49 protein-coding genes (1 of these 49 running past the window's edge) are annotated in these 57,671 nt (G+C 43.0%); 22 read left to right on the forward strand and 27 right to left on the reverse strand.

Annotated elements, in window-relative coordinates; translation table 11 throughout:
* Positions 1 to 234 precede the first annotated feature (234 nt).
* From ACFSYC_RS07555 to ACFSYC_RS07575, 5 genes are read right to left on the reverse strand one after another with little or no spacing between them, the layout of a single operon-like run.
* Entirely contained in the window at positions 235 to 1,254 is a 1,020-nt protein-coding gene (locus tag ACFSYC_RS07555) for an asparaginase (RefSeq protein WP_377125191.1), read from the reverse strand.
* A 33-nt stretch (positions 1,255 to 1,287) separates the two neighbouring features.
* Complete coding sequence (locus ACFSYC_RS07560; RefSeq protein WP_377125194.1) at positions 1,288 to 2,055, reverse strand: TatD family hydrolase; 768 nt, start codon at positions 2,053 to 2,055, stop codon at positions 1,288 to 1,290.
* A gap of 50 nt (positions 2,056 to 2,105) precedes the next feature.
* Positions 2,106 to 3,122, reverse strand: a complete 1,017-nt coding sequence (locus tag ACFSYC_RS07565) for an FKBP-type peptidyl-prolyl cis-trans isomerase (RefSeq protein WP_377125197.1) — start codon at positions 3,120 to 3,122, stop codon at positions 2,106 to 2,108.
* 54 nt (positions 3,123 to 3,176) lie between these two features.
* Positions 3,177 to 4,112 carry an FKBP-type peptidyl-prolyl cis-trans isomerase gene (locus ACFSYC_RS07570; RefSeq protein WP_377125200.1) on the reverse strand — a complete coding sequence of 312 codons (936 nt, stop codon included), beginning with the start codon at positions 4,110 to 4,112 and terminating at the stop codon, positions 3,177 to 3,179.
* Between the two features lie 7 nt (positions 4,113 to 4,119).
* Positions 4,120 to 5,130, reverse strand: coding sequence for a DHH family phosphoesterase (locus ACFSYC_RS07575; protein WP_377125203.1), 1,011 nt, complete (start codon positions 5,128 to 5,130; stop codon positions 4,120 to 4,122).
* A gap of 171 nt (positions 5,131 to 5,301) precedes the next feature.
* Here ACFSYC_RS07575 and ACFSYC_RS07580 point away from each other — a divergent pair, with 171 nt between their 5' ends.
* Both ACFSYC_RS07580 and ACFSYC_RS07585 read left to right on the forward strand, forming a co-directional pair.
* Positions 5,302 to 5,721, forward strand: coding sequence for a nucleoside-diphosphate kinase (locus ACFSYC_RS07580; RefSeq protein ID WP_377125206.1), 420 nt, complete (start codon positions 5,302 to 5,304; stop codon positions 5,719 to 5,721).
* Between the two features lie 176 nt (positions 5,722 to 5,897).
* Complete coding sequence (locus tag ACFSYC_RS07585; protein ID WP_377125209.1) at positions 5,898 to 6,095, forward strand: hypothetical protein; 198 nt, start codon at positions 5,898 to 5,900, stop codon at positions 6,093 to 6,095.
* Here the strand turns inward: ACFSYC_RS07585 and ACFSYC_RS07590 are convergent.
* Positions 6,082 to 6,372: a DUF721 domain-containing protein gene (locus tag ACFSYC_RS07590; protein WP_377125212.1), complete on the reverse strand. Its 291-nt coding sequence runs from the start codon at positions 6,370 to 6,372 to the stop codon at positions 6,082 to 6,084. The genes ACFSYC_RS07585 and ACFSYC_RS07590 overlap by 14 nt on opposite strands.
* Entirely contained in the window at positions 6,365 to 7,465 is a 1,101-nt protein-coding gene (gene recF, locus ACFSYC_RS07595) for a DNA replication/repair protein RecF (protein WP_377125215.1), read from the reverse strand. The genes ACFSYC_RS07590 and recF overlap by 8 nt, the downstream gene beginning before the upstream one ends.
* A 147-nt stretch (positions 7,466 to 7,612) precedes the next feature.
* Between recF and ACFSYC_RS07600 the strand changes: the two genes are divergently transcribed.
* The 3 genes from ACFSYC_RS07600 to ytxJ all read left to right on the forward strand — a co-directional run bounded on the left by ACFSYC_RS07600 (position 7,613) and on the right by ytxJ (position 9,430).
* Positions 7,613 to 8,290 (forward strand): tetratricopeptide repeat protein, encoded by a 678-nt coding sequence (locus ACFSYC_RS07600; protein ID WP_377125218.1) that lies wholly within the window; start codon positions 7,613 to 7,615, stop codon positions 8,288 to 8,290.
* A gap of 87 nt (positions 8,291 to 8,377) precedes the next feature.
* Positions 8,378 to 8,872, forward strand: coding sequence for a 6,7-dimethyl-8-ribityllumazine synthase (ribH, locus tag ACFSYC_RS07605; RefSeq protein WP_377125221.1), 495 nt, complete (start codon positions 8,378 to 8,380; stop codon positions 8,870 to 8,872).
* A 228-nt stretch (positions 8,873 to 9,100) separates the two neighbouring features.
* On the forward strand, positions 9,101 to 9,430 hold the full coding sequence (gene ytxJ / locus ACFSYC_RS07610) for a bacillithiol system redox-active protein YtxJ (RefSeq protein ID WP_377125224.1): 330 nt from the start codon (positions 9,101 to 9,103) through the stop codon (positions 9,428 to 9,430).
* Between the two features lie 136 nt (positions 9,431 to 9,566).
* Here ytxJ and ACFSYC_RS07615 read toward each other — a convergent pair whose 3' ends face one another.
* Positions 9,567 to 9,968, reverse strand: coding sequence for an OsmC family protein (locus ACFSYC_RS07615; protein WP_377125226.1), 402 nt, complete (start codon positions 9,966 to 9,968; stop codon positions 9,567 to 9,569).
* Between the two features lie 147 nt (positions 9,969 to 10,115).
* Between ACFSYC_RS07615 and lipA the strand changes: the two genes are divergently transcribed.
* From lipA to ACFSYC_RS07630, 3 genes are read left to right on the forward strand one after another with little or no spacing between them, the layout of a single operon-like run.
* On the forward strand, positions 10,116 to 10,994 hold the full coding sequence (lipA, locus tag ACFSYC_RS07620) for a lipoyl synthase (protein WP_377125229.1): 879 nt from the start codon (positions 10,116 to 10,118) through the stop codon (positions 10,992 to 10,994).
* Between the two features lie 25 nt (positions 10,995 to 11,019).
* Positions 11,020 to 11,568: an RNA polymerase sigma factor gene (locus ACFSYC_RS07625; RefSeq protein ID WP_377125232.1), complete on the forward strand. Its 549-nt coding sequence runs from the start codon at positions 11,020 to 11,022 to the stop codon at positions 11,566 to 11,568.
* Positions 11,474 to 12,427, forward strand: coding sequence for an anti-sigma factor (locus tag ACFSYC_RS07630; protein ID WP_377125235.1), 954 nt, complete (start codon positions 11,474 to 11,476; stop codon positions 12,425 to 12,427). Before ACFSYC_RS07625 ends, ACFSYC_RS07630 begins: the two co-directional genes overlap by 95 nt.
* 128 nt (positions 12,428 to 12,555) lie before the next feature.
* Here the strand turns inward: ACFSYC_RS07630 and ACFSYC_RS07635 are convergent, their stop codons facing one another.
* Positions 12,556 to 14,061: an NAD(P)H-hydrate dehydratase gene (locus ACFSYC_RS07635; RefSeq protein WP_377125237.1), complete on the reverse strand. Its 1,506-nt coding sequence runs from the start codon at positions 14,059 to 14,061 to the stop codon at positions 12,556 to 12,558.
* 18 nt (positions 14,062 to 14,079) lie between these two features.
* Positions 14,080 to 14,625 carry a GNAT family N-acetyltransferase gene (locus tag ACFSYC_RS07640; RefSeq protein WP_377125240.1) on the reverse strand — a complete coding sequence of 182 codons (546 nt, stop codon included), beginning with the start codon at positions 14,623 to 14,625 and terminating at the stop codon, positions 14,080 to 14,082.
* Between the two features lie 41 nt (positions 14,626 to 14,666).
* Between ACFSYC_RS07640 and ACFSYC_RS07645 the strand changes: the two genes are divergently transcribed.
* The 6 genes from ACFSYC_RS07645 (at position 14,667) to infB (ending at position 24,836) form a co-directional block, all read left to right on the forward strand.
* Positions 14,667 to 17,084, forward strand: a complete 2,418-nt coding sequence (locus tag ACFSYC_RS07645; RefSeq protein ID WP_377125243.1) for a S9 family peptidase — start codon at positions 14,667 to 14,669, stop codon at positions 17,082 to 17,084.
* Between the two features lie 159 nt (positions 17,085 to 17,243).
* On the forward strand, positions 17,244 to 19,484 hold the full coding sequence (locus tag ACFSYC_RS07650; RefSeq protein WP_377125246.1) for a GH92 family glycosyl hydrolase: 2,241 nt from the start codon (positions 17,244 to 17,246) through the stop codon (positions 19,482 to 19,484).
* The gene (locus tag ACFSYC_RS07655) at positions 19,484 to 19,927 is read left to right on the forward strand and encodes a hypothetical protein (RefSeq protein ID WP_377125249.1); all 444 of its coding nucleotides are present in this window, start codon (positions 19,484 to 19,486) and stop codon (positions 19,925 to 19,927) included. Before ACFSYC_RS07650 ends, ACFSYC_RS07655 begins: the two co-directional genes overlap by 1 nt.
* A 134-nt stretch (positions 19,928 to 20,061) precedes the next feature.
* Complete coding sequence (locus tag ACFSYC_RS07660; RefSeq protein ID WP_377125653.1) at positions 20,062 to 20,532, forward strand: ribosome maturation factor RimP; 471 nt, start codon at positions 20,062 to 20,064, stop codon at positions 20,530 to 20,532.
* A 4-nt stretch (positions 20,533 to 20,536) separates the two neighbouring features.
* Positions 20,537 to 21,772 (forward strand): transcription termination factor NusA, encoded by a 1,236-nt coding sequence (gene nusA / locus ACFSYC_RS07665; RefSeq protein ID WP_377125252.1) that lies wholly within the window; start codon positions 20,537 to 20,539, stop codon positions 21,770 to 21,772.
* 61 nt (positions 21,773 to 21,833) lie between these two features.
* Positions 21,834 to 24,836: a translation initiation factor IF-2 gene (gene infB / locus ACFSYC_RS07670; RefSeq protein ID WP_377125255.1), complete on the forward strand. Its 3,003-nt coding sequence runs from the start codon at positions 21,834 to 21,836 to the stop codon at positions 24,834 to 24,836.
* 87 nt (positions 24,837 to 24,923) lie between these two features.
* On the opposite strand, the gene ACFSYC_RS07675 is transcribed toward infB, so the two are convergent.
* Positions 24,924 to 25,826 carry a hydroxypyruvate isomerase family protein gene (locus ACFSYC_RS07675; protein WP_377125258.1) on the reverse strand — a complete coding sequence of 301 codons (903 nt, stop codon included), beginning with the start codon at positions 25,824 to 25,826 and terminating at the stop codon, positions 24,924 to 24,926.
* Between the two features lie 100 nt (positions 25,827 to 25,926).
* Between ACFSYC_RS07675 and ACFSYC_RS07680 the strand changes: the two genes are divergently transcribed.
* Complete coding sequence (locus ACFSYC_RS07680) at positions 25,927 to 26,277, forward strand: hypothetical protein (RefSeq protein WP_377125261.1); 351 nt, start codon at positions 25,927 to 25,929, stop codon at positions 26,275 to 26,277.
* Between the two features lie 90 nt (positions 26,278 to 26,367).
* Here the strand turns inward: ACFSYC_RS07680 and ACFSYC_RS07685 are convergent, their stop codons facing one another.
* Positions 26,368 to 29,100: a PQQ-dependent sugar dehydrogenase gene (locus ACFSYC_RS07685; RefSeq protein WP_377125264.1), complete on the reverse strand. Its 2,733-nt coding sequence runs from the start codon at positions 29,098 to 29,100 to the stop codon at positions 26,368 to 26,370.
* A gap of 233 nt (positions 29,101 to 29,333) precedes the next feature.
* On the opposite strand from ACFSYC_RS07685, the gene ACFSYC_RS07690 reads away from it, so the two are divergent.
* Both ACFSYC_RS07690 and ACFSYC_RS07695 read left to right on the forward strand, forming a co-directional pair.
* Entirely contained in the window at positions 29,334 to 30,098 is a 765-nt protein-coding gene (locus ACFSYC_RS07690; protein WP_377125267.1) for a DUF6263 family protein, read from the forward strand.
* A 175-nt stretch (positions 30,099 to 30,273) separates the two neighbouring features.
* Positions 30,274 to 30,717: a hypothetical protein gene (locus ACFSYC_RS07695; RefSeq protein ID WP_377125270.1), complete on the forward strand. Its 444-nt coding sequence runs from the start codon at positions 30,274 to 30,276 to the stop codon at positions 30,715 to 30,717.
* A gap of 54 nt (positions 30,718 to 30,771) precedes the next feature.
* Here ACFSYC_RS07695 and ACFSYC_RS07700 read toward each other — a convergent pair whose 3' ends face one another.
* Together ACFSYC_RS07700 and ACFSYC_RS07705 are read right to left on the reverse strand one after the other, a co-directional pair.
* The gene (locus tag ACFSYC_RS07700; protein WP_377125273.1) at positions 30,772 to 33,249 is read right to left on the reverse strand and encodes a glutaminase family protein; all 2,478 of its coding nucleotides are present in this window, start codon (positions 33,247 to 33,249) and stop codon (positions 30,772 to 30,774) included.
* Between the two features lie 77 nt (positions 33,250 to 33,326).
* Positions 33,327 to 33,704, reverse strand: a complete 378-nt coding sequence (locus ACFSYC_RS07705) for a hypothetical protein (RefSeq protein ID WP_377125276.1) — start codon at positions 33,702 to 33,704, stop codon at positions 33,327 to 33,329.
* A gap of 114 nt (positions 33,705 to 33,818) precedes the next feature.
* Here ACFSYC_RS07705 and ACFSYC_RS07710 point away from each other — a divergent pair, with 114 nt between their 5' ends.
* Complete coding sequence (locus ACFSYC_RS07710; protein ID WP_377125279.1) at positions 33,819 to 34,469, forward strand: START domain-containing protein; 651 nt, start codon at positions 33,819 to 33,821, stop codon at positions 34,467 to 34,469.
* Here ACFSYC_RS07710 and ACFSYC_RS07715 read toward each other — a convergent pair whose 3' ends face one another.
* A complete protein-coding gene (locus ACFSYC_RS07715) occupies positions 34,470 to 34,844 on the reverse strand; it encodes a winged helix-turn-helix transcriptional regulator (protein ID WP_377125282.1) in 375 nt (124 codons plus the stop codon).
* Between the two features lie 84 nt (positions 34,845 to 34,928).
* Between ACFSYC_RS07715 and ACFSYC_RS07720 the strand changes: the two genes are divergently transcribed.
* Both ACFSYC_RS07720 and ACFSYC_RS07725 read left to right on the forward strand, forming a co-directional pair.
* Complete coding sequence (locus ACFSYC_RS07720; protein WP_377125285.1) at positions 34,929 to 35,804, forward strand: NmrA family NAD(P)-binding protein; 876 nt, start codon at positions 34,929 to 34,931, stop codon at positions 35,802 to 35,804.
* 226 nt (positions 35,805 to 36,030) lie between these two features.
* Entirely contained in the window at positions 36,031 to 37,698 is a 1,668-nt protein-coding gene (locus tag ACFSYC_RS07725) for a glutamine--tRNA ligase/YqeY domain fusion protein (RefSeq protein WP_377125288.1), read from the forward strand.
* Positions 37,699 to 37,801: 103 nt separating this feature from the next.
* Here the strand turns inward: ACFSYC_RS07725 and ACFSYC_RS07730 are convergent, their stop codons facing one another.
* The 4 genes from ACFSYC_RS07730 to ACFSYC_RS07745 all read right to left on the reverse strand — a co-directional run bounded on the left by ACFSYC_RS07730 (position 37,802) and on the right by ACFSYC_RS07745 (position 42,579).
* Positions 37,802 to 38,236 carry a cupin domain-containing protein gene (locus ACFSYC_RS07730; protein ID WP_377125291.1) on the reverse strand — a complete coding sequence of 145 codons (435 nt, stop codon included), beginning with the start codon at positions 38,234 to 38,236 and terminating at the stop codon, positions 37,802 to 37,804.
* A 131-nt stretch (positions 38,237 to 38,367) separates the two neighbouring features.
* On the reverse strand, positions 38,368 to 40,023 hold the full coding sequence (recN, locus tag ACFSYC_RS07735) for a DNA repair protein RecN (RefSeq protein WP_377125294.1): 1,656 nt from the start codon (positions 40,021 to 40,023) through the stop codon (positions 38,368 to 38,370).
* Positions 40,024 to 40,167: 144 nt separating this feature from the next.
* On the reverse strand, positions 40,168 to 42,156 hold the full coding sequence (locus ACFSYC_RS07740) for a M56 family metallopeptidase (RefSeq protein ID WP_377125297.1): 1,989 nt from the start codon (positions 42,154 to 42,156) through the stop codon (positions 40,168 to 40,170).
* A 48-nt stretch (positions 42,157 to 42,204) separates the two neighbouring features.
* Complete coding sequence (locus tag ACFSYC_RS07745; RefSeq protein WP_377125300.1) at positions 42,205 to 42,579, reverse strand: BlaI/MecI/CopY family transcriptional regulator; 375 nt, start codon at positions 42,577 to 42,579, stop codon at positions 42,205 to 42,207.
* Between the two features lie 206 nt (positions 42,580 to 42,785).
* Here ACFSYC_RS07745 and ettA point away from each other — a divergent pair, with 206 nt between their 5' ends.
* The gene (ettA, locus tag ACFSYC_RS07750) at positions 42,786 to 44,468 is read left to right on the forward strand and encodes an energy-dependent translational throttle protein EttA (protein WP_377125303.1); all 1,683 of its coding nucleotides are present in this window, start codon (positions 42,786 to 42,788) and stop codon (positions 44,466 to 44,468) included.
* A gap of 73 nt (positions 44,469 to 44,541) precedes the next feature.
* Here ettA and ACFSYC_RS07755 read toward each other — a convergent pair whose 3' ends face one another.
* From ACFSYC_RS07755 to ACFSYC_RS07780, 6 genes are all read right to left on the reverse strand, one after another.
* Positions 44,542 to 44,940, reverse strand: a complete 399-nt coding sequence (locus ACFSYC_RS07755; protein ID WP_377125306.1) for a hypothetical protein — start codon at positions 44,938 to 44,940, stop codon at positions 44,542 to 44,544.
* 190 nt (positions 44,941 to 45,130) lie between these two features.
* Positions 45,131 to 47,665: an ATP-dependent Clp protease ATP-binding subunit gene (locus ACFSYC_RS07760; RefSeq protein ID WP_377125309.1), complete on the reverse strand. Its 2,535-nt coding sequence runs from the start codon at positions 47,663 to 47,665 to the stop codon at positions 45,131 to 45,133.
* A gap of 365 nt (positions 47,666 to 48,030) precedes the next feature.
* Positions 48,031 to 49,233: a sensor histidine kinase gene (locus tag ACFSYC_RS07765; protein WP_377125312.1), complete on the reverse strand. Its 1,203-nt coding sequence runs from the start codon at positions 49,231 to 49,233 to the stop codon at positions 48,031 to 48,033.
* 143 nt (positions 49,234 to 49,376) lie between these two features.
* Complete coding sequence (locus ACFSYC_RS07770) at positions 49,377 to 52,244, reverse strand: outer membrane beta-barrel protein (protein WP_377125315.1); 2,868 nt, start codon at positions 52,242 to 52,244, stop codon at positions 49,377 to 49,379.
* 62 nt (positions 52,245 to 52,306) lie between these two features.
* A complete protein-coding gene (locus tag ACFSYC_RS07775; protein WP_377125318.1) occupies positions 52,307 to 53,596 on the reverse strand; it encodes a 6-bladed beta-propeller in 1,290 nt (429 codons plus the stop codon).
* Between the two features lie 68 nt (positions 53,597 to 53,664).
* Entirely contained in the window at positions 53,665 to 53,925 is a 261-nt protein-coding gene (locus tag ACFSYC_RS07780) for a hypothetical protein (protein WP_377125321.1), read from the reverse strand.
* A 394-nt stretch (positions 53,926 to 54,319) separates the two neighbouring features.
* On the opposite strand from ACFSYC_RS07780, the gene ACFSYC_RS07785 reads away from it, so the two are divergent.
* Positions 54,320 to 56,539: a transferrin receptor-like dimerization domain-containing protein gene (locus ACFSYC_RS07785; RefSeq protein ID WP_377125324.1), complete on the forward strand. Its 2,220-nt coding sequence runs from the start codon at positions 54,320 to 54,322 to the stop codon at positions 56,537 to 56,539.
* Positions 56,540 to 56,741: 202 nt separating this feature from the next.
* Here ACFSYC_RS07785 and ACFSYC_RS07790 read toward each other — a convergent pair whose 3' ends face one another.
* A complete protein-coding gene (locus tag ACFSYC_RS07790) occupies positions 56,742 to 57,059 on the reverse strand; it encodes a low molecular weight protein-tyrosine-phosphatase (RefSeq protein ID WP_377125326.1) in 318 nt (105 codons plus the stop codon).
* Between the two features lie 98 nt (positions 57,060 to 57,157).
* Positions 57,158 to 57,671 carry the 3' portion of a S1/P1 nuclease gene (locus tag ACFSYC_RS07795; RefSeq protein ID WP_377125329.1) on the reverse strand. 281 nt of this gene lie beyond the right edge of the window, so only the last 514 of its 795 coding nucleotides appear in the window; its start codon lies beyond the right edge, outside the window — the gene reads right to left on this strand; it ends in the stop codon at positions 57,158 to 57,160.

Consider the following 57,671-nt stretch of genomic DNA (forward strand, 5'->3'; position numbering starts at 1 on the left):
CCGTAATTGTGTAAACCTATTTTAGTACTAACTTTAAAGTGTAAACTAACACCAGTATTAACAACCAATAGTGTAAACTTTTTTCAGGACGGGTCATAGGTTACAAAAAAATCTTGTTTCATCTTGTTTCACTGCATTTTCGCATAGAATTGATTATCAGAGTACTAACCAAAAATCTTGTTTCACTTGTTTCATCTGTGTCACACACGCATGAAACATACACACTTTTGAAGCTTACGATACCGTTAACTCGCCACGCAGATCGACTTCTAACAGTCGTCTAACCTCATTAGCATCGTCGTGCTGGCCAAGCAAGTACATCATTTTGGTAACCGCAGCTTCAAAGGTCATGTCGTAACCGTTGGTTACGCCTATATCTTTTAATTGTTTGCTGGTATCGTAACGGCCCAGCTCAACGGTGCCTACTTTACATTGCGATATATCCAGTATCACTTTGCCGCTATCAATGGCGTTTTTAAGCAAGTCGGTAAACCATTGGTCGGTGGTGGTATTGCCGGCGCCGAAGCTTTCCATTACTATGCCGCGCACCGGGGCATTTACTACGGCCTCAACCACCTTTGGGCTAATGCCCGGATAAAGCTTTAGTACAGATACGTCGTTTACCAGATTTTTATGCAGGGTTAATGGCGCGTCCACAGGCTGCCTGATATCGTTTACGCTGAAGCGCAGGTGTACGCCCGACTCGGCCAAAATAGGATAGTTAGGCGAGCGGAAAGCTTCAAATTTTGATGAATTATATTTAAAAGAGCGGTTGCCCCTAAAAAGTTTATAATCAAAATAGATACAAACTTCTGGTACCCGCGCACGGTCATTCTTCTTAGATTTCGCTATCTCAATAGCCGTCATCAGGTTCTCCTTAGCATCGGTGCGGATAGCGCTGATTGGTAGTTGAGAACCGGTAAAGATCACGGGTTTAGCCAAATTCTCGAGCATAAAGCTCAAGGCCGATGCGGTGTACGACATGGTATCAGAACCATGCAGGATAACAAACCCATCTACCTCGTCATAATGCGACTCGATTAAACCGGCCAGCTGGCTCCAAATCTCGGGGTTCATGTTTGATGAGTCGATGATCTCTTCGAACGAGTGAACTTTGATCTTGCAATTAAGTTTCTCCAGTTCGGGTACGTTATCCATTATCTGCTCAAAGTTGATAGGTTTAAGCGTTTTGGTAACAGGATCGGTCATCATGCCTATGGTACCACCGGTATAGATGATAAGTATCTGGCTCATTGAAATGGTATTAGTGGTAAATAAGTTTGTTCCTTACACTCCAAAAACCTGTTTTGAGTTAGCGGTAGTAACTTCGGCAACGGTTTGTATATCGGTTTGATATATGTCTGCCACCTTTTGAGCAATATAAGTTAAATAAGAACTCTCATTAGGTTTACCTCTGTGCGGAACGGGGGAAAGATACGGAGAATCAGTTTCTAAAACGATATGGCTTAAATCAAACTGGGGTAATATTTTGTCAAGTCCGCCATTCTTATAAGTCACTACGCCGCCTATGCCTAAGTAAAAACCCAGGTCGATAGCGCGTTGAGCCTGCTCGGCATTACCGGTAAAACAATGGAAAATTCCGAACAGATCAGCGTCTTTTTCTTCTTCTAAAACTGCAAACACCTCATTAAAAGCTTCGCGGCAGTGTATCACTATGGGTAGTTTTAATTCTTTAGCCCAGGCAATTTGCTGCTTAAAGGCTTGTACTTGTATATCAAGGGTTGTTTTGTCCCAATAAAGGTCAATACCTATCTCGCCAATGGCATATATCGTACTGTCTTTTTTGCTGTCGCGTATGATGGCTATTTCTGCTTCCCAATCCTCTTTTACAGAGCAGGGATGCATGCCCAGCATAGGGTAACACATGTCCGGATACTCTGCCACCAGCCGGTTTATCTGCGCTATTGAGTCAACATCAACATTAGGCAAAAACAGGCGCGTAATGTTGCTATCTACACAACGCTGCACCAGTGCGGCGCGTTTCTCGTTATCGTCCTGATAGTATAGGTGGGTATGCGTGTCTGTCAATATCATGCTACAAAAGTAAAAAAGCCTTCCGGTTTATCCGAAAGGCTTTCTTCATGCTATTGTTTCTTTTTGGTAACTGTCGTTGTTTTTTTGACAGTGCTTGTTTTAACTGCCGGCTTCTTAGCTGTGGTTTTCTTAGCTATCGGTTTTACTGCCTTTGCTTTTTTAACCTTTACCAGCTCCACATCAAATACCAACGGACTAAATGCTTTAATTTCCGGCCCGGCCGCGTTAGCGCCATAAGCCAGTTTTGATGGTATTACAAATGTAGCTTTTGTGCCTGCGTTTAATAATAACAGGCCTTCATCCCAACCTTGTATCACAGCGCCCTGGCCAACCGGGAATGCAATAGGCTCGTAATTACGGCCGGGTTGCTGCAATCCTGCTGCCTTTGCATCGGCTTCAACGCTTGAGTCAAATACCTTACCCTCAAGGGTACGGCCGGTGTAGTTTACAAAAACGCTGTCGCCGGGTGCCGGTTTCAGGCCGGTTCCTTGTTTAGTGATCTTATATTTTAAGCCCGAGGCTGTAGTGGCTAAAACAAGGCTTTTGTCAGCAATATACTTTGTTAAAGCACCGCTCTCTTCTGCTTCTGCTTTGGCGCCAATTTCTTTAGCTTCTGCTTCTGCTTTTGCTCGGGCGGCCGTTGCCTCGGCCATTGCCTCTTCCATTGATTGCACGCGCTCAACTTTTATATAGATATTAAGGTCGCTGCCTTTAGCGAAAAAGGAAGGGCGGTCTGCTTCCCGGCCTGCAAACAGTGTGTCGGTAGGTACTTTTATCCAAACACTGTCTTTAACAGTTAACAGCGGGAATATCGCCATCATGTCTTCTGTGCCCTTTACCTGAGCCTGGGCAGGGGCACCCATTTTATAAGTGCTGTTTAATAAAGAGTCTTTATCATTACGTTGAGTAAGGTTAAAGGTAACCACTTCATTTTCTTTAATCCTTGGCCCCGGGTTATTGGTGATAATTTTAAAACGCACCCCTCTGGCTGATTTCTGAAATCCGTCCTGCGCGTCGGCCTTAACAGCAAAAGCTGTTAGCAAAATATAAAAAAGATATTTTTTCATAATTAAAAAAGCCTTCCTTAAAATAAGGAAGGCTGTATAATTTTAAGTTAACAATTATTTTTTTGCAGTAACAGGTGCTGCAGATGGTTTAACAATGTCAATCACTTCAACATCAAATACAATTGGCGTATAGCCAGCTATCGGGCCTGCACCTTGTGCGCCATAACCCAGGGTTGATGGTATTACAAAAGTAGCTTTAGCACCTTTGTTTAACAATTGTAAACCTTGATCCCAACCTGCAATAACAGCTCTTTGACCAACCGCAACACGGATAGGTGCAAACGGGCGCTGATCTGCACCCGGTAATTTAGCTTTAACAGCTTCGTCTTTAACACTTGAGTCAAATACTTTACCATTTATTAAATGGCCGGTGTAGTTAATAACGGCAGTGTCGCCAACCGCAATGTTAGGGCCCGAACCAGCTTTGGTAATAGCATAGTATAAACCAGAGTCTGTTTTAGTTACATTCAATTTTTGCTCGTCAATATATCTTTTGATTTTAACAGGCTCTTTAGTTTTTTCAGCCTCGGTCATGTCAGACATGTATTTGGTAACTGTTGATTGAAATACCTGATCCGTCATAGTGCCTTTAGGTATAACTTTTACAATTTTTAAATCGTAAATAACAGATTTGCCTTTAAAGTTTGGCGGGCGTTGAGCTGTTTTGAAAATGCTGTCAGCAGATAATTTAATGCTTGCGCTATCACCTTCAGTCAATAAAGTTATTGCTTCGTAAATATCACCTTTAAATTGTGCTTTAGGTAATACCATTGGGCTTGGGCGGCCTTGCTCATAAGTACTTAATAAAACTGAGTCAGCATCATTTTTAATAACCAGGTTGGCTAAAACAAAATCGCCTTCTTTAATTCTAGGGCCTGATTTTTCGGTATATATATTATATAACATGCCGTTATTTCCCTTCTTGTATCCACCATTACAGCTTGCCAGTCCAATAGCGGCAAGTGCTAAAAACATCAGATTTTTTTTCATTTTAAATTTATTGAATTAGTAATTTTTTGTATTCGGGTAAAATTTGTTTTAACTGATTAACAACCTCTTGCAAGCTTGCTGATGATTGCCCGCCGGCAGCATTTCTGTGACCGCCGCCGCTAAAGTACAATTTACAAATCTCATTTGCAGGAAAATCTCCTTTAGATCTTAATGAAAGTTTGACTTTATCATCGCGCTCAACTATAAAGGCTGCTAAACGTATACTGGCAATTGATAATGCATAGTTAACTATACCTTCGGTGTCGCCGGTATTAACGTCATACTTTTGCAGATCTTGTTTGTTTACAACAATTAATGCGGTATTAAATTCTGGCAGTATCTCCAGGCAGCTGCTTAGGCAATGGCCCAAAAAGCGCAGGCGGTTTTCTGATGCGCTGTTATAAACCAACTCATGTATACGATAGTTAACCGCGCCGGCATCAATCAGATCGGCAATAACGCGGTGAACGGATGATGTGGTGTTAGGCAACCTAAACGAGCCCGAATCTGTCATGATACCGGTATAAAGGCAAGTAGCCACATCTTTATTTATTAGCTTTTTATTGTCAAGTATATCGGTAATAAAGCTATGTACTAGTTGTGCTGCCGCGCAGGCATTGATGTCCCAATGACGATAGTCGTCAAAATCCTCTGGCTCCAGGTGATGGTCAATCATGATCTTTTTTGCGTCGGCCGCTCTAACCAGCTCGCCCATTTCGTTAATGCGGCTTAGGTTGTTAAAGTCGAGGCAAAAAACGATATCAGCTTCGGCAATTAATTGTGCTGAGCGTTCTTTATTATCTGTATAAATTACCACTTCTTCGTTGCCGGGCATCCACGTTAAAAAATCGGGATAGTCTGAAGGCGTAATAACGGTGGTGTGGTGGCCCTGTTGTATTAAATAGTTATACAAACCCAACGACGAACCCATAGCATCGCCATCTGGCTTATGATGCGTAGTGATAACGATTTTTTTTGGTTGGTTTAACAGGTTTTTAAGCGACGCGATATCTAACATCAGTTTTTAAAAAAGAGTTGCAAAGCTATGTAAATAAATATTTAAAGCGTTCATAATTAAAATAAAAAAGCTTTAAGGTTCGGCAACAAAACCATACTTTTGCCCCATTATTTACAGGGATAAAAATTAATGTGCAGAAAAGCCTGCAATTAGCCCAAAGAAAAGCGAAAAATGGCAAGCAATAGAACATTTACAATGATTAAGCCCGATGCTGTTGGCAATGGCCACATCGGTGCAATTTTGGATAAGATAACCAAAAGCGGCTTTAAAATAGTAGCGTTAAAACTTACAGCTTTAAGTGCCGACAAGGCAGGCGAGTTTTACGCGGTACATAAAGAGCGTGGTTTTTATGCAGACCTGGTTAAATTTATGACATCAGGCCCTATAGTAGCTGCTATCTTAGAGAAGGATAACGCTATTGAGGATTATCGTAAACTAATTGGCGCTACTGACCCTACTAAAGCTGAGGCAGGCACCATTCGTAACCTGTTCGCAAAATCAATTGATGCAAATGCGGTACACGGGTCAGACTCTGACGAAAATGCTGAAATTGAAGGCAATTTCTTCTTCTCGGCTTTCGATAGAGTTTAAAACTTTACTTATACGAAAGTGGATTCTTAAAAGTTTCGATTTTATCGAAGTTTTTAAGAATTTTTTTGTTTAAAGCTTGCAGGCTAGTTATTTAATTGATAGATTTACACCAAGATACGGTGTAAATGTGCAGGCCGATAGTAGTTGTACACCAGGCGTATTTAAAATAAATAGATATGAAACCCATCCTCAGAATGTTGCTTTACATACTTTTAGTAGGCGTAGTGGTGCTGGTTCATGCCTTGTTTTTTGTTCACCATCCGCCAGAAGTTCAGTTAGCATTTTTAACGCCGGGCATCACCCTGCTTGCGTACTCCATTATCAGAGACGATCTTTACAGAAGGCCTACTGTGCGTTGGGCTAGAGGAAGATAATATCCGTTATCAAATCGGTCTTAGCTTCATTATTCACCTTTTGAATAATTTGTAACCGGATCATCATCAATTCGTTTTTTATTACAGATGACTCTATACGCAGGTATAGTTTTTTGTCGTGGATAAATAATTCTTTAGTACGGTTAGCAACCGATTTGCCTACTAGCTCGGGCCAATGCGCTATAATACCCGTCTCGTCAAATTTACGCTTGATTTTATAAACCTGCATCATTTGCTCCAGGGCTTCTTTAAGTGTTTTGTCGTTTGCTTTACGCATCAATAGCCCCTTCTTTTACTTGAAATACCCGTACAGGTACGTTAATGTTGTTAAATACATTTTGTACCCTTCCCGGGCTGGTGTCGGTTATAAATACCTGTCCAAAATTATTGTTTGATACCATTTGCATTAGTTTGGTAACGCGCAGGTCATCAAGCTTATCAAAAATATCATCAAGCAACAGCAGCGGCTTAAAGCCTTTTTGCTGCGTAAGAAAACTATACTGTGCCAGCTTAAGCGCAATCAGGAAAGATTTTTGCTGCCCCTGCGAGCCAAATTTTTTCATCGGCATGCCGTGGATGGTAAACTGCAATTCATCTTTATGTATGCCTGCGGTGGTGCGTTCCAGTATGCGGTCTTTCTCTAAAGTTCGTTTAAGTAGCGCGGCAAAGTTATCATTCAGTAACTGCGACTCATACACCAACTCTACCTGCTCGGCTTCATCGCTTATAAAACGGTAATGCTGGTTAAATACGGTTGTGAAGGTATCCATAAAAGCACGGCGTTTTTCAAATATCCGTGTCCCCGATGCAATAAGCTGATCATCCATGATCTCTAGCAGGGTAGGGTCATAGCGGCCTGTGTCGGCAATTTGCTTTAGCAGGGCGTTGCGGTTAGCCAATACCTTATTATAGATAATCAGTTCATCCAAATAATGATTATCGGTTTGCGATATCACATTATCAATAAACTTTCGCCGCTCTTCGCTACCCTCTATAATGATACTGATATCATACGGCGATACCATTACCAGGGGCAGCAGGCCTATATGGTCTGCCAGGCGCTGGTAGTCTTTTTTGTTACGCTTAAACTGCTTCTTCTGGTTACGTTTAACCGAGCAGGCAACAGCTTCGTTCTGCTCGTTTTTGTCAAAGCTGCCCGTAATGATGAAAAAATCGGCGCCTTGCTTTATCTGCTGGCTATCAATTGGGTTAAAATAACTTTTACATAACGACAAGTAATGTATGGCGTCAAGCAAATTGGTTTTGCCGGCGCCATTGTTCCCCAAAAACGCGTTGACGCCTTCGCTGAAGGTCATTTCTGCCTCGTCGTAGTTTTTAAAATTGATTACAGATAGCTGTTTCAGGTACATATCGCGGCTCAAATTTAGTAATTAGACGGTTGGTTTAAGGCGTTATTCGTCATTAAAAAAATGCAGCTGCCGATTAAAATAAAAAGGTATTGATAAAACTTTTTAAATAATGTAGTTTTGCAGCCTTTAATTTATATTAGAATAGAAATGTCAATAAACCAGGAGACTACAACTGTACAGAACAAAGAAGAAGGACTTGTACAGGTAAGTAAATTTACGCGCGACAACCAGAAAAGCTTAATCTTTATCGCTACCGCTATAGTAGCTATGATATTGATTTACGTGCTTTACCAAAAACTATATTTAGCGCCAAGGGAGTCAAAAGCAACTGATCAAATGCATGTTGCTCAGGATTTTTGGGCCAGAAAAGAATGGGACAAAGCTATTAAAGGCGATGCGGGCTATCCTGGGTTTGAAAAGATCATTAACGGTTACAGTAACACCAAAGCGGCTAACCTTGCAGCCTATTATTTAGGTGTTGCGTACTTAAATAAAGGCGAATACCGCAAAGCTATTGACAACCTGAACAACTACCGTGGTGACGATTTTATGGTTGCTGCCGAAGCTTTTGGTAATACAGGCGACGCTTACGTTGAGTTAAAAGACTATAGCAATGCTGCTACTTACTTTAAAAAAGCTGTCGATAAAGCAAGCAATAGCTTCTTGTCGCCTTTTTACCTTAAAAAATTAGGCTTGGTTTACGAAGCTCAAAACGATAACAAATCGGCTTTAGACGCTTACAAAAGCATCAAAAACGATTACGGTACCAGCACCGAAGCGCAGAGCATTGACGAGTACATCGCACGTTTAGAAGCGAAATTGTAATAAAAGACCGGTGATTAAAGATTAAAGATCAGTTAGGCGCTAAGCAAACTAATCTTTAATCTTCAATCTTTAACACCCCCACACCAAATGGCTACCCTGCTAAAAAACCTCTCAGATTTTTCTCAGACAGAAATACCTTCGGCAGCGCCATACAAATTTGGCATTGTAGTAGCCGAGTGGAATGCCGAGATTACCAATGCATTATACCAGGGCGCTTACAACAGCTTAATAGCAAACGGTGCTTCTGCCGAGAATATCGAAACATATCCTGTTCCAGGCAGCTTTGAATTAACAGCCGGTGCTGAGTTGTTACTGAAATATAAAAACTTTGATGCAATAATTTGCCTTGGCTGCGTTATACAGGGAGAAACAAGGCATTTTGATTTTATATGCGATGCTGTAGCGAATGGCGTGAGCAATGTTAGTATTAAACATTCAAAACCGGTTATATTTGGTGTGTTAACTACCGATAACCAGCAGCAGGCTTTGGACCGGGCGGGTGGCAAACATGGCAACAAAGGCGATGAGGCAGCAATAACAGCTATCAAAATGGCCGACCTTGCTAAAACTTTACAGGGGTAATTTCCGTTAAAGTATATATTACAGATATCAGGACAATGAAAAGAGGAATATTTATAGCATTCATGGCATTAACTTTAGGCAGTATGGTTTCATCATGCTCTAGCAAAATTTGCCCTGCTTACGCTTCTTACCCTAAAGGCCGCCGCTAATATTGCAGTTGGCTAAAACAAACAAACGTTTGACGTTGTAATTACTTAGAACGCTTTAAGCATTCTTACCTTTGTAAATATGACGTGGATACAACTACAATCAGCAGAACAGCTGAACGATATCAAACAACAACCAGGCTACAGTTTAATTTTTAAGCATAGCACCCGCTGCTCTATCAGTATGATGGCTAAAAGGCGGTTTGAGTTAGATTGGGATAATCTTCCGAAGGAAATGCCGCTATATTTTTTGGACCTTATACAGTACCGCGAAATTTCAGGCCAGGTAGCACAGCTATTCCAGGTGCATCATGAGTCGCCGCAGCTATTGCTGATTAAAAACGGCGAGTGTATCCTTGATCAATCGCACGGGCAAATCTCTATTGAAGAGGCGTTGTTGGAAATAAGCTGATAAAGTTTATTGATTAAAGTTAAAGATTGGGCCTGTTAGGCCCAAAACCAGTTATTATATATAAAAGGCTTAGCAAAATGATATTGCTAAGCCTTTATTTTTAAGAGCGACAAGACGGCTCTTTAATCACCAATCTTTAAAAACCAAAATCCACCGTCTTTATTACATCAGGGTGCAGGCTTACCGCCACAGGGCAGCCCAGGGCGGCTCTACTTAATATTTCTTTTTCCTTATCGGTATATTCTTTCGGGAATTTAAAGGTGGTGATCACCTCTGCCACGCGGCGCGGGCTGGCAGCCATAACTTTGGTAACCTCGCATTCGGTGCCTTCCATTTCAATCCCGTGCGCATCGGCGGCAATGGCCATAGTGGTTAGCATGCAGCCGGCTAATGATTCGGCCAATAGATCTGTTGGCGAAAATGCCTCGCCTTTACCTTTATTATCGGTAGGTGCGTCAGTAATAATCTTTGTTCCTGATTGTAGGTGTGTAGCCTCGGTGCGTAAGCCGCCAAGGTAAGTGGTGTGTATAGTTGCCATGATGTTTTTATTTCGATGTCGAATTTCGATTTCGGATTTATACTTCTTGCAAATTTAAAATCTTTATCAGCTTTAGCTCTATCAATCCACTGTAATATTTATTGGGGCAGTTTATTTGATTAGCTGCTTTTTACCTACTTTTGCTTTATGATCGAATTGCCGGTAGTTCCAGTTGAACAGAAGCAGCGTAAGCCAGATTGGCTTAGGGTTAGGCTTCCAGTGGGGAAAGAGTATGCGCATGTACGTGGCTTGGTTGATACGCATAAGCTGCATACCATTTGCGAGAGCGGCAACTGCCCTAACATGGGCGAGTGCTGGGGCGCAGGCACAGCTACTTTTATGATCCTGGGCAATATTTGCACCCGGTCGTGCTCTTTTTGTGCTGTCGCAACCGGCCGCCCATTGGCAGTTGATATGGACGAACCAAACCGTGTGGCAATGTCGGTAAAGCTGATGCAGGTTAAACACTGTGTTATTACATCGGTTGACCGTGACGATTTGAAAGATGGTGGTTCTATTATCTGGGCCGAAACTATTAACGCTATTCGCAGAGAAAGCCCTGAAACTACTTTAGAAACCCTGCTGCCTGATTTTAGGGGCCAATGGGATAACCTGGCCCGCGTGCTGGAGACCCGCCCTGAGGTAGTATCGCATAATTTAGAAACTGTGCGCCGCCTTACCAAAGAGGTGCGGATACAAGCCAAATACGATCGGAGCCTTGAGGCCTTGAAACAGGTATCAGCCGAAGGCTTACGCACTAAATCGGGCATAATGTTGGGCTTGGGCGAGAAGGAAGAAGATGTTTTAGAGGCTATGGATGACCTGCTGGCCGCTGGTGTACATATATTGACCCTGGGCCAATATTTACAACCAACACGCAGCCACCACCCGGTGGTTGACTGGATACATCCGGATCAATTTGCTTTTTACAAACAAATTGGGTTAGATAAGGGTTTTAAGTATGTCGAGAGCGGTCCGTTGGTACGGTCATCTTATCATGCTGAAAAACACTTGTTTGAAATCTAACATTTGATTTATATCTTCACCACTTGTGAGTAAGAAAAAAATAACCCTAACAGAAGAAGAGCTGGTTGCTGCGTTGCAGAACCGCGAAAAAATTGCTGTCGAGGCTTTGTACGATATGTACTCGGCATCGCTGTTTGGTGTTATCTCGCGTATTGTAATTGACGAAGCTACTGCTGAAGACCTATTGCAGGAAACTTTTGTAAAAATATGGCACTCTTTCTCGAGTTATAGTGCCGATAAGGGCCGCTTATTTACCTGGATGGTAAACATAGCGCGCAACCTTTCTATAGATAAATTAAGATCTAAAGATTTTAAAAACAATAGTAAAAACCAAGAGCTTGAAAATAACGTAACTTTCATTGACGAACAAAGAAACACTGTTTACAAGCCTGAGTTAATGGGTATAAAAGAGCTGGTACAGAAGCTTAAACCCGAACAAAAGTCGATACTTGATCTGGTTTATTTTAAAGGTTATACCCATGTTGAGGCTGCGGATGAACTCGGCATTCCGCTGGGCACCATTAAAACCCGGTTACGTATGGCAATTATCCAACTCAGGAAGAACTTTAATTGAAGCCGAAAAAGTGGAAGACGTAAAAGCATTTATTGAATCTGGTATCCTTGAACTTTATGTTCTGGGAGACATTACTGCTGCCGAAAGGGAGCAGGTTGAAGCCATGGTTCAAGAACACCCTGCTGTAAAAGCAGAGTTAAATGAAGTGGAGAAGGCGCTTGAAATGTATGCATCAGTTAATGCTATGGAGCCATCGGCTCATCAGCGTACTAAAATATTGAACAGCCTGGTTACCAACCTTGCCGACGACAATACCTTTAAGACTAAAAACACCGAAGCAACCGTTGTTGAATTACCATTAGCGGCATCAAATACAACCAACTTTTATAAATATGCATTTGCTGCCAGTGTAGCCTTGTTGCTTGGTAGTATAGTTGCTATTTACGGACTGAACAATAAATTGGAAGAAAAAGACGCTGCCTTAGTGGCCGCATCTTTACAAAATCAAAAATTTAGTAAAACAGTTGACTACATGGATAACGAGCTGGGTGTATTTAGAGACAGCAGTTACAAAGTCATTCGGTTAAAAGGGACTGATAATTTACCAACCGGTAGCTTATTAGTGGCCTGGAGCCCGGCTAAACAAAAGGTGATGATAGACCTGAAGTCATTAGATATGCCGGTCAACGATAAGGATCACCAATACCAGTTATGGGCATTGGTTAACGGAAAACCGGTTGATTTAGGTGTATTTGATAAAATTGCAGGCGATACCGTAACCATGCAGGAAATGAAATCAATTGCCAGTGCTCAGGCCTTTGCGGTAACCCGCGAGCCGAGGGGGGGCAGTGTTAACCCTACCATGAGCGAAATGATGATTATTGGCCAGTTTGAAACACCTGCAACAAAAAATCTATAACAAAAATCATTTTCGTTGTAACGAATACAAAATACCGACGTCTTATATAAAACCAGAAGTATTCGTTCTTTATAAGATCAGTTAATAAGTAAATTTAAACGGCCGTATAATACTTGCGGCCGTTTTTTTTATGCCGTTAATTTTGCCATGGTTAAAGGCAGTTGTTGTGCCAGGCGGCCTGGTAATACAACATTCATACGGTTAGGCGTGGCAAGCTCATCGCCAGCTTTGCCATGTAAATACACCCCGGCAATGCAGGCATCCTGCGGCGAATATTTTTGTGCTAATAACGATGTTATAATTCCCGTCAAAACATCTCCCATCCCCCCTGTTGCCATTGCCGCATTACTTGTTGAATTAAAATATGCTTTACCATCAGGTGTAGCCACCATAGTATAATCATTTTTAAGTACGATACAGATATGATGCTTAGCTGCCATCTTTGTAGCCGTTTGCAAACGCTGCCACCAGTTGTTATGTTTGCCAAACAGGCGGTCAAACTCTTTCATATGTGGTGTAAGTATGGTGCCCTCTGGTACGTTTTGCCAAAGGGATGTGTTTTCGGCCAGCAGGTTCAGCGCGTCGGCATCAACTACTATGGGTTTGTTATAATTCTCAAACACGGCGGTAAGCAAATTGAGCGCTGCCGTGTCTTTGCCGAGGCCGGGGCCTATGGCTATTGCTGTAAACTGCTCCCAGTTTACATCTGGCAAGGCACCTTCTTTTCTAATTATCGCCATCAATTCGGGCAAATAGGTATTTAAAGCAGTGAGGCCACTTTCGGGTATGCAAGCGGTAGTTAACCCCGCGCCGGCATACGCACTTCCGGCGCTGCTCAACAAAGCAGCCCCCATAGTTTTGGCTTGCCCCGCTATAATGAGCGCGTGGCCGTAAGTGCCTTTGTTACTAAAGCGTTTACGTGGTTTTAAAATAGATTTGATATCCTTTTCGCTCACAAATTGATAGGACGACTCAAGCGATTGGACAAAGCCTTCATCAAGGCCAATATTCACTACCTCCCAGCAATTAATATGCGGCGCCGACTCAGGCAGCAGGAAGTTTAGCTTAGGCTGCTGAAAAGTAATAACCAGGTCAGCCTTAACAACCGTGGCATCTGCTGCCATTTCTCCATCAGGCAAAAACCCGGTAGGCACATCAACCGCAACTACAGTTTTGTTAAGCGCATTAATATGTTGTGCCAGTTGCTCATAATCGCCGCTTAGCGGTTTATTAAGGCCGCTGCCCAATAGCGCATCTATCAGGATGCTTGCGTTTTCTGCAGGTAAAACCCCATCCCGTTTTAGTTCGTGCAAATCAAGGCCCATGTTTTTAATACGGTCAAGATTAGTATTAAAGTCCTCGGTAGCATTGTCAGAAAAGCGGGCTATTTTAACATCGATGTTAAGATACCTATGGTCATACAACATACGGGCTATAGCTAATCCATCGCCGCCATTATTGCCAGTGCCACAGTAAACAGCGATGGTTAGATCTTTGTCCTGAAAATGATTGATAAACCATCCTACAAATGCCTTAGACGCCCGCTCCATTAGATTTACAGAACTTATAGGCTCGGTGATAACAGTATGGGCATCCGCCTGTCGGATTTGTTGGGCAGTAAGTAGTGGTAGCATATAGTATAAATTTAAGCTTTATACCTTTTGTTTTGTAATTGTTTTTTGGGCGATGTGCGTATACACATGTTTGTCTAATAACTCGCCCCGTAAAAAGAGGTTATCTTTCAGTACTTCGGCCTTGATGTAGCCGGCCTTTTGAAGCACCCGCATAGATGCCATGTTTCGCCCCGACACATGCGCATTAAGCTGACTTATGCCAAGGATTTTTAAGGCGTAATCTGTAAATAATATTACAGCCCCGGTAACAATACCTTTGCCCCAATATTGTTCGCTTAGCCAATAACCAATCAATGGTTCATCCTCGCCAAAGTTATCAATGCCCACAACGCCGCAAACCTCACCGTCAATCACAATCGGGAAGTTGGTTGCAGGGTTTTCATTTATTTTTAGGTTTATGAAAAACCCGGCATTAGCTAAAGTATAGGGCGATGGGAAGCGATCGAGCAAACACAGCGCTATGTTGACGTTGTCTGCATGCTTTTGCAGGGCCGGGGCATCAGTCAATTGCCAGTTTCTGAGTGTAAAGCCGTTTCCTTGTAGTTCCATTTTAATAGCAGTCATAAATTTAGTATAATTACCTCAACTGATACTCATTGCAATTTATGAAACTACGTTTTACCCTCATTCTCATCACGTTTTGCAGCGTTGCCCTGGCGCAACAACTGGAAACCCTGACTATAGAAAAGATCATGCGCGATCCAAAATGGATTGGCGTGGCCCCATCAAATATCCGTTGGAGCGAAGACAGCAAAAACCTCTATTTTAACTGGAACCCCAATAAAACAGAGCGCGACGAACTGTTTGCCATAACTCCCGCTAACATCAAACCGGTATTGGTAAGCAAGGCTGATCAGTTTAAGTTTCCTGCTGATGGTGAGTGGAACAAAAAGCACACCATCAAGCTATATGAGAAGAGCGGAGACCTTTTTGTTTCTGACGCTAAAACCGGCAAAATACTGCAACTAACCAACACTGTTGAGCGCGAAGCCAACCCAAGCTTTAGTGGCGATGAAAGCAAGGTGCTATTTATGCGGGGCGAGAATTTGTTTACCCTAAAACTAAACAGTGGCGAACTGGTGCAGATCACCAATTTTACTCATCCTGCCGCTGGTGCATCGCCACAGCCGGTAGCAGCAACCGCCGGTAGACGTGGCGGTATACAAGCCGAAGCGTCGTCAGGCCGCACAACAACTACCGCTGGTAACGAGCAGGAGCGCTGGCTGAAAGAGCAGCAACTGGAGCTATTTGATATCATTAAAGTAAAAGATAAGGACCGCAAGCTTGACGCGGCCGAACTTAAGGCCCCTGAAGCCAAAAGATTAAGAGAGATAGGCATAGGCGATCAGTCTGTAAATGGCGTCGCGCTTAGCCCGGACGGGCGTTATGTAACCTACACGCTGAGCAAACGGGCTGCCGATGCAAAGAATACTATTGTGCCTAATTATGTAACCGCATCAGGTTTTACAGAGGATATCCCGGGACGTACCAAGGTTGGCGCATCACTGGCAACGTCTGAGTCGTTTATTTTTGACCGGCAGCGCGATACTGTTTACAAGATAGCTATCAAGGGGATCCCGGGGATAAAAGACATCCCGGCTTATTTTAAAGATTACCCCAAAGAACTTGAAGCACGTACAAAACGCAATGAAGACCGCAAGGTAGCTATGCGTGCGCCATTATGGAGCGAGGACGGCAAGTATGCAGTTGTGGTAGTAAACGCACAGGACAATAAGGACCGCTGGATAATGAAGCTTGATGCGGTCACCGGCAACTTAACCCTAATTGACCGTGAGCATAACGATGCCTGGGTAGGTGGCCCGGGAGCGCGCACCCTGGGTTGGCTTGACAACACACATCTGTACTACCAAACAGAAGCTACGGGTTACGCGCACATTTATGTTGTGGATCTATCGACAGGCGCTAAAAAGCAGATCACCGACGGCAAGTGGGAAGTGCAAACCCTGCAATTATCTAACGATAAAAAGAGCTTTTACTTTACAGCTAATATAGATCATCCGGGTATAACCCACTTTTACCGGGTGCCCGTTAGCGGTGGCACACCAGTAAAATTAACCAGTATGAAAGGTGGCAATGTGGTAGCCTTATCGCCTGATGAGAAGTGGCTGGCCATCAACTATTCATACTCAAATAAACCGGGCGAGCTTTATATACAAGCTAATAAAGCCGGTGCTACACCGGCGCAGGTCACCAATTCTATTACAGAAGAATTTAAGTCGTACCCATGGCGCGAGCCGGAGGTGATATCCTACAAAAACCGTTATGGCGGCGATGTATACGCACGCCTGTATCAGCCTAAAAAAGCAGATCCGGCTAAACCGGCCCTGGTGTTTGTGCATGGCGCAGGCTACCTGCAAAACGCGCATTACTGGTGGAGCACTTACTTCCGCGAGTATATGTTTCATAATATGCTGGCTGATAACGGGTATACGGTACTCGATATCGACTACTCGGGTAGTGCAGGTTATGGCCGCGACTGGCGCACAGCCATATATAGACACATGGGCGGCAAAGACTTGACAGATCAGGTAGACGGCGTTAAATTATTAGTGGATAAGTATGGCGTTAACCCAAAACATGTTGGCTTATACGGTGGCTCATACGGTGGTTTTATTACGCTGATGGCTATGTTTACCGAGCCTGACGTGTTCGCGGCGGGTGGCGCTATCCGGTCGGTAACAGACTGGGCGCATTATAACCACGGTTATACCGCTGCCATTTTAAATGAGCCATTTAACGATGAGAAAGCTTATCGCCAAAGCTCGCCTATTTATTTTGCCAATGGCTTAAAGGGTAATTTGTTAATGCTGCACGGTATGGTTGATGTGAACGTAAATTACCAGGACATCATTCGCCTTACACAAAAACTGATTGAACTGCACAAAGAGAACTGGGAACTGGCATCCTATCCCGTAGAAGATCATGGCTTTGTACAACCCAGCAGCTGGACCGACGAGTATAAGCGTATTTATAAACTGTTTGAGCAAACGCTGAAAAAGTAATATGTCAAAGTATCGCCCCTTTCGCGGGCGGTTGTATTGCTTCTCGTTTGCGTAGAATTATTGTTACTATTAGGTTTCCGGCCTTTTCTTTTTAGTAGTTTTATCTACTTAAAGATTAACCAATCTATAAACCGAATATAGCTTAGTTTTATAATAATTATGAAAAAAATAAGAAATCTTGTTTGGGCTGTAATTGCTTTGCCCGCCCTTTCGTACGCGCAGACAAAAGCCCGCCTTACAAGTTACGTTAATCCATTGATGGGTACAACGGTTTTAACTGACCCGGCTCTGCTTGGTTATGATCCGCCGTGGCGCACGTGGAATGGCCTTACCGGGCCGGGTGCTACGCTTCCGCACGGCATGGTACAGGTTGTGCCGGTTACTACCTATGGCAGTGGTAGTGGTTACGAGTACGAAGTAAAAACTATCAAAGCCATTGCTCAAACCAGCGGAAACCATTGGGGGGATCTTAATATCCCAATTATGCCATTGGAAGGAAGCAGTTTTACAGCTGATGATTTTGAATCGACTTTCAGTCATGCCACAGAAAAAGTACGTCCGGGTTATTACGAGGTAATGCTTGATCGCTATAAAATCAAAGCAGAACTCACCGCCACTAAAAGAGTCGCGTATCATAGATACACCTATACAGGTGGCAAAGAAAAAAAACTGGCGTTTGATCTTGTACACGCTGGCGGTGGCAGCAGTACCTGGGAGCTTAACAAAGCCGGCGATAACATAGTGGTTGGCAAACAGGGTGGCTTATACTTTTATGCGGTGATAAATCATAAGATCAAAAGCATTGATATCAACAACCGGAATCCAAATCAGCCTGGCGTCCCGCGTAGCGGCCAGGGTGCAGGCGGGCAGCGCAAAATAACAGGCAACATTGATGTGCCGGTTATTAGCTTTGAGCCGTCTGACAAACCGTTAGAAATTAAAATTGCATTGTCGCGCGTTAGCGCAGAGGGCGCAAAACGTAACTATGATACAGAAATAGCAAATAAAACCTTTGATCAGGTTTATAAAGAAGCTGACGCGATTTGGGAGAAAACCCTTAACAAAGTAAAGGTTACCGGCGGAACAGATAAACAAAAAACGATGTTCTACTCTTGCCTTTACAGGCAGTTTTGTGTGCCCAGTGTAACCAGCGATGCCGATGGTAAAATAGCACTTGGCGGTGGCGGCAGGCGCCAAAATGCAGGTGATGCTGCACCGAGGGATACAGTTGTAGGCTTTGAAACCTATGCAAGCCCGGCAATCTGGGATGTTTTCCGTACACAGTTGGTGGTTATGGATCTACTGCAGCCTGATGTAAGCAACAATATTATTAAGTCTATGATCCTTAGCGGAGAGCGTTCTGGATTTCTGCCTACTTCTTTTCACGGTGATTTCGCTTCATCCTATATTGCAGGGGCCTATGCGCGCGGTGTAAGAGATTATGATGTGCAGAAAGCTTATCGCTTAATGCTTAACAACGCCAATACCGCTACCAGCGATGGTATCAGGGGCCCAAGGCCGCACAATGCCCAGTATTTAAAACTTGGATATGTGCCCGAAGTAAATATCCCGAATGCAACAACCGAAACGGTATCTACCGCGGGAGCCACTAAAACGCTTGAGTTTGCTTATTCAGATTATTCCGTAGCAAAACTGGCTAAAGTTTTGGGCGATAATCAGACATTTAATACTATGATGAAACGTAGTCAAAACTACAAGCAGGTATTTGATGCTAAAACCGGGTTTATGAGAGGCCGCCTTGCAGACGGATCATGGGTTACGCCTTTCAATCCCAGCTATCCTTACTACGAATATATGTACCGCGAGGCAAATGCCTGGCAGGCATCATTCTTTGTACCACAAGATACCAAGGGACTTATAGCACTTTACAAAAGCCCTAAAGCCTTCGAACTTAAAGTGGATTCGCTTTTCTCTGAAAAATGGGGAGGTTATGCCAAGGATAATTTATCGGTTTTTATGGGTCAGTTTTGTATGGGTAACCAGCCGGGCTTTACTTCGCCTTACTTGTATTACTTCATTAACAAACCAGAAAAATCGCAGGCCATACTTACTAAGTTGTTGTCAGATTATTTCGGAATGGGTCCTGAAGGTCTTGCATTGGCGGGAATGGACGATTATGGGTCGTTAACAGGATGGTATGTGTTAAATGCAATGGGGATATACCCGTATTCGCCGGCAGACCCTGAATATATCGTATCGGTGCCTATTTTCGACAAGGTAGAAATGCAGCTTGGCAACGGTAAAACGTTTACCATTAATAAAAAAGGCAGCGGGAAAAATATAAGTAAGATCAACATCGGTGGACAGCCTCTTAAAGGGTGGTTTGTTAATCAGGATGATATAAGTAAGGGTAAAGCTTTAGACATTTATACAAAATAATGTTTTATAAAAGGCCGGCTGATAATTTTAAACGATGCGCCTGTATTTTACTGTTGGCATTCATGGCGGGCTGTAACCCGCAACCAGTTGTAAACGCTATACAAGTTAAATATGCCGACAATCACGCTGTAACTATAACCGGAATTGATGCTGCAATATTAAATGATATTGATCGCGACTCTGTTAAAAACTGGCAGAGCCTGTTGGCCATTTATCGCATGCCGGCGGACACTGATATGAAAGATTATCAACCCATACAGCCCGGGAAATACCTGGTTAAAGATGGGGGGCTGGTTTTTACGCCGGATACAGCATTTACAGCACAACAGGTATATTTTGCACGCTTCTATAATTATAGTGGTAACAAAACCTTGTGGCAATACATAAAAGGCAACACATCTAAAGGGCAATTGCATTATACTGATTTGATTTTTAAGCCATAAACTTTGATTTTTTAACTTTTGTAACTATATTTGCATTTAATAACTAACGAGGGGGCCATTTGCCCCCTCTTTTAGTTTACCAATCATTCCCGTTGATGGTATCAGCTGGAAAAAAAGAGAGCGAAAAGGGTTACATGAATATTGAAAAAAGGGTTGTTGAACTGGTTGAAGAAAAGATAGCTGAAATAGAGCGTCCGGACTTGTTTTTGGTAAGTGCCAAACTACACAGCAACGGCAAGCTTATTATTTTGGTTGATGGCGATAATGGTATAGGCATTGCAGAGTGTGTGGCTATTAGCCGCTACGTTGGCTTTAAGCTTGAGGAAGAAAATGTTATAGAAACCGCCTACAATCTTGAAGTTTCATCGCCGGGTATTGATATGCCTTTGGTGCAAACCCGCCAGTACACCAAAAATATAGGCAGAGACCTGGCTATTAAACTGGCAGACGGAAGTAAAAAAGAAGGTACCTTAACAGCAATTACACAAGACGCTGTTATGATAAACGAAATAATAAAACAAAAAGGCAAAAAAGCCGAGTTGATGGAAAGCGTTATACCGCTTGATCAGATAGCAGAAACAAAAGTTACAATTTCATTTAAGTAAGCAAATGAGCAATATTAATTTAATTGACTCTTTCCAGGAGTTTAAAGACTTTAAAAACATCGATCGCCCGACGATGATGAGTGTGTTGGAAGACGTTTTTAGAAGTATGATCCGTAAAAAATACGGTAACGACGAAAACTGCGACGTAATTGTAAACACCGACAACGGTGACTTAGAGATTTGGCGCACGCGTGTAGTAATGGAGGATGGCTTTAGTGAGGATGACGATCTGGAAATTGAATTAGCTGACGCTAAGAAATTAGACCCGGACCTGGAGGTTGGCGATGACTACGTAGAGTTGATCACCTTAGAAAGCTTTGGTCGTCGTGCTATATTAGCTGCCCGTCAAACATTGGTTTCAAAGATCCTTGAACTTGAAAAAGACGAGATCTTTAAAAAATATAAAGACCGCGTTGGCGAGATTGTTACCGGTGAGGTTTACCAGGTATGGAAAAAAGAAACTTTGGTTTTAGATGATGAAGGTAATGAGCTTTTATTGCCAAAAACAGAGCAAATTCCTGCCGATTACTTTAAGAAAGGCGATAGTGTAAAAGCTATTGTACATAAAGTAGATATGTTGAATGCTAATCCTAAAATTATTATATCACGTACAGCTCCTGAGTTTTTACAACGTTTGTTTGAACTTGAAGTGCCAGAGATTTTTGATGGTTTGATCACTATCAAAAAAATCGTTCGTGAACCGGGCGAACGTGCTAAAGTAGCAGTTGAGTCTTATGATGATCGTATAGATCCGGTAGGTGCTTGCGTGGGTATGAAAGGATCACGTATTCATGGTATCGTTCGCGAACTGAAGAATGAAAATATTGATGTTATAAATTATACCAATAATATCCAGTTATATATACAACGCGCTTTATCGCCGGCTAAAATCACTTCTATTAAATTAGACGATGAGAAAAAAACTGCTGCAGTATACTTAAAGCCAGATCAGGTATCATTAGCTATCGGTCGTGGTGGCCATAACATTAAATTGGCAGGTAAATTGACGGGATATGAAATTGATGTTTACCGTGAAGCTGATGAGCATGACGAGGATGTAGACATAGAAGAATTTTCTGACGAAATTGATAGCTGGATATTGGATGAATTTAAACGTATTGGTTTAGATACAGCAAAATCTGTTTTAGCGCTATCTGTTGGCGAATTGATGAAACGTACCGATTTGGAAGAAGAGACCGTAAAAGAGGTACTGTCAGTATTACAGGCAGAATTTGAATAAAAAAAATTAAGCAAATTAAAATCGTATTTTTGCATAAATAGCAGGAAAGAAAACACAATAAATGTCAGAAGACAAATCAATAAAATTAATAAAAGCAGTAAAAGAGCTTAACATTGGTATGGGTACCATTGTCGACTTTTTGGCTGGCAAAGGTTTTAAAGTTGAAAAACAACCTATGGCTAAGCTTGATAGCGACATGTACGGCGCTTTGTTAAAGGAGTTTGCTGCCGACAAGAGTATTAAAGAAGAAGCCAAGCAGATCAGCATCGGTAAAATACGCAAGGACGAAATGCCTGTAACCCCTGAAAAGCCGGTTGAGACACGTCGTTCACGCGATTTTGAGAACGAGGAAATCCTGATAAAAAACGCTGGTAACTTTACTCCGCCACCTGCTCCGGTTGAGAAACCGAAGCCAGAACCAGTGGCCGAACCTGTAAAAGCCGACGAGCCGGCTACTGCGGACAGCCGTCCGGGTGTTAAAGTTGTAGGTAAAATAGACCTTGACAACTTACACGCTAAACCGGCCGAAAAAGCTAAAGAGGAAGCTCCGAAAGCTGCTGAGCCTGTAGCGCCGAAAGTTGAGCCTAAACAGGAACCTAAAGCACCGGAGCCGGTTGCTGTGGCCGAGCCTAAAAAAGAAGCTGCGCCAGAAGCGCCAAAGGCCGAAGAAGTTAAACCCGCTGCGGCTGCCCCTGTGGCACCGGCGCCAATCATAACCCCAGCTACTCCTCCTGCTGCACAGGCTCCTGCAACTGCACCAGCCGAAGACGGTAGCGATTCTGGTGTTATAAGAGCTAAAGCGGAGCGTTTAAGCGGCCCTAACATTATTGGTAAAATTACCTTACCGGTTACGCCAAAACGTAACCCGGTAGCGTCATCATCAAATACAAACGCTGATCATAAGCGTAAGCGTAAACGTAAAGATGGCCCTGGTCAGGGTCAGCCAGGCGGTGCGCCAAACCAACAGGGTACTAATCCTGGTGGTGGTCAAGGTGGTCAGCAAGGTGGCAACAACCAGGGCGGTGTGAGTCGCCCGGGTGGTGGTTACCAGGGCAATCGTCCAAATACCGGCGGTGGTTACCAGGGCAATCGTCCAAATAACAACTTTAACCGTAATGCTCCGGCTAGCGGCCCTAAAGAGGAGCCAACAGAAAAAGATATCCAGGATCAAATTAAGGCTACACTTGCACGCTTAAGCGGCGCAGGTAAGTCTGGCAAATTTGCTCAGCGTGCTAAATTCCGTCGTCAAAAACGTGATGATGTTGCTGCAAATGCCGATGAATTGGCAATGGAGCAAGATGCACAATCAAAAGTGCTAAAGGTTACAGAGTTTGTTACGGCTAATGAGTTAGCTATAATGATGGATGCATCTGTTACGCAGATCATATCAACCTGTATGAGCCTTGGCTTGTTTGTGTCTATCAACCAGCGTCTGGATGCCGAAACTTTAAGCATTGTGGCCGATGAGTTTGGCTATCAGATTGAGTTTGTAAAACCACAAGATGAGGAGTTTATCCTTGATCAGCCCGACGAACCGGAAACGCTTATCCCACGTGCACCTATCGTAACCATTATGGGTCACGTAGATCATGGTAAAACATCGTTGCTTGACTTTATCCGTAAAACCAACGTTATAGGTGGCGAAGCAGGTGGTATAACCCAGCACATTGGTGCTTACGAGGTAACCCTGCCGGACAATAAAGGTAAAATTACATTCCTGGATACTCCGGGTCACGAGGCGTTTACCGCTATGCGTGCAAGGGGTGCACAGGTAACAGATATAGTTATTATTGTTATTGCTGCGGATGATAGCGTGATGCCTCAAACTAAAGAGGCTATTAACCATGCGCAGGCCGCAGGTGCACCTATCATATTTGCCTTTAACAAAATGGACCGCCCGGGCGCTAACGCAGACAAAGTGCGCGAGCAACTATCAGCCATGAATATTTTGGTTGAAGAGTGGGGTGGTAAATATCAAACACAAGAAATATCAGCAAAAAGCGGTTTAAATATTGAGTTGTTGTTAGAGAAGGTATTGTTAGAAGCCGAATTGCTTGAGCTTAAAGCTAACCCTAATAAACGTGCTGTTGGTACTGTTATTGAGGCTGCTTTAGATAAAGGCCGCGGTATTGTAACTACCATATTGGTACAAGCAGGTACCCTAAAAGTGGGCGATCCGATATTGGCAGGTTGCTATAGTGGGCGTGTTAAAGCGTTAACTAATGAGCGCGGCCAAAGGGTTGAGGCTGCAGGCCCATCTACACCTGTACAGGTGTTAGGTATGCAGGGCGCACCTACCGCCGGTGATAAATTTAACGTATTAGAAACCGAGGTTGAAGCACGTGAAATTGCTACCAAACGTATGCAATTACAACGCGAACAAGGCTTACGTACACAGAAACATATCACACTTGATGAGATTGGCCGTCGTTTGGCAGTTGGTAACTTTAAAGAGCTTAACATCATTGTTAAAGGTGATGTGGATGGATCTATCGAAGCCTTATCGGATTCATTATTGAAACTATCTACCGAGCAAATACAGGTTAACGTTATATCAAAAGGTGTTGGCCAGATATCAGAGTCTGACGTATTGTTAGCATCTGCTTCTGATGCGATCATTATCGGTTTCCAGGTACGCCCATCAGGCGGTGCGCGTAAATTGGCTGAGGCTGAACAGATCGACATTCGCCTTTACTCGATCATCTACGACGCGATCAACGAGATCAAAGCGGCGATGGAAGGTATGTTGGCACCAACGTTTGAAGAGAAGATTGTTGCTAATGTTGAGATCCGCGAGACCTTTAAAATTAGCAAGGTTGGTACCATTGCAGGTTGTATGGTGTTAGACGGTAAGATAAACCGTAACAGCAAGATCCGTATCATCCGCGAGGGTGTGGTGATCTACACCGGCGAACTGGCATCACTGAAACGTTATAAAGATGATGTTAAAGAAGTTAATGCCAACTACGAATGCGGTTTGAACATTCAAAACTTTAACAACATTGAAGTAGGTGACATTGTTGAAGCTTACGAAAACGTTGAAGTAAAACGTAAATTAACATAAGTAAAAAGCGGCAACGCTTTTAAAATAAAAAGAAAGGCTCATCGGTAATCGATGAGCCTTTTTAGTTTTAGACATTTGTAGTGCTTGCTAAACGTCGCAAATCATCATAGATGTTTTAAGCGATGCTATCTGCTCGTCCTGCTCTTTAGCTATCGGCAAGTACTCCTGCGCGGTGTAGCCTTTAAAGCCGGTGTCTTTAATAGCTTTCATAATAGCGGGGTAATATAACTCCTGCGTATCATTAGGCTCGTGGCGGCCCGGCACACCTGCAACATGGTAATGTGCTATATATTTATTATTCTTTTTAATGGTGGCTATTACATCGCCTTCATCTATCTGCATGTGGTAAATATCATACAGCAACTTAAAGTTTTCAGATCCTAGCTTTTTGCAAAGCGCTACACCCCAATCGGTGCGGTCGCATTGATAATCTTTGTGGTTTATTTTACTGTTAAGCAACTCCATGATCAACACTACGCCATGTTTCTCTGCCAGTGGAAGGATTTTCTTTAATCCAATCACGCAGTTTTCCAACCCGGTGACATCGTCTTTACCCTCGCGGTTACCGCTAAAGCAAATCAGGTTTTTGTAACCTGCAGCTGCAACTTTAGGTATCAGGTCGCTATAGCTGGCTATCAGGCTTTCATGCTTTTTAAGATCGTTCCAGCCGTTGGTAATGGCAACGCCGGGGCCGTTGCACATAGACGAATCAAGGCCGTGTTTTTTAGCAATTTCCCATTCGTCCGGGCCAATAAGGTCAATAGCCTTCATGCCCATTTTCTTGGCCTCAATGCAAAGCGTTTCAAGATCTATATTGCTAAAACACCAGCGGCATACCGCGTGGTTTATATTCCCTTTTAATTTTTTAGACACCGGATTTATAGTTGTGGTAGATGATGTAAAGGCAGAGAGAGTACCGGCGGCTGCTACTGCCCCGGTGCCGGCTAGAATGTTTTTTATAGCTGATCTGCGGTTTTGCGATGATTTCATAATACACTAAAATTACATTTTTTGAGTTAAATAAATATATTAATTTGAATACATTAAACCGCAATGGTTTAAAAATGTCTATAATTGAAAGTTGCGAAAGATGAAGAAAAGTATTTTTATATCAGCATTTGTTATTTTAGTTGCTACCGTGGTATGCTATGCAAACAGCTTAGCAACTGGTAAGTGGACAGGAACGATGGCTTTGCTATATGACGTTACCGTAAACATGAAAGAAGAGAAAGGCCTGGTAAACGGGGTTGTAAATACCGAGATTGGGGATATTCCCTTAAAAAATGGCGTCATCAAAGACAATGACGTTACGTTTAAACCATTCACTTATAATGGCTTTGCTATATCCTCACTAAAAGGAAAGATCGACGGAGATAAAATGAACGTAGTTGTGGTATTTCAAGGCATGAATTTTACGGGGACTTTGAAAAGAGTGAAGTAAAACCGAGGATATATAAACAGAAAAGGCTTGCCATATTGGCAAGCCTTTTCTGTTTATATATCCTTTCCAAAAGGAAAATTGAGCGGAGAGTTATTGCTCAAACTTGATAGCGTTAAATAACAATAACGCGTCGCTTGCTTTGGCTTTTTCGTTTTTGAATACAAAGTACAGATCATGTAAACCTGTCGTTTCCTTCAATTCTGCTTTAACCCAGTTTTGAGTTTTAGGTTTCAAGTCTAACTGCTCGTACTCAGCCTGACCTAACAAGGCGCCAGTTGGCGAGTCTAATCTAACCTCAATAGTACCTCCCGGCGTGTTCTCCAGCGTAGTAGCATAAGCTGCCAACTGCAATTGTTTTATGCCGGTAAGGTCAAGCTTTTTAAAGCCGATGTAACCGTCTTTACGCGGGATGATGTACGTAACACCGTCTAAACCGCCAACTTTAGTAGTAACGCTTTTTTGAATAGTAGCGGTAGCTGCCAAAACAGTTGGGTTTTTCAGAAAGATGGTAGTAGTAGACGTTTGCTTAGGAATGCTGCCTGCACCTTTATCAGTATAAGCCGCGCGGATAATGTAGGTACCATTTGCATCCTCAGCCGAAACTTTGGGTGTAATGGTTCCTTTTACCGGCATGGTGTTAATGTTGTTGTTCGTTACATTCATAATGTAGTTAACAATAGTTTGCGCGTCGTTAAGGCTGATACCGGGGTGCGCTGGCATTGCGATAGGCTTGTTCCAACGGCCACTGCTACCATTGTGTATAGCTGACGGCAAGCGGGCGATCTCCTTCTCGTTACCTTTGTATTTAGTCGCGATGTCAACAAAGCTGGGGGCAATATTAACCGCGTCAACACTGTGGCAGTTTTTACAATCAGAAGTTGCCATGATAGCACGGGCTACAGCAAATTGGGTAGATGCATCTACACTGCTTTGTTCCTGGGCTACCTGTACGTAATCAAACCCTTCGGATGCATAGTTAACGCTCATAGACACTTGCGCTGCAGGGATAGTGCCCGCGGTTGTGCTGCCATCTTCTTTATCGGCCACTGCCACGTTGTAGTTTAATGGCTTATCGGCAAAGAAGAAAGACCGGTTGCCTGTTAAGTCGATATTTACTTCAGGGGCCTCATTACCAGCAATAATCTTTACCGACTTGCTGTTGCTTGCGCCCTTAGCATCTGTAACAGTTAAAGTAGCCATGTAAACACCTGCTTTTGTTAAAGTAATTGCAGGGTTAGCTGTGGCATATGCTTTTGGCGCTGCCCCCGGAGCGGTTACTTTCCAACTGTATTTTAAAGCATCGCCATCAGCATCTTTTGTGCCTGCTGATGATAGTGTGATGTTCAACGGCACAGTACCGCCTTGTTTATTGGTTGTGGCAAAAACGCTTGGTTTACGGTTACCCGGGTTATATTCAATACGTACCAGTTTAGCGTTATCGCTCTTGCCAAACCATACACTACCATATTCTAATACGTAAAGATCGCCGTCAGGGCCAAATTTAATGTCGATAGGTTCTATCGGGTGGTAGCTTGATAAAAATTGCTCCATCGCAGTGTAATCGCCGTTAGGTTTCATGCTGATAGACATGATCCAGCCGCGGGCTAAATCTGTAGCCAACCATTTGCCCTCGTAATATGCCGGCCAAGGGCGTTTTGCCAAAGGGCGATCGGTACGATGATAAATAGGGCCACCTACCGCGCTGCGGCTACCACTACCCAATAGTGGGAATTGAGCTGAATTTGTATATGGATAATAGATAAATGCCGGCGCAACAGCTGGCAAGTCTTTTAAACCTGTGTTATTAACAGATTCATTGGTAGGTTTTAAAGGATCTTTTTTAGCACCCGGCTCACCATCTACATAGTTAAATGGCGGCGCAGGTACGTTAGGACCAACAAAGTATGGCCAGCCAAAATTGCCTGCCTTACGTGCCTGGTTAAGCTCGTCATAACCCATAGGGCTAACCTCGCTGTCTTCGGTAGCATCCGGGCCAACATCACCCCAATACAGGTAACCGGTCTTTGTATCCACAGATACTCTCCAGGGATTACGGTGACCCATAGTGAAAATCTCAGGGCGTGTTTTAGGTGTGCCTTTAGCAAACAAGTTACCTGCGGGGATAGTATACGTACCATTCGCTTCGGGATGGATTCTTAATATTTTACCTAATAAACTGTTGGTGTTTGAAGTGCCACGCTGATCGTCGCGGCTCTCCTGGCCCGGGCGCTCGTCTGTTGATGGTGATAAAAGCGACGCGGTATTGTTACCAATAGTTAAGTATAAATTCTTTTTAGGGTCCCAGGTCATACCACCGCCGGTGTGGCAGCAGGTTTCGCGTTGGGTATCAAACTCTAATAAGGTTTTTTCAGAGCCAGCAACCAATGCCTCGTTCTCAAACTTCCAACGCGTTAACTTCCATTTCTTTTCGGTAAGCGGCGCGTAAAATGTATATATAAAGTGGGTTTTGTTAAAATCAGGATCAATAGTTAAACCCATTAAGCCCTCTTCGGCCTCAGTCACTTTGCCGGTTTTGCTGGTGTATTTGGTATTAACCGATATTGTAGCAATCGTTTTAACCATTTTAGTTAACGGGTCGAACAGTTTGATGGCGCCTTTACGCTCGCTGATTAGCACACGGCCATCTGTCAACACCTCGAAGGTATTTGGTTCATCAAGGTCGCCGGGGCGGGTAAGCGTTACCGGGGTGAAACGGCTCTCGTCGGGCTTTTTAGGCACATCCGCCATAAAGGCGTATGATGCCGCCGCGATGACCGGCAATAATATTGCAGAAATTTTAATTATGCGTTTCTTATTAAACATATTACAAGGGTTAACGGGCGGTAAATATAGCAAATGTGCCTTAACCCATCAACGCCTAATTGGGTTAGTTATTGGTTAAATTAGCTTTGTAAACAAAATGTTATGATGGGTTTAAACCTGTTGTAGTTAATTGTCAATTACCCCAAAAACAATCTTGAATAATATCCCTTATGTTATTACCTATAAAATTTTTACCTTAGATCAAACCAATCTCTCATCCAATCTTAAACATCATGAAAACAAGTAACCTCTGGCTTGTAATTTTTGCCGCTACTTTTATTTACTCGTGCAATGGCGGCGACAAAGTTTTGCTGCGCCTCAAGCTTAATTTGAACAAAAAGATCGATCTTAAGTACCGCACCCTTGAGTTTGCCGAAAACGAAAACGGATCGCCCTTAAAAACCGAATACATACGCATGACCATGCGGGTTGACCGTATAATGCCCGACTCGGCCTACCAGTTTTTAGCCAAGTGCGATTTTATTAGGATAACTAACCCCGGTTTATTGGCCGATGAAGAGTACACATCAGATAAAGACATATCGCAACTTAGCGAGGCCGGTCGTCATCTGGATGAGCAATTAGCGCCGGCTATCGACTCGCTTTATCAATTTACCATAAATAAACAAGGTAAAATTGTTAAGCCCATTTCCTTTGCGGGTGGCAAAGCCATATCACCCGAGTATGCGCTTATCAATCTTAATATCTTTCAAATAAATTTCCCGGTTAACGCGGTAGGTGTTGGCGAAGAGTGGAGTAACGAGTCTGACTTGCCCGGCTCTATTTACAAACGTAAATCGACGTATAAAATTGAAAGCATTTATGACAGCACCGTGCAAATTAGTGTTGATGGTAAAATTGATGGCGCTAAGGCGGACAGCAAAAGCTTTGCCGGCAGATATTACCTGAATAAGGAGACCAACAACCTTGACTCATGCAAGCTGGAAATTAAAGATGCTGATAAAAGATTAACTGTAATAGCATTAGCGGCAAAATAATCAGTCAATACTTTAATTAAATAGCGATGGGTACACCCATCGCTATTTTTTTTTGCCTGAGATTGATGGTTAAGTGCGTCGTAATAAACAACATACCGTATGTTTAATATATTTTATAGTACTTTGTATTGCATAATACCATATAATGCAATACCTTTGTTAAAAAACAATAATCATGAAAGCAATAATTATCAAATTTACAATGGCAGCCCTGCTGATTGCGTGCGGCCAGTTAACGTTTGCGCAGTGCGATACAACCGTAGTTCTTAAATCATCAAAAACCACTTATCTTGATGACAAAGGCAATGTTAAAAGCGAGCAAACTGAGGCGCAAAATGCAACTATTACCATCTCAAAAAAGAGGATTGTAATTGTACCGGGTAACGACCATGAAATGGCAGGGGACATTACCTCAAAAACTTGCGAATGGAAGACGCCCTTTAAAGACGGAAAAATGATAATAAAAGCGACCTTTGAGAATGATAACGGTGAGCAGCAACATGCTACCATAGCAATTACAGGCGTAGCAGGTAAAGTAACGCTTACCTACCAAGCCGAAGAAAGGCCTGAAGTAAAAATACAGGTAACGGCGGATAGTTTTGAAACAAAGAAAGCTTAACGCAAAAAGGCCTTTCCCACTATTGCGGGAAAGGCCTTTTCTATGTCAAGTATTTTATTTAATGGAAGTAGTACCGGTCAATCTATCTTTTAATACTTTCATCCAGTAGCCACCTATAACACTACGAGCCTGGAAACCTACCATTTTGCCGGTAGTAGTTTCGTGCCAATCGCTCAATGGTACTCGTGACGGAGTTTCGGTAGCGAAACGGTAAACCGGCGCTAATAAATCGTCAAAATCGTTTTTCTTGTCAGACATTGATGCCGTCCACATAATCCAATCTGATTTGGTATATGTTTTACGGCTATCCAAAGGCAAACCAAATTCTTTTTGATTTTTAAGGTAGTAAGCCATCTCGGTGTCGTAAACCTTTTGAGGGAACAAGTTTAACTTCAATACCTTGTCCCAAACCATGTTGTATTTCTGGCTCCAGGTTTTAAGGTTATCAAATACTAAAGCATAGTGGTCGCCTGCGTCGTCTTTAGCCATCCATTTCTGCGCGTAATCGGCAGCCATGGCGCTGTATTTATCTGCAGTTTGTACCTGGCCCATTTGTCTGGCCATTTGTGCATAAGCACCTATAGCTACAATAGCTTTAACCGATAAATTTGCGTTGTGAGCAAGGTGACCGGCAAAGTCGTCGGTACATAATTGGTTACCCGGGTCAAAGCCAGCTTCGGCTAAATAATTTGTCCAGATGGTTAGGGTGCTCCAGTGTTTTTTAGCGTAAGCGATGTTGCCGTTAGCTTTCACTATGGCGGCAGCTAAAATGACCATGTTACCGCATTCTTCAACCGGCATATCTTCGCCGTAAGTTTGGCCGTTAGCCAACGGATAAGTTCCTAAATCGTGAGCTGCAAAAGGTTTTTTCCATTTACCGCTTTCGCTATAATAAAAAATACCGTTAAGCATTCCCGCCATCAAATCAGGGTTATACAGCAAGTATAATGGGGCAGATGGGTAAGTAACATCAACGGTGTTGATAGAGCCATTGCTAAAGTTTTCTTTTGATAACCAAAGAATTTCGCCTTGAGGGCTTTTTACTAAGATATGCGCCGAAATAGACTGGCGATATGACATATTGCAAAGCTTGGCATAAAGCTCGCCACCGGCTTTGTAGGCATCGTTCCAAATGGTTTTATCTGTAGCATTGCATTTAGCCAATGTGGTAGCGTAGTTAGCAGCCGCTTTGCTCAAAGCATTATCCATAGTTGCACCAGGCGCGTTTTTCCACCATGGTTTAAGATTAGTGCCAAAGTATTGTACAGAATACAAATCATCATAACCAATCATAGTGTATTTGCTGATAGGTTGCGCACCTACCACACCTAATGGCAATACTACGTTAAGCATCAATTGCTTGCCCGTAGCAGCGGTAGTGGTATTAAATTTATCGCTGATGAAAGAGCCGATAGCATCTTTACCTTCGGTAATATATTGCTTGGCGCCTGCCGCTGCCGAAGCTGCTACATAAGCGTGGCCCCAATCTATACGTAAGTTATCGCCTTTCTTTTTAAGGATAGGTTGCTCCACGGTTCCGGCTTTTAAAATGCGTAAACCGGTTTTTAAATAAGCATTGGCTGTTACCGGCTGATTAGGCTCATTAACAGCAACATCAGTACTTACACCTTGAAAAATCACCACATTATGCTTTTTAGCATCGTTAGCTTTTGCCTGGTAAGTAATATATGATACTGGCGAAGCTAACAGGTTAAGGTCTGTCATCACCAATGGCGAAGTGAAAGTAACGTTCAAATCGGCAGGGCCTGCTTTAAAGCTGTATATGGTTTGCGTAGCTGTAACTTTAACGTTTGTTTGCTCGGCTTCCTGAATAGATGCCGAACTAAGGTCTTTCAACTCTTCTGATAAACCAGCGTCTAGGAAAGTACCGCCCGCAGTATTGCGGATATGAATTGCCAGAACGTTTTCGCCTGTTTTTAATATAGAGGCATCAGCAATCGGGAAATAATCGTAGCCGTCGTTCCAACCGCGTTTTCTCAATACTTGGGTACCGTTAATGTAAACCTCAATGTTATCATCATAAAATAACTTCAGGAACAACTTGCTGGTTGGCAACTGTGCCAGGTTAAATTTACGGCGCATCCAGATATCGCCCTGGCGCCAGGCAGTGCCTTTAGCAGCACGCTGATCACCAAAAGGGGCAGCAGATTTTTTCCAGCTTCCATCGGCAAAATTAGGTTTTTCCCAACCGTCGCCCGGGTTTTCGGTAACGTAAGCCGGGCTATATGAGGTTTCATCGGCGCTGGCCAATAAAGTTTTGTATTGTAAAGATGTTTGGCCCATAAACCGATAATTTACTCCATCAACCTTAACAATACCTAATAAAGATTGCTCTTTACCGGTCCAGTGGCGGGTGGCAGATTCGGTCAGCTTATCAGTGTTTGACCAAATGCTGAAATAGGGGTTATGTGTAATAAGAGGGTAAGCCGGCATTTTGTCCTGCGCCATGCCTGTAAAGGCAACAACAAGGCCCGGGACAAGCATAGCTATCTTGCGGAAAACTTTTTTCATAAAATAATTTAATTGGTATGAAATGGTAAAGCTAATAATTACACAGCAAAATTGGATAATTTAGTGTATAATGTACGTTACAAGCGTGCGTTTTGGTTGCCAATGCTTTGGTCGGCCGTGGGTAAATCGTCTTCCACAGGTTTGGCGGTAGCTTTTTTCCAAATGGTAAAGGCGCCATAGGCAAAGATAAACCCAATAACAAAGTAAACCCAGATAGCCAGGTTACGGCCAGCGATAATAATATAGGTGTAAGGTATACAAAAACTAATACCTGCTAACAGCAGTAGTGTAATAGCCGGCTTTTTAGCCCTCATATTACGTATGGCAAAGCCCAATAAAGTAAACAACGATACTTTGCTGGTAAGATACAGGCAACCCAACAACAAAGGGTCTACACCATGCTTTTCGCCCAGTGTGGTTAGCCAGTGCGTAAATTGATTAAAGTATTCTGTCATTAGCAATGCAAGGTAGAAATAACTGGCATAAGTTTGGTAAACTTATATAAAATGTAAATTAACTTTTAGGCTTAATTAAAGTCTATCTTAAAAGTTTAACTCTGAGCGACTGGCATGAGAACGAGAATCATTTTACTATTTATGTTTGTAACTGCCTTTGCAAAGGCACAAACAGTAGGTGCTTGGCAATTAAAGGAAAGCAGCGACGGTATAAAAATTTATACTGCCGATATATCCAATTCAAAAATTAAAGGTATTAAAGTGGAGTGCCAATTTAATGCCACGCTGTCGCAGGTTACTGCAGCGTTGATGGATATTAAAAACAGCGAAGAGTGGCTTTATCATACCGCAGGCAATCAACTGATTAAACAAGTGTCGCCGGGCGAGTTATATTATTATTCATTAATAGAAATGCCCTGGCCGGTAAGTAACCGAGATTTTATTGCTCACTTAAAAGTAACGCAAGACCCCGTAAGCAAAGTAGTTACCATGGACGCGCCATGTATACCTGATATGATACCGGTTAAACCCAAGATAGTACGGATAACAAATTCTAAGGGAAAATGGGTAGTAACGCCCGCAGGCCCCGACCATGTAAAAATTCTATACACCCTATATGCTGATCCGGGTGGCGACGTACCGTCGTGGCTTACCAATTTATTTATAACCCAGGGGCCATCGCAAAGCTTTAAAAAATTCAAAGCCCATATACAGAAGCCGGCCTATAAAAATGCTAAGCTGGATTACGTGGTAAACCAGCAATAATTATAGGTCAAGTCCGGCTACATAATCAGCATGATCTTTCTGCGCCCAGGCCACCATAGCATTCATTACCGGTGTAAGTAGTTCGCCTGCGTCACTTAGTTTATAAGTTACAAAAGGGGGTACCACAGGCTCCGCTTTGCGGATAACCAGGTTATCCGCCTCTAATTGCTTAAGATGCTGTATCAGCATTTTTTCGGTAATAGGCGGTATAGCGCGGCGTAACTCGCTGTAACGTTTTGGGCCGTTTTGTAGTTGATAAAGGATGATGGGTTTCCAATGACCACCAATTTTGTTCATTACATAAGTAACCGGGCATTGCAGCCGACTGGCTGTTTTGTTGTGGTTAAGTGTCGATCTTTCTTTTATCGCTGTCATGATCTTAATGCTTACTTTGGGGTAAGTACTTGTATAAAAGTAAGTACAAATATACCTTTGTTGACAACAAAAGCAAATTACACTATGAAAATCACAGTAACAGGGTCATTAGGAAATATCAGCAGGCCATTGACCGAAGCATTAGTAAAAGCAGGCCACCAGGTAACTGTTATAAGCAGCCATGCCAGCCGCGCCGAAGAGATTAAAGCATTAGGAGCAACTCCGGCTATAGGGTCGGTAGAAGACGTCGCTTTTTTAACCGAAGCATTTAAAAGCGCAGACGCCGTATACGCGATGGTGCCACCAAACTTTGGTGCAACCGAATGGAAAAGTTGGATTACAGGCATTGGCCAAAACTATGCCGATGCGTTTAAAGCCGCCGGCGTAACCAAGGTTGTTCACCTGAGCAGCATTGGTGCACATTTAGAAGATGGCACCGGTCCGGTTACCGGCATACATGGTGTAGAAGAGATTTACAATAAGTTAGATGGAATAGCGGTAAAGCACCTGCGCCCGGGATTTTTTTACACTAACTTTTATGCTAATGTAGATATGATTAAACAAGGCGGCATCATCGGTAGTAACTTTGATGCTGATACAAACATGGTACTGGTCCATCCAACAGATATAGCCGCCGCGGCGGCCGATGAATTGGAAAGCGATTTCACCGGTAAAAGTGTACGCTATATAGCCAGCGACGAACGTACAGCAGGCCAAATAGCGCAAGCCCTTGGCGCAGCCATTGGCAAACCAGCGCTGCCTTGGGTTGAATTTAGCGACGCCGATAATACAGCCGGTGCGGTAGGGGCGGGCTTACCTGAAGAAATTGCCAGCAATTATACCCAAATGGGTACGGCTGTACGCAGCGGGAAAATGTTTGAAGATTACTATAAAAATAAACCGATTTTAAGTAAGATCAAATTAGAAGATTTTGCACAGGAATTTAAAGCCGCGTTTTAAGCTATCATGTAAAAGGGTGCCCATCTAAGATGGGTCACCCTTAATTGAATAATAAACATCTAAACTTAAATTATTCGTTTCTTTAGAGCGGCCAGGTGGCCGGTTTATATTTATACCTCTTGCAGGCAAGCTACTTATGTAATAAGACGCTGGCTTTTTTAAATGGTTACAGTCTTTCAGTCGCTGCCTTTAACCTTTCGCCTAAAAAGGTTACTTTTGCCTTACTATGAGCGAAGAGAGATCATTAAATTTTATAGAGGAAATAGTTGAAGAAGATCTGGCCAGCGGCAAGCACGGCGGCAGGGTATTAACCCGTTTCCCGCCGGAGCCGAACGGTTATCTGCACATCGGCCACGCAAAGGCTATTTGCTTAAACTTCGGTTTGGCGAAAAACTACAGCGGCAAAACAAACCTGCGTTTTGACGATACCAATCCTACCAAAGAAGAAACCGAATACGTTGATAGTATTAAAGAAGACGTAAAATGGTTAGGCTTTGATTGGGCAAACGAGTTATATGCCTCTGATTACTTCGACAAGCTATATGAGTTTGCCGTTGCGCTTATCCAAAAAGGATTGGCATATGTTGACGACAGCAGCTCTGAAGAAATCGCTGCTCAAAAAGGCACGCCTACCACAGCCGGTACGCCAAACCAATACCGCGAGCGTACTGTAGAAGAAAATCTGCAGCTATTTGCGGATATGAAAGCTGGTAAATATGCCGATGGCGAACGTGTATTGCGTGCTAAGATCGATCTGGCATCGCCAAATATGTTGCTACGCGATCCGTTGATATACCGTATAAAACATGCAACTCACCATCGCACAGGCGATGCCTGGTGCATTTACCCGATGTATGATTTTGCTCACGGACAAAGTGACGCTATTGAAGAGATCACACATTCCATCTGTACATTGGAGTTTGTACCGCATCGCGACTTATACAATCTTTTCATAGAAAAGCTGGAACTATTCCCATCTAAACAATATGAATTTGCCCGTTTAAACATCACCTACACCGTAATGAGCAAGCGCAAGCTGTTGCAGTTGGTGGAAGATAAATATGTTGATGGCTGGGATGACCCGCGCATGTCAACCATTAGTGGGTTGCGCCGCCGTGGCTACACGCCTGCATCTATCCGCGAGTTTTGCGAGCGAATTGGTGTTGCCAAGCGCGAGAACATGATAGACTTTAGCTTGCTGGAGTTCTGCATTCGGGAGGACCTGAACAAAACCGCCTGGCGCCGTATGGCAGTGCTTGATCCTATAAAAATGATCATCACTAATTATCCCGAAGGTCAAATTGAAACCCTGCATGGCGATAACAATCCTGAGGTTGAAGGTGGCGAAGGTGGCCGCGATATCCCATTCAGTAATGAGCTTTGGATAGAGCGCGAGGATTTTATGGAAGAGCCCCCTAAAAAATTCTTCCGCCTGGGTGTTGGCCTTAGCGTTAGGTTAAAACACGCCTATATTGTAAAATGCGAAGATTTTAAAAAGGATGCCGACGGAAATGTAACCGAGATCTATTGTACTTACATTCCAGAATCTAAATCAGGCAACGATACCAGCGGCATTAATGTTAAAGGGACTATCCACTGGGTAAGTGTACCACACGCCAAAACTGCCGAAGTTCGTTTGTACGATCGCTTGTTTAAGGTTGAGGATCCATCAAACGAAGAAGGAGACTTTAAAGATTATATCAACCCCGACAGCTTGCAAATACTACCGGCGGCATATGTTGAACCGGATCTGGCAAACGCGGAAACCGGCCGTGGGTACCAGTTTATCCGCAAAGGGTATTTCACACTTGATAAATTATCGACAGACGAAAAGCTGGTGTTTAACCGTACGGTTACTTTGAAGGATGGCTGGAAAGCGCCGCAGGGAAAATAGAACTTAATGTCATTGCGAGCGAGGAACGAGCGTGGCAATCGCACGTAGAACGGTAGCCTACTTATCAGCGTGCGATTGCTTCGTACCTCGCAATGAACTGTGTTCAATTCTGATAAACAATCAAAACCGTCAAATCTTCATTACCTGCGGGTTTTATGCCGTGGCTGCTGCCGGGTAGGGTTAAAATGCCGTCGCCGGTGGTAACCGGTATCGTTTTGCCGTTCATCTGTAGTTCGCCGTTTCCGTTTAGCACATAATAAATTTCCTGTTCTTTCTGCAAGTGATAGCCAATGGAGGATCCCGGGTGCAGCACCCTTTTTCTGAATGCTACTTTGCTCCCCTTAAACGCACTGAAAAAAGAATATGCGGTTGTTTTGCCACCACCATTATGCGGGCCTACATCTTGCCTAAGAATATTCTTTTCGTGGTCCAGCACATAGCCGGTATCCTGCTGCATAACTGTAAATCCCGCCAGGAAAATTAAAGAGAACCCTAACGCGGTAATAATGAATGTTGGGAGGTGAAAGGTTATTTTCATAATTGATCAAATATGTTTTTCATCCTGAGCATTGCGAAGGATCTTATTCAACGGACAGATAACTATTGTTAATCGAGCTAAAAGATCCTTCGTTTCTCAGGAGGGCAATCTTGGTTACGATGCTTCTCTATTTACTTTCTCAACAACTCCCTCGCATTTTGCAATGCACTTTCGCCTGGTTTATCGCCGCTGAGCATTTTAGCAATCTCCAAGATGCGCTCGTCTGTGCTTAGTTGTTTAATACGGGTGCGGGTGGTTTCTGCATCGTCGTCCTTGTAAACAAAGTAGTGGGTGTTGCCTTTGCTGGCAATTTGCGGCAGGTGGGTAATGGTTATTACCTGCAGGTTGTTGCTTAGCTGCTCCATTATCTGGCCTACTTTATTGGCTACTTCGCCGGACACACCGGTGTCTATCTCGTCAAAAATAATGGTAGGCAAGGCGGTATTTTTGGCAATGAGCGACTTAATGCTTAACATCAATCGCGATAGCTCGCCACCCGATGCCACCTTGCTCATTTCGGCCAAGGCATGGCCTTTATTAGCGCTGAATAGAAAGCGGACGATGTCTGTCCCGTTTTTAGCCAGGTCTGATGCCGATGTGGTTTCAATTTTTAGCGCTGAATTGCCCATTCCCATTTCGGCCAATGTATTTAGCACATCGCCTTCAATAGCGGGTATGGCTTTTTGCCTGTTGGCTGATAGTTGAGCCGCCAGTTCTGTCAGTTGTTTCTTATCGGCCGCTAATTGCTCCTGTAATTTCTCTATGGCCTCATCGCCAAAAACGACTTGTTGTATTTTGCCTGATAATTCATCCTGCAAAGCCAAAAGCTCGGTGTTATTATTTAGGCGATGTTTTTTTAACAGGTTATAAATGGTGCTCAAGCGTGTGTTCACTTCCTCTGCCCGCGCTTCGTCGGTATGGGTACGCTGCTCCAGGTTCTCCACCTCGGTAGCTATATCTTTCAGTTCAATAATGGCGCTATTCAGGCGTTCTTGTAATTCTTGTATATCCGGATTAAACCTTGTTAAGGCAGCCAACTGCTGATTAGCATCTTTGAGTTGTGTCAGCGCGGCGGCTTCACTATCCTGCATCAGGTAGTTAGCGCCCGTAAGATTGCGCTTTATTTCATCGGCGTTGTTAAGGGCATATAATTCCTTTTCCAACTGCTCTTGCTCGTCGGGTACAAGGTTGGCGTTCTCTAGTTCATCAAACTGGAATTGGTAATAGTCCAAATCGGCTTTAGCTTTTTTGCTATCCTCAATTAATTGTTGCAGCTTGCTCGTTGATTTTTTATAAGCGCGAAACTTAGTTTGATACTCGCCCAACAACTCCGGATGGCGGGCAACCGAATCAACCACGAGTAATTGAAATTCCGGGTCATTGATCTCCATTGTTGCATGTTGCGAGTGGATGTCGATCAGTTTTTCGCCCAAAAGTTTCATGGTGTTAAGGTTAACCGGCGTATCGTTAACAAATCCCCGCGATTTACCATCGGCAGAGATCTCGCGCCTTACAACAGTTTCTGCTTCATAATCCAGGTCATTATCTTCAAAAAAATTCTTTAACTCAAAATTTCCGATCTTGAAAGTGCCCTCGATAACGCACTTTTTTTGCTGATTAAAAAAGTAACGGCTCTCTGCCCGTTGACCCAATATTAAAGACAGCGCCCCAAGAATAATAGATTTTCCTGCGCCGGTCTCGCCAGTCAGAATGTTAAGCCCCGCGTCGAAACTAATTTCCAGGTTATCAATTAAGGCGTAGTTACTGATACTGAGTTTTTGAAGCATAAACGTGTCGCTGTTTAACGAGGGTCTAAATTACGAAATACCTTGACTAATTGTTTTAGCAAATTCTAAAAAAGCAAAAAAGCCAGGCTGGTTACCGCACCGCCTGGCTTAACTATAAACTGATCTAAAAAATATGGGACTTTACTATGGTTTTACTTTTTTTAGTGAATCTTGGGTTGTTTTTAAATCATGTTCCATTGCCTTAGCGTCTTTTTCAAAAGCTTTTTGCGCTTCTTTTAAATCAGCTTTTGCGTCGGCCATTGCTTTTGTCGATTCTTTAACATAGTTTTTAAATTCAGGGCCATTTAAATACTCTTGCGATTCTTTTATCTGCTTTTTAAATTCAGGGCTATCCATAGCTTTTTGCACTTCCTTCATCTGTTTTTTAAACTCAGGGCTACGGCTGAACAATGCCATATCAGAAGCTGTTTTTTGCAAATCAGCCATTTGCTTTTTCCACTCGGCGCTATCATAAAACTTTGCTAAATCTTCTGCGGTACCGTCAATGGCAAGTTGTTTTTGTTTAGTTTCAGTGGCCTTATAGTCGTCCATTTTTTGTTGCAGATGGGTAACCTTTTGTTTCCAGTCTGCACTTTCGAAATATTTAGCCAAATCCGCTTCAGATTTTCCTAGCTTTTCCATTGCTTTACCCCACTTAGGGCCGCTAAATTGTTTAGATATGGCCATTGCCTGGTCCATAATTACCTTTTGCTTTTTTTTCCACTCAGGCGAGTTGAATTGTTTCATAGCTTTCAGTCCTTGTTCCTGCTCCTTTTCGATGTTCTTTTTCCAAGCATCGCTTGCGTAATAGCTACGCAGTTTAGCAGCAATATTAGTATCAATGATATTGAACTTTATATCACTGGCGTTGCTTAAAAAGTCGTTCCTTTCCGCTTCGGGCAAATCGTTTATCGAGCTATATTCTTTTTTAACGCCGTTTTCATCCTCAATTATAATGGTGTATTTTTTCTTAGAGGTGTCGTTTACTTCTTTTTCAGTACCTGCATATTTAAAGCGCATGCTTTTTTTATGGCTTGGTTTTGGCGCAGGCTCGGGTTCGTCTTCGCTTTTAGTTGATAGAATTGCTGCTGCTACTTTTTTAATAGCCGACGCGTTTTTTATAACAACTTTTCCATCTTTAATTTCGGGGTTTAGCCAGGCAATGCTGGTTATGCTTAAAGCGAGCGCCAGGGTGGTTATTAGCACCGGGCGGATATTTACGGTTTTTGTTTTTGTTTTCATGATACGTTCAATACGGCTTAACAAATGATACTTTTTACCAGCGGCGGCCAATGTAAGCTGCCATTGCTGTTGTTTGTTTTCTTCGAGTTTTAAAAGTGCCTGGGCATATAAAAAGGGGCTGCCTGTTACCCGCACAACGGCATCGTCGCAACAGTTCTCGCGCTCCTGGTTAATAATATTTGCTATCAGGCGGGCAAACGGATTAAAGAACAAGAGTATGCTAACTACCTGTTGTATAAAGTTAAACAGGTAATCGTTACGCTTAACGTGGGCAAGTTCATGCATCAATATAGCTTCAATCTCGTCGGTATTTAAATAAGTAGTTAAAGTTACCGGCAGTAGAATAATAGGTTTAATAAACCCGGTTACGCAGGGCACGTCTACCCATTCACTAAAAGCAGCCTTTACAGGTTGGGCCACATTTAGCTTGGTAGACAGGTGCTTAATGGTATTCTCAAAGCCACCGTCGGTTATGTTTTTACGGATACGGTAAATGCTGTTCCAGGCCAGCGATAATTTTAGTGTGTTAAATACCACACCCACCACATACGCCATGGTTAGGTAAGGCATATATTGGGCAATAGTGAAATAGAGCTGATTGGCAGGGGCATTTACCTGTTGCATAACAGCCGGTAGGGTTAGCGACGTTATCTGCAAAGCGGTTGTTGATAGCCAGTTATATTGATTAAGCTGCTGAAAGAGGGTAACCACGAACCAACCCAGTGTACTCACTAATGTAAAATAGCTAACGCGATATTTTGCTGCTGATGACAATGCCGGCGTAGCCGTCAAAAACAACCGCAACGCGATATACACGATTAGTCCCTGCCACAACGAGTGGATTATGGTTATACCTAAAACCTGGCTAATGTTATATAACAGATTTTGCATGACGTAATTTTTTAAATTTAAGTTTTACTAATCTCTAACCTTCAATCCCTAATCCTTGCGCTCAAACTGCTGTAGATATTTCTTAATCGCATCAATCTCGTCAGACGATGCACGGTGCTGACCAAGTGCCTGTATCACCAGGTCGGCAGTAGATCCTTTAAACACAGTATCCAAAATTTTGTCAAGCGCGGTGTTTTGTGCCTGCTCACGGCTTATCACTGCTTTATATAAATGGATCTTAGCATTAGTGTCGCGTTCAACTAATCCTTTATCAGCCATTATTTGCATCAGTTTAAGGGTGGTGGTATAACCGGCATCTTTGTTTTTAGTAAGTTCTTCATGCACTTCGCGAACGCTGCACTGGCCCTTTTTCCAAATCACCTGTAATATCTCAAGTTCGCTTTCTGTTGGTTTCAAATCCATGTCTTTCTTCTTCTACGAATATCTTCGTACAAAGATGTACGATAGATTTCGTATATCAAAATTATTTGTGAAATTTTTTATTTTTTATTTAAAGTTGCAGACGCAAGGCATTGCGTCTCTACATACTATTGCCCATATTTGCATTGATATTAACCTATCAAAAAACATTCACTCAATCACTCATTTAAAATTTCACTCATAAATACATGGCAGACGAAAAAATAATTTTTTCAATGGCCGGGGTTAGTAAAGTATATCCCCCGCAAAAAACAGTATTAAAAAATATATACCTCAGCTTTTTCTATGGCGCCAAGATTGGTGTTATTGGTTTAAACGGCTCAGGTAAATCGTCCTTGTTAAAAATCATAGCCGGGATAGATAAAACCAATATTGGCGAGGTGGTGTTTTCACCGGGCTACTCTGTGGGTTACTTAAGCCAGGAGCCGGAGCTCGATCCTGAAAAAACCGTCCGCGAAATTGTGGAAGAAGGCGTATCAGAAACCACCGCGCTGCTTAAAGAGTACGAAGAGATCAACGAAAAATTTGGTTTAGAAGAGTATTATGGCGATGCTGATAAAATGGATAAGCTGATGAGCCGCCAGGGCGAATTACAGGATCAGATAGATGCTGTTAACGCCTGGGAACTGGACACTAAGTTAGAGCGCGCTATGGACGCACTGCGTTGCCCGGAACCTGATACGAAGATTTCGGTCCTATCTGGTGGCGAGCGCCGCCGCGTGGCCCTATGTCGCTTGTTGCTAAAAGAACCTGATGTTTTATTACTGGATGAGCCTACCAACCACTTAGATGCCGAGTCTATCGACTGGTTGGAGCAACACTTAAAACAATATAAAGGCACTGTTATAGCCGTAACCCACGATAGATATTTCTTGGACAACGTAGCCGGCTGGATCTTAGAGCTTGATCGTGGCGAAGGCTTGCCATGGAAAGGTAATTACTCATCGTGGTTAGATCAAAAGTCAAAACGCTTAGCCCAAGAGGATAAAACTGAAGGTAAGCGCCAGAAGGCTTTAGAACGCGAATTAGAATGGGTGCGCATGGGTGCCAAAGGGCGTCATACCAAATCAAAGGCACGTTTATCAAATTACGAAAAACTGGCATCCGAAGAAACTAAGGAGCGCGAAGAGAAACTGGAACTATTCATTCCACCGGGCCCACGTTTGGGTAATGTGGTTATAGAGGCCAACGGAGTAAGCAAAAGTTATGGTGATAAGTTATTGTTTGATAACCTGAACTTCAGCTTGCCTCCTGCGGGAATCGTTGGTATAATTGGCCCCAATGGTGCGGGTAAAACTACTTTGTTCCGTTTAATTACCGGTCAGGACCAGCCCGATGCCGGTACCTTCCGGGTTGGCGAAACGGTACACTTAGGTTATGTTGACCAGATGCATGATGACCTTGACGCTAACAAATCTGTTTGGGAAAACGTAACCGGTGGCCTGGAGACTATTATGGTAGGTAACCGCCCGCTAAACTCGCGTGCCTACGTATCGCGCTTTAACTTTAATGGTGCAGATCAGCAAAAGAAAGTTGGCGTGCTATCTGGTGGTGAGCGTAACCGGGTTCATTTATCCATCACCCTAAAAAAAGGAAGTAACGTACTGCTGCTGGATGAGCCTACCAATGATATTGACGTAAATACTTTACGTGCCTTAGAAGAAGCCTTGGAAAACTTTGGTGGCTGCGCGGTAATCATCAGTCACGACAGGTGGTTTTTAGACCGGATCTGTACGCATATCCTGGCGTTTGAGGGTAATTCTCAGGTTTACTTCTTTGAAGGCAACTATTCTGATTACGAAGAGAACCGTAAAAAACGCTTAGGCGACGTTGGTCCGAAGCGGATCAAGTATAAAAAACTGACGGATTAAATTCTCTTGTCTGAAGGCTTAACGCGAAAAGGCTAACCAAACGGTTAGCCTTTCTTGTTTATAGCTTTTTGATTTATTCCGCAGGTATCAATACCATTTTCACTTTAATGTTGTCAGTTGGTTTTACCGGTGGCTGACCTGCGGTTGCAGATTGCGCGTAAAATGTTATTTGCCCTACAGAGTGTATGTAGCTGAACGAATTACCGTTAAACACTTCCGGGATTTGTTCATATACACCTTGAAAGAATGAAAAATACACAAGGGTAGCGCCATTGTCGTTAAAGAATTTGTTAAGCGCTTCAGCCTGAATTTTCACAGAATACGATTTACCATCCGCTTCTAATACCCAGCTGCTAGCCGGTATGTCTACGTTATATACTTCGTTCCGTGTTTCTGATACGTAAGTTTTTTTACAGGCAGCAAATGCCATGACCACTATGGCCAGAAATGCAATCGATAATATTTTTTTCATAAAGTAAGTTTTTATACACAATAAGATGCTTAGATAACGCAAAGGTTTAACGTTGGTTTGTTTTTTATTTAAATAGCCAATTTGTTGCGTAATAGGGGTTAGCGCGACATCCGGCGTGCTGTTGCTGGTGTGCCAGGCAAGGGATGCTTATATAACAAAAATGCCCCCGTTTTATCGGGGGCATTTTATATTAGTTTTGCTCTTCTTGCTTCGGCTTTTTGTTTGAAACCTTTTTAGCAGCTATTTTAATCTCGTCAGCTTCTTTATCATAGTCGACAACCATGGTTTCGCCTTCATGCAGCTCGCCTTTTAATATTTCTTCGGCAATTGGGTCTTCCAGGTATTTTTGGATAGCACGTTTTAGCGGACGGGCGCCAAATTGCGAATCGTAACCTTTTTCGGCAATGAATTTTTTAGCTACCTCAGTAAGCTCAATTTTATAACCTAAGCTGTTAACACGTCCAAATAAGGCAGCCAACTCAATATCAATAATTTTGAAGATCTCTTCCTCACCAAGTGAGTTAAATACAATCACATCATCAATACGGTTTAAAAACTCAGGAGCGAAAGCACGTTTTAAAGCGTTCTCAATCACACCACGTGAGTGCGCGTCTGCCTGGTTGGTTTTTGCATTGGTAGTAAAACCAACACCCTGGCCAAAGTCTTTCAACTGGCGTGCGCCGATGTTCGAGGTCATGATGATAATTGCATTTCTGAAATCAACTTTGCGGCCTAATGAGTCGGTAAGTTGCCCTTCGTCTAACACCTGTAAAAGAATGTTAAATACATCAGGGTGCGCTTTCTCTATCTCGTCTAACAATACTACCGCGTAAGGTTTGCGGCGTACCTTTTCGGTAAGCTGTCCGCCTTCTTCGTAACCTACATAACCCGGAGGCGCACCTACTAAACGAGATACTGCGAATTTCTCCATGTACTCGCTCATGTCAATTTGAATCAGGGCATCCTCGGTATCAAACATAAAACGGGCAAGCTCTTTAGCTAACTCTGTTTTACCTACACCGGTAGGGCCTAAAAATACAAACGAACCGATAGGTTTTTTAGGGTCTTTCAATCCCGCGCGGGTACGCTGTATAGCACGCGCCAGTTTTTTAACAGCATCGTCCTGACCGATGATTTTCTCACCAATCTTTTCAGACATGTGCAGCAATTTCTGGCTGTCAGCCTGGCCAACTCTTTGAACCGGTATACCGGTCATCATTGACACCACTTCGGCAACATTATCTTCGGTTACCGTGTAACGTTTAGATTTTGTCTCCGCTTCCCAGGCAGCCTTTGCTTGCTCTAATTCTTCAAGCAAGTGCTTTTCGGTATCCCGCAGTTTAGCTGCTTCTTCATACTTCTGGCTGCGAACAACCTTGTTTTTCTCAATCTTTATCTGCTCTATCTTGTTCTCAATCTCCAGTATTTCTTGCGGAACGTGGATATTGGTCAAGTGAACACGCGAGCCTGATTCGTCCAACGCGTCAATAGCTTTGTCCGGTAAAAAGCGGTCGGTTATATACCTTGTAGTTAAGGTAACGCAAGCTAGTATGGCTTCGTCGGTATAAGTAACACCGTGATGCTCTTCGTATTTCTCTTTAATGCGGTTTAAAATCTCGACAGTTTCATCAGGCGTAGCCGGCTCAATCATTACTTTTTGAAAACGACGGTCTAAAGCGCCATCTTTCTCAATAAACTGACGGTACTCATCTAATGTTGTTGCGCCAATGCATTGAATTTCGCCCCTGGCCAACGCCGGTTTAAACATGTTAGATGCATCTAATGAACCTGACGCGCCACCCGCACCAACAATGGTATGGATCTCGTCAATGAACAAAATCACATCCGGCGATTTTTCAAGCTCGTTCATCACAGCTTTCATACGCTCTTCAAACTGGCCACGGTATTTGGTGCCTGCAACTAATGATGCAAGATCCAACGTAACTACGCGTTTGTTAAACAACACACGCGAAACTTTACGCTGTACAATACGCAATGCTAAGCCTTCTGCAATGGCAGATTTACCAACACCAGGCTCACCAATCAATATTGGGTTATTCTTTTTACGGCGCGATAAAATTTGCGATACCCGCTCAATCTCTTTCTCACGGCCTACAATCGGGTCTAATTTACCATCCTCTGCAGCGCGGGTTAAATCGCGGCCAAAGTTGTCTAGTACCGGGGTTTTTGATTTTATGTCTGATACCTTTTTAGGCTGGTTAAATGCTTCTTCTTCTTTAAAGTCGTCATCACCGCCGCTTGATGTGCCGGGCATCTCGTCTGTTACGTTGTTTTTATGCGCTTCAACTTCGCCTTTAAACACCTCGTAATTAACGTTAAACTGCATCAATATTTGCGATGCTATATTATCCTCATCGCGTAGTATAGATAGCAGCAAATGCTCGGTACCTATAACATCACTTTTAAAAATTTTAGCTTCAAGGTAAGTTATCTTCAATACTTTTTCGGCTTGTTTGGTTAGCGGTATGCTACCGATATGTACATTAGTTCCTATAGTTCCTTTAACAGCGTCTTCCACAGAACGGCGCAGTCTGGCTGTATCAACTGCCAGTTCTCTCAGCAGTTTAATAGCTACGCCGTCACCATCACGGATAAGGCCAAGCAAAAGATGTTCTGTACCAATATAATCATGGCCCAGACGTAAAGCCTCTTCCCTGCTGTATTGTATCACATCCTTAACCCGTGGCGAAAATTTTGCTTCCATATATCTCCTAATTATACGTCACAATATATCAAAATGTTTCTATACTGCTGACGCCTTGTTTTCTAACTTATTAACAATATTACTGCCAAGTTTGTGGGCTTGCAATAAACAGACATTATTATGATGTGCAATGTATTAAAACTTCAACTTAATGCAACATCCCTTCTGAAAATTAGCTTTCAATGAGTGATTAACCAACTGATAACGCTGCTAATTACTTATTTGATATAGTAATTACACAATAGTTTAATACAAACAGGAATAGAATTGCGCGCCTGTAGAAAAAAAGGCAGGCTTAGTGACATAAAGGCACGCTTTCTTAGCAATCGGCTTCCGAATGGCTGAAACTGGGACTGGGTTGTGACTTACTTAGGGATGCTGAAATTAAAGGTGGCGCCTTCACCCGGGACTGATTTAACGCTGACGTCTCCATTAAGGGCGGTAAGTAAATCTTTAACGGTAGACAGTCCTATGCCTGTACCTTTTTGGTTGTACCTATCGGTTATTTTAAGGGTAAAACTGTTAGTGAAGATCTTGTCATGATACTCGGGGGCTATGCCCATCCCGTTATCGCTTACTTCAAAATGATAGTATTGTTCGTCCTCGCGGTAGTCAATTTTGATCAGTCCGGCCGCCTTGTCATTGTAGCGAATGGCATTGCTGATTAAATTGATCATTATTTGCTCGAAAGCAACCGACGACATAAATAGCTCGTGCCTGCCTTCGGGCATCACAATAGCTATGTTTACGGGTTTTGAAAGCATTTCAACAACGCGTGTAATTACCCGATGCAATTCAAACTGCTGCTTATTAACTAATAGCAACGATGGCGACTGCGAATAAGCCAGCATCTCGTCAATCAGTTTTAACAAGTGTTTGGTAGATGTTATATTCAGGTCTATTAATCGTGTGCATGATGGCTCGCCCAGTTTTTCAAGCCTGATCTTTAGCGCCTGGGAGGTTAATTGAATACTGCTCAGCGGATTTTTGATATCATGGGCCGCCATGGTTGCAAACTTCTGTATCAGCATGTTCGAGTTCACTAGCTCCTGGTTTGTCTTCTCGAGCAGCCGCACTTTGCGGCGCAGTTCAAGTTTATCCATTACCTGCGTTGCCAGCGTTTTAAGCGCATCAACCTGGTAAGGGCTCAGAACATGCGTTTGCTGATCAACCATACAAAGGCTACCCAGCGCGTGACCATCCTCGTTAACCAATGGCACGCCCGCATAAAACATAATTTTGGTAGGGCCGGTAACCATGGGGTTTTGCACAAAGCGTTCGTCTTGTGTGGCATCCGGAACAATCATCAAGTCGTCGCCCGAAGCTAACAGATGTGTACAAAATGAAAGCTCGCGCATGTTTTCGGTAATGTCGGTACCATGGTGCGCCTTAAACCACTGGCGCTTTTCGTCAATAAACGTTATCAATGCTATAGGTACCTGGCAAATGGCGGATGCCAGCGCGGCCAGCGCATCAAAATCTCTTTCCTCGGCTGTGTCAAATATATTGTATGATTGGAGTGCTACTAAGCGCTCGTCTTCATTTTGCGGCAGCGGAAATAGGGACATTAATTAGAGCAGATTTTGATATTTTGAGGTAATAACGCCAATATAACCAATTTCGGTTTAGCAGGATTCATTTGATAACAAAAAAAGCCCTATCTCAACAATCGTTGAAATTGGGAGGGTGTTAATATAGGTTAGGTGTTAGGTTATTTTTTCATGCCAAATTTACGTGGATAGTAGGCCAGCGTTAACATAAAGTACTGGCTCAATACGTTAGTACGCGTGCTTTGCACAGTGTTGGCATTAATGTAGTTTCTGAACGATTGATTTTGGCGCAAAATATCAAGTGCCGAAATTTTGATCTCAGCTTCGGCACCTTTTAAAAAACGGTAACCAATATCGGCGTTCAAAATGGTATAATACACATTGTCTTTAACGCCTGATGATTTTGTATTATTAAATTCAACCCGGCTGTTAAAGAAAATACTGCGTGGAAAGGCGAAAGCTACACCCGCGCGGGTAGACCAGGTGTAATAAGTGTTTTGACTAAATCCAACTTGGGTTATTTTACCGCCATCAACCCTTTCTTCAGCGCTGGCAGTCCATATTGATTTGTAGGTATACGTAGCTGCTCCTGATAAATTGCCGCTGGCGTTGTTAACATCGTAAACGGTTCCGTTAACAACAGTTCCATAGCGGCTGTAGCTAAAGCTCGAGTTGCCGTTAAGTTGTACCTGGTGGTCTTTAAACCTATATGCTTTATTGATGTAACCACTATAATTAAGGTATCGTCTGCCCGAGCCATTAATAGAGGTACGTATCCTACGGCCAATGCTATTATCATACACACTGCTGTCAATAATATTATCCTTTGTAATACCAGCCGACAAGCTTAGGTAAGAATTCATGGCATTTTTAGTCTTTTGGTCATAAAAGCTATAGGTAAAGCTCAACTGGTGATTGTAAGACGGCCTTAAATTAGGGTTACCTATAGGTACGTCATAAATATTAGAGTTATCATAAATAGGCGCTATCTGGTCAACCGTCGGAAACTGCACGTTGGTGCTGTAGCTCAGGTCATAATTTTTAGAAAAATCGCCATATTGATAATTACTATAAGAAATACTGGCGGTGGGGATGAAGTAATGATACGTCCGGTCAAGATTCTGGATAGACTGTAGCGCGCTATTACGCTGGCTATACATTTGGCCCCTCGCAGTAGCATTAATGCTCAAATACTTAGAATACCTGTTATCCAGAGATTTACTGAAACTTTTAGAAAATGAAATACTGGGTTTTTCGTCAACTGTTTTATAATGGCTAACGTTGGTAAGCGATTGATTTATTACATACATTTTGGTAACCGTATCCCAGTTACTTACCTGCCGGTTTTCATTGTTATCGTAAACAGCGATAGTATTGCCAATGCCAACCTGAAACAAGCGGAACCTGCGGGCAAAATATTGTGTAATGCCGCTAAAAGTAGTTGTAAGCGTATGGTTTGAGCTTTTATTGCGGCTATTGTACAAACGGTCTATGTAAAGGTTTTGCGCTGCGTCTGTAGCTTTAAAATCGGTAATTTCTCTGCTATTGTTATCTTCATTACCTAAGTTAAAGTTATAGCTAAGATCCATACTAAACCACTTGTTTTTGCGCTTTGCAAAATCATATTGACGCTGTATGGTACCCCTGAAATTTCCGGACAGATTGTTAGATGAGTTGTCGCTCTTTGACTGTTTGCTGTCTACAGACCCGATACCACTGCGCTCATTAAAAGCGTTACTAATACTTGTATTTGACGAAGTGCCGCGGTTGCTGTTTGCATAGATGGTACCGTTTATAGAACCATATTGAAAGCGCTTGTCATAACTGGCATTTGCGCGTATGTTAAAATTATCGCTTTTTCTGTCGCCTGTGCTGGTTCTGTTTACCTTATATTTAGTTTGATCAAGAGGCGTAGTTGGCAGTGTTTCTTCCGATGTGCCGTTAGATGTAGTATTGTTAATATTTGTACTGCTAAACATTTCGCCCTTTAACATATTGGTTTTGTAGTAAGCTTGTCGGGTATCACCTTCTTTACTGAAATCATGCGACCCTGTAAAGCCCCCACCACGGAAAATGTTATAGCCTTGCTGCCTAAAATCGCTATGGTAATCACTATTTATACCCTCGCCTTTAAACGAGTTAAAGCCCATAAGCGTGCTAACATCACCGGCCCTTTTGTTTACGTCGTTAGCTGCGCCCACCAAACTAAAGTTGTTTTTGGGCGAAAAATACGTGATCATACCATCTGCCGCGTAATGCTTCCTGGTACCGCCGCCTATACCAAATTTGCCAAAAACACCGTCTTGCTTGTCTTTTTTAAGCACAATGTTCATGTTGGTCTTTGGGTTCAACGGGTCCTCATCATTCTTATCCTGGTACACCTGTATTTTCTTGATAGAGTTTTTTGGGATGTTTTGCAGGGCTATCTTATTATCGCCACCAAAAAAGCTTTTTCCCATAACTAATAGCTCGTTAATTTTTTTACCATTAACAGTTATTATCCCATCGGCCCATACGGTTACACCGGGCAGCGCGCGCAAAAGGTCCTCCGCCACAGCATTGGTATCCAGCTTAAAGGCGGCGGCATTAAACTCCAATGTATCGCCGCGCATTTGCATCGGGGCCACGTCGGCGGTTATCACTACTTCATTTAATGTCTTATCAATCTTGGTAAGGTTCATGGTACCCAGATCAATGGTTTTTGTTTTGGGCGATATGGTAAACTCCTTTTTGTTTGACATATAGCCAATGTGGGTTGCAATAATGCGCAAGGGTACACCTACTGGTACTTCCTTCATGGTGTATTTACCCAATGTGTTTGATAGCTGATAAGCCACTAATTCGTTACCCGCTATTTTGTATAGCGATAATGTAGACGACTGCATTGCATAATTGTGCGCGCTGTCGCGCAGTATACCCGTAATAGTGCCCACCTTAATGGTGTCTTTTTTAGGTTGTTGGGCGCGTGCGGTGCTAAATGCCACCATGCTTATCAATAAAGCAAGGGCAAGCTTAAGTTGTGTTTTCACTCAGAATAGGTTTAATTGTGATGTTTGGTTTTTATAAGGTAGTATCGGGTCTCAGTTGGTATTTACAAGTCGTTTTTTAGCTTAAGCTCCAATATAACCGGGTTGTCTTTACGGCTGCCTTTTTTAAAGTAGTCTGCAAGTACCGGGGGATATTGTGCCTTTTGTTCTGCGGCTGCTTCGTGCGCCTTAAACATACCTAATGACGATATGCTCGAATATAACTTGCCGTTGGTGCTTGCCAGCAAACCTTCAAAAGAGTTGTAGGTAGCCTGGTCATAAATTGCCAGATGATATGACTTTTCATCCTGAGCGATATGCTTATAGGCTATTAACGTGCCAGTTTTAAGGTTATAGATTAGGTTATCTTCCTTATTTCCGCTACCCCAGGTAGCAGTTCTGAAAATTAGGTTGTCGCCAGACGCAAACGTGTTACTTACACAAAATATGGCGTCATTGTGTTTCTGAAAATACTCGTAACGTTTTTTATCATATTCTTTATTCGTAATAAAATCCATTGGTAACGACGAGAAATAGGGGAAGATAAACTTGTACGATAGCTTAATGGTATTTGGCGTTACAGAATAAATAGTATTTGTATAAGGCTTTGAATAAAAGTAAACGCTGTCTGTGCCCGACGCGGTTAAAGGGCCCAAGCCGCTTGAAATGATTTCGTCTGCTATGTTGGCCTCCTCGTCTTTAAAGCCCAAACCCTGCGCGTAAACCTTGTGATCATCATTGCTGTAATGTATTAACGATTTTGAATAGGTTTTCCAGTATTTATCTGTACTGTCCATTTTGTTGTACCAACCTGTCGAGATTGCCTTATCGGGCGATATAAAGTAATAATGCGAAGTGCTGATCTCATCCTTAGCCTGGTCTTCTCGCTGCAACTTTACAGATTTAACTACCTTACCATCATAGTCTGCGTATGATAGGGTTTTGTAGCCGTCTTTAGTGAAGATGATGTGCTTTGTCCATTTGTTAACACAAAAATCCCAAATGTAATTACTGCCGCTACCTTGTACGCTTTTGATCTTGGCATGAAACTTACCTGTTTTGGTAAAAATCAAAATACTGTGCGTGTTATGATCAAGGATGATGTAGTAATCATCAACAACTTCCAGCTGCGCAATGCTGCCAAAAAGGCTCTCGTCTGTGGTTTCAAGCGGCACATAGTTTACTTCGGTAAAAAAGTCGGATACTACGCCGCCCATCGCATTTGAAGGGTCTACACGCAAGGTCATTGCCTTCGACGAATCGACAGGGATGATTTTTTGTGCTTCAACTTTTAAACTGCACAGCAAAAAAAGGCAGCAAAATAGTGTAAATGATTTGAGGGTTTTAGGGTGCATGTGTGTGATAAGTTGGTGGTTTTGGTTTGTTTGTCAATGATAATTAAAATACGGATGATTTTTAATGATTATGCATACTCAAATGGGTTGTTGCCCGGTAAAGATTTTGTGACAGCTAAAGGTGCATGTACTGCGGCGATGCTACAAGGTAGATTTAGTAAGCGACCTATTTGAGCGAGTATTGAGCTTTGTGTAGCTGTCAAACCAAAAGTCTTTGTATAGTGCGGGGCGATTTGCTTAGTCGTTTTTTTTAATGATGCCGGTAAAACAGCAGCCATAAACAGGCAGCAACAAATAGCTAGCCTTTTAAATAAGGTTGTAATGTGCATTGTGACGGGATATTTGGTTTAACGGTATTAATAAAATGTAACGCAAAAATAGCTACAGAACCAGCTGATTATCAGCAACCGGTAGGCTTATTTAACGTTTTTTAACTTTATTTAACACTGCGACCAATATTTATAGCTAAGGTTTAACGGGTTATAAAATTTTGCACCCCTAATTGTTAATTATATTAATAATTAGCTCAAATCTTAACCTTATCAACACAGCTATAGAAATTGGTCCATCTAAGGTAATACTAATCAATTAGTATTTAAACTATTTTCTTAGTGATAGACGTTACGCATTGATAATCAGGGTAAAATAATTTACGATAGGGCAATGTTTGCCTGACTGTTTAAAATTTGCTATTTTAAAGCCTTTAAAAGCCCGATATATATAATGAAAAGATTACTGGCACTAAGCCTTGTAGCAAGCAGCGCCTTTGGCGTACAGGCGCAGCAAAAAACATTAATGGGTTTTACGCCCGCAAACTCGGCTAAGCAATTGCAAACGGAGCAACAGTTTGACCAATCTATCAATCCTGCGCGCATTGGCGAAACGCTGAAAGAACTGGCCGCTGTGCCGCATCACATTGGTTCGGCGGGTGGTAAAGCGGTTGCCGATAAAATACTGGCCAGGCTAAAATCCTATGGCTTTGACGCTAAATTGCAGCCTTATAAAGTGTTGTTCCCAACGCCTAAAACGCGCCTGCTGGAAATGACAGGCCCAACAAAATACACCGCCATCCTTAAAGAGAAAGCTGTACCCGGAGACGAATACTCTGGCCAGGCCGGGCAACTACCCACTTACAATGCCTGGAGCGCAGACGGCGACGTAACCGGGCAACTGGTTTTTGTAAACTATGGCCTGCCCGAAGATTATGAAACACTGGCCGATATGGGAATTGATGTTAAGGGAAAGATCGTAATAGCCAAGTACGGTAAATCGTGGCGGGGGATAAAACCTAAGGTAGCGTATGAGCATGGCGCCATAGGTTGTATTATTTACTCTGACCCTAAAGATGATGGCTACGTTGCCGGCGATGTATACCCGAAAGGCGCTTACAAGAACGAAACTGGCGTACAGCGCGGCTCTGTAATGGACATGGTGCTTTATCCCGGCGACCCGCTAACCCCGGGAGTTGGTTCGACAGAGAAAGCCGTACGACTTGACCGTAAAGATGCTACCACGATTCTAAAGATACCTGTGTTGCCTATAAGCTATCAGGATGCGAAACCATTATTAGAAGCGCTTGAAGGCCCTGTAGCCCCGGCCGAATGGCGCGGTGGCCTGCCCATTACCTACCACATTGGCCCTGGTACTGCCACTGTGCATTTAAAGTTAGAATTTAACTGGGATCTGGTGACAGCTTACAACGTTATAGGGGTGTTGAAAGGATCAACCTACCCGGATCAATGGGTGCTACGGGGTAATCACCATGATGGCTGGGTTAATGGTGCCGATGATCCGCTGAGTGGGCAAACCGCTTTACTTGACGAGGCAAAAGCCATTGGCGACCTGCTTAAAACCGGTTGGAAACCTAAGCGCACCATAGTGTATTGTGCCTGGGATGGTGAAGAACCGGGCTTGTTAGGTTCAACCGAATACGCCGAGGATCACGAAAAAGAACTGCAGCAAAAAGGGGTGGTTTACATTAACACTGATGATAGCTCAAGAGGGTTTTTAAGCGCCGGCGGATCGCACGCGTTAGAGAATTTTATGGGCGAGATTGCAGAGAGTGTAATAGATCCTGAAACGAATGTTACGGTTGCTGAACGTAAGAAGGCTAACGATTTAGTGAACGCGTCATCAGTAAAAGCTAAGAAAGAGGTAATGGATCGTAAGCTTGATAAGCTATCGGCGTTAGGTTCCGGGTCAGATTTTTCGTCGTTTTTACAGCACTTAGGTGTGCCGGCCTTAAACTTAGGCTATGGCGGCGAAGCGGGCGGCGGCGATTATCACTCTATTAATGACTCGTACGCGCATTATGTGCGTTTCAAAGATCCGGGGTTTATTTACGGCGCGTTACTGGCCAAAACTACCGGCCATATTGTGCTGCGCATGGCTAATGCTGACGTTCTGCCATTTGATTTCCGCAGCCTGTACACTACGCTTAACGGCTACAGTAAAGAGCTGATAGACCTAACCAGCAACCTGCGCGAAACCACCGCCATGCAAAACCAGCTGGTAAAAAGCAACGCTTTTAAACTGGCTGCCGATCCAACCAAAAAACTGGCTACACCAACCGCCAAGCCGGAAGTACCGGCTATAGATTTTACTGCCTTAACAAACGCGCTCGACGCGCTTAAAGTAAGCGCCGACAATTTAGCCATCAAGCTAAGTACAGCCACAGAATCAAAGATTGACAAGAAAGCATTAAACGAGATTATCTATAAAGCTGAGCAACAATTATTATCGTCAATTGGCTTACCACGCCGCCCGTGGTACAAACACAGCATTTACGCTCCGGGGTTTTATACAGGTTACGGCGTTAAAACCATGCCCGGCATCCGGGAAGCGATAGAAGAGAGGAACTGGACGGAAGCGAACGAGCAAATTAAAGCAGTGTCTGCTACTGTAAATGCGCTGGCGGCGTATTTGAGCCAAGCAGCCAAGTAGTTATAGATCTTGTCATTGTGAGTATAGCGAAGAATTTTCTACGATCTACCTACAAGATTCTTCGCTTTGCTCAGAATGACAACGTGTTATTTGTGTGATGTTATAAACCTCTTGCATCCATCCTCAATCAACTTAAACACAGGCTCAAATTGATGGTCGTCATGATATGGGTCGGGTACTATCTGGTCAACCAATAGTAGCGTTACTTTTTTACGTCGGCGTCATTACGGGCCATGGCCAGTACATTGCTCAGGTTGCTTTTATCCATCACCAGGATATGATCAAAGTCGTCAAAATCTGATGGGCGAAACAGTCGGCAGATTTGCTTACTGATGTCGATACCGTAGTTATGCGCTACTTTAACGGAGCGACGGTCGGGGCCCTGACCAATATGCCAATCGCCGGTACCTGCCGAGTCGATCTGCCAGTCCAAACCCTCTTTATCAGCCAGGTGCTGCGTTACCCCCTCGGCCAATGGCGAGCGACAAATGTTGCCAAGGCAAACCATTAGTATTTTCATGTGGATGTGAAGATGTGCTACAGGCAGATATGCAAATGATTTGATGAGCTAGATAATCTGCATCCCCCCTCGCATCTGCATATCTGCACATTTAAAATTTATCCAAAAATTTGATTTAACAGTCCGGCTAATCTAATACCGCCTTTTAGCAATTGCTGATTAAGGGTTTCCAGATAGATAAAGTTGTAGCGGTAGCTCAACGTTTCGCCTTGTTTAACTCCTTTGTAAAGCTGATCAGCAAGCTGGCTCGACTCAAACACCCATTTGCTAATGGGCGTTGACTGCAGTGTTTTGATCTGCGCTGGTGTTACATGATCAATAGCCGAAACATATTCCGTGTAGCTAAGCTCTTGAAAATTAACCAGCTCTGTATCCCAAATAGAATGCAAGTTGGTAGGTTTGCTAAACCAATTTACCTTGATGCCGTTACCCCCTTGGTCGCTCTCGTGCCCGGTATGCAACGGCTGGTGAATGTCTTCTACAATATGAATGATCATTCGCAGGTAAAGCAGCCTGGTTTGCTTGCCGGTGGTTTTCTTTTTAAGCTCATCAATCATAAACTGGAGCTTGTTGTAAGCGTTAGGATTGGTGTCATGCTCCAATATCTCCAGC

It is taken from the genome of Mucilaginibacter antarcticus (assembly GCF_042686155.1).
Classification (GTDB): domain Bacteria; phylum Bacteroidota; class Bacteroidia; order Sphingobacteriales; family Sphingobacteriaceae; genus Mucilaginibacter; species Mucilaginibacter antarcticus.

What these genes read in the sequence shown, in the direction of transcription:
- ACFSYC_RS07555 (WP_377125191.1), bottom strand. Translation starts at nt 1,254, where the DNA reads ATGAGCCAGATACTTATCATCTATACCGGTGGTACCATAGGCATGATG.
- ACFSYC_RS07560 (WP_377125194.1), bottom strand. Translation starts at nt 2,055, where the DNA reads ATGATATTGACAGACACGCATACCCACCTATACTATCAGGACGATAAC.
- ACFSYC_RS07565 (WP_377125197.1), bottom strand. Translation starts at nt 3,122, where the DNA reads ATGAAAAAATATCTTTTTTATATTTTGCTAACAGCTTTTGCTGTTAAG.
- ACFSYC_RS07570 (WP_377125200.1), bottom strand. Translation starts at nt 4,112, where the DNA reads ATGAAAAAAAATCTGATGTTTTTAGCACTTGCCGCTATTGGACTGGCA.
- ACFSYC_RS07575 (WP_377125203.1), bottom strand. Translation starts at nt 5,130, where the DNA reads ATGTTAGATATCGCGTCGCTTAAAAACCTGTTAAACCAACCAAAAAAA.
- ACFSYC_RS07580 (WP_377125206.1), top strand. Translation starts at nt 5,302, where the DNA reads ATGGCAAGCAATAGAACATTTACAATGATTAAGCCCGATGCTGTTGGC.
- ACFSYC_RS07585 (WP_377125209.1), top strand. Translation starts at nt 5,898, where the DNA reads ATGAAACCCATCCTCAGAATGTTGCTTTACATACTTTTAGTAGGCGTA.
- ACFSYC_RS07590 (WP_377125212.1), bottom strand. Translation starts at nt 6,372, where the DNA reads ATGCGTAAAGCAAACGACAAAACACTTAAAGAAGCCCTGGAGCAAATG.
- recF (WP_377125215.1), bottom strand. Translation starts at nt 7,465, where the DNA reads ATGTACCTGAAACAGCTATCTGTAATCAATTTTAAAAACTACGACGAG.
- ACFSYC_RS07600 (WP_377125218.1), top strand. Translation starts at nt 7,613, where the DNA reads ATGTCAATAAACCAGGAGACTACAACTGTACAGAACAAAGAAGAAGGA.
- ribH (WP_377125221.1), top strand. Translation starts at nt 8,378, where the DNA reads ATGGCTACCCTGCTAAAAAACCTCTCAGATTTTTCTCAGACAGAAATA.
- ytxJ (WP_377125224.1), top strand. Translation starts at nt 9,101, where the DNA reads ATGACGTGGATACAACTACAATCAGCAGAACAGCTGAACGATATCAAA.
- ACFSYC_RS07615 (WP_377125226.1), bottom strand. Translation starts at nt 9,968, where the DNA reads ATGGCAACTATACACACCACTTACCTTGGCGGCTTACGCACCGAGGCT.
- lipA (WP_377125229.1), top strand. Translation starts at nt 10,116, where the DNA reads ATGATCGAATTGCCGGTAGTTCCAGTTGAACAGAAGCAGCGTAAGCCA.
- ACFSYC_RS07630 (WP_377125235.1), top strand. Translation starts at nt 11,474, where the DNA reads ATGTTGAGGCTGCGGATGAACTCGGCATTCCGCTGGGCACCATTAAAA.
- ACFSYC_RS07635 (WP_377125237.1), bottom strand. Translation starts at nt 14,061, where the DNA reads ATGCTACCACTACTTACTGCCCAACAAATCCGACAGGCGGATGCCCAT.
- ACFSYC_RS07640 (WP_377125240.1), bottom strand. Translation starts at nt 14,625, where the DNA reads ATGACTGCTATTAAAATGGAACTACAAGGAAACGGCTTTACACTCAGA.
- ACFSYC_RS07645 (WP_377125243.1), top strand. Translation starts at nt 14,667, where the DNA reads ATGAAACTACGTTTTACCCTCATTCTCATCACGTTTTGCAGCGTTGCC.
- ACFSYC_RS07650 (WP_377125246.1), top strand. Translation starts at nt 17,244, where the DNA reads ATGAAAAAAATAAGAAATCTTGTTTGGGCTGTAATTGCTTTGCCCGCC.
- ACFSYC_RS07655 (WP_377125249.1), top strand. Translation starts at nt 19,484, where the DNA reads ATGTTTTATAAAAGGCCGGCTGATAATTTTAAACGATGCGCCTGTATT.
- ACFSYC_RS07660 (WP_377125653.1), top strand. Translation starts at nt 20,062, where the DNA reads ATGAATATTGAAAAAAGGGTTGTTGAACTGGTTGAAGAAAAGATAGCT.
- nusA (WP_377125252.1), top strand. Translation starts at nt 20,537, where the DNA reads ATGAGCAATATTAATTTAATTGACTCTTTCCAGGAGTTTAAAGACTTT.
- infB (WP_377125255.1), top strand. Translation starts at nt 21,834, where the DNA reads ATGTCAGAAGACAAATCAATAAAATTAATAAAAGCAGTAAAAGAGCTT.
- ACFSYC_RS07675 (WP_377125258.1), bottom strand. Translation starts at nt 25,826, where the DNA reads ATGAAATCATCGCAAAACCGCAGATCAGCTATAAAAAACATTCTAGCC.
- ACFSYC_RS07680 (WP_377125261.1), top strand. Translation starts at nt 25,927, where the DNA reads ATGAAGAAAAGTATTTTTATATCAGCATTTGTTATTTTAGTTGCTACC.
- ACFSYC_RS07685 (WP_377125264.1), bottom strand. Translation starts at nt 29,100, where the DNA reads ATGTTTAATAAGAAACGCATAATTAAAATTTCTGCAATATTATTGCCG.
- ACFSYC_RS07690 (WP_377125267.1), top strand. Translation starts at nt 29,334, where the DNA reads ATGAAAACAAGTAACCTCTGGCTTGTAATTTTTGCCGCTACTTTTATT.
- ACFSYC_RS07695 (WP_377125270.1), top strand. Translation starts at nt 30,274, where the DNA reads ATGAAAGCAATAATTATCAAATTTACAATGGCAGCCCTGCTGATTGCG.
- ACFSYC_RS07700 (WP_377125273.1), bottom strand. Translation starts at nt 33,249, where the DNA reads ATGAAAAAAGTTTTCCGCAAGATAGCTATGCTTGTCCCGGGCCTTGTT.
- ACFSYC_RS07705 (WP_377125276.1), bottom strand. Translation starts at nt 33,704, where the DNA reads ATGACAGAATACTTTAATCAATTTACGCACTGGCTAACCACACTGGGC.
- ACFSYC_RS07710 (WP_377125279.1), top strand. Translation starts at nt 33,819, where the DNA reads ATGAGAACGAGAATCATTTTACTATTTATGTTTGTAACTGCCTTTGCA.
- ACFSYC_RS07715 (WP_377125282.1), bottom strand. Translation starts at nt 34,844, where the DNA reads ATGACAGCGATAAAAGAAAGATCGACACTTAACCACAACAAAACAGCC.
- ACFSYC_RS07720 (WP_377125285.1), top strand. Translation starts at nt 34,929, where the DNA reads ATGAAAATCACAGTAACAGGGTCATTAGGAAATATCAGCAGGCCATTG.
- ACFSYC_RS07725 (WP_377125288.1), top strand. Translation starts at nt 36,031, where the DNA reads ATGAGCGAAGAGAGATCATTAAATTTTATAGAGGAAATAGTTGAAGAA.
- ACFSYC_RS07730 (WP_377125291.1), bottom strand. Translation starts at nt 38,236, where the DNA reads ATGAAAATAACCTTTCACCTCCCAACATTCATTATTACCGCGTTAGGG.
- recN (WP_377125294.1), bottom strand. Translation starts at nt 40,023, where the DNA reads ATGCTTCAAAAACTCAGTATCAGTAACTACGCCTTAATTGATAACCTG.
- ACFSYC_RS07740 (WP_377125297.1), bottom strand. Translation starts at nt 42,156, where the DNA reads ATGCAAAATCTGTTATATAACATTAGCCAGGTTTTAGGTATAACCATA.
- ACFSYC_RS07745 (WP_377125300.1), bottom strand. Translation starts at nt 42,579, where the DNA reads ATGGATTTGAAACCAACAGAAAGCGAACTTGAGATATTACAGGTGATT.
- ettA (WP_377125303.1), top strand. Translation starts at nt 42,786, where the DNA reads ATGGCAGACGAAAAAATAATTTTTTCAATGGCCGGGGTTAGTAAAGTA.
- ACFSYC_RS07755 (WP_377125306.1), bottom strand. Translation starts at nt 44,940, where the DNA reads ATGAAAAAAATATTATCGATTGCATTTCTGGCCATAGTGGTCATGGCA.
- ACFSYC_RS07760 (WP_377125309.1), bottom strand. Translation starts at nt 47,665, where the DNA reads ATGGAAGCAAAATTTTCGCCACGGGTTAAGGATGTGATACAATACAGC.
- ACFSYC_RS07765 (WP_377125312.1), bottom strand. Translation starts at nt 49,233, where the DNA reads ATGTCCCTATTTCCGCTGCCGCAAAATGAAGACGAGCGCTTAGTAGCA.
- ACFSYC_RS07775 (WP_377125318.1), bottom strand. Translation starts at nt 53,596, where the DNA reads ATGCACCCTAAAACCCTCAAATCATTTACACTATTTTGCTGCCTTTTT.
- ACFSYC_RS07780 (WP_377125321.1), bottom strand. Translation starts at nt 53,925, where the DNA reads ATGCACATTACAACCTTATTTAAAAGGCTAGCTATTTGTTGCTGCCTG.
- ACFSYC_RS07785 (WP_377125324.1), top strand. Translation starts at nt 54,320, where the DNA reads ATGAAAAGATTACTGGCACTAAGCCTTGTAGCAAGCAGCGCCTTTGGC.
- ACFSYC_RS07790 (WP_377125326.1), bottom strand. Translation starts at nt 57,059, where the DNA reads ATGAAAATACTAATGGTTTGCCTTGGCAACATTTGTCGCTCGCCATTG.